Here is a 51,664-nt window from a genome sequence, read left to right as displayed (position 1 = left end):
ACCTATGAATCATTGAAAAATTGATTCGGGAATCCTATAAAGCACGGCAAAATCAACGATCTGCCAAAGTAGTGCTAGTCTCATCGCGCTTTAGTCGAGCGGCGCGCCAGTGCGATCATCGGTGTGGAGCGATTGCGTCTGGAAGCGCACGAACAACGCGACGATCTCCTGCCCATTGTCGAACGAGATGAATAGCGCGCCATCGCCATGGGTGCGGTTGTCGCTCGCGAACTGTCCGCGATTGCCCTGCATCATGTGGATGTCGTGAATCCCGCGCTCGGGCCGGAAGTGGAAATACTGGTCGGTCTGGCCGTGGTCCTCAAAATATTCGCCGAACGCGACCACCATGGCGTTAGGGTCTGCCTTCGCCCGCTTGATGTTGGCGTTGAGCAGGTTCTTCAGCGATACGCCGCGGCCCGTCGCCGGGATCGGCTGCATCGCATCGACCGGGAAGAGCTTGTCGCGGAGATAGTCAAGCCCACCGGAGCCTGACGGACCGGTCTCGAGCCGCCGAAAGCCGCGATTGCCCTGCAGATATGGCTTCAGATCCAGAGTTCCCGACCTTGCGAAGTCGGGGTCGAAAAAGGCCAGCACCTCACTGTCGTCGACGGACTGGACGTTGACGGCGATCCGGTAGTCTCCGGCGCCACCAACGTGAATCTCGTAGTGCGGCGATGAGCCGTCCGAGCTTTGCAGGCCATCGACGACGGTTCCCGCCAGGACACCATAGTGACGAATTGCACCCGGGGGTTTTCTGCGATGGGTCATGACGGCGATCCTCCTGCGAACATCAAAATCGCGCATGTCGCGCGATGCTCCCTCAACCGGATTGACAGGGACAGTAGACACCGCTTCACGACGCCCTGGCGTGATCTAAACCACAGATTGAACGGCATTTTGACGGCTCGCGGCAGGCCCCGCATCGCGAACGTCTACCGGAGGGCCAACAAGTTGCGGTCTTTGCCCGCGCCGCGCGACTGACGGACGGCGGCAGCTGGGGAGTTGACCATCGCCACAATCAGGACCATATCCGCCACCGGGCGCAAGCCGCGCGGGCTTCGGCGGGTTTCACCAGATGATAGCGCAGACGGACATCCAGCGCGATCCGCTCATCGAGCGGGTGGTATCCACGCTTGGCGACGTCGCGGGCGTCGAGGCCATCGTGCTCGGCGGGTCGCGGGCGCGCGGGACGTCGCATGAAAACTCCGACTACGACATCGGCCTGTATTTCTCCGAGAACCGCAAACTCGACACCGATTGCCTGCAACAGGCGGCGCAGCAACTCGCCGACGATCCCGAGGCGACGACGGTCACCTCGGTCGGCGAATGGGGGCCGTGGATCGTCGGCGGTGCATGGCTGACGATCGAGGGGCAGAAGGTCGATCTGCTCTACCGGAACATCGATGCGGTCCGCCGGACGATGGAGGCCTGCCGGGCGGGACAGATCAGCATGGACTATCAGCCCGGACATCCGCACGGGTTCTGCTCGGCGATCTGGATGGGCGAGATCGCCTGCTGTCAGCCGCTGCGCGACGAACGCGCGGTGATCGCGGAGCTGAAGTCGATCGCACTGCCCTATCCAAAGCCGCTGCGTGAGGCGCTGATCCGGCGCTTCCGGTGGGAAATCCTGTTCAGCATCGAGAATGCCGAACTCGCCGCGCTGCACGAAGACCAGACCCACGTCGCGGGCTGCGTCTACCGCGCGCTGACCTGCGTCGCGCAGGTCCTGTTTGCGCTGAACGGAGAATATCTCATCAACGAGAAGGCGGCTCTCCAGCAGGCCGCGGAGTTTCCGCTGACCATTCCGAATCTGATGGAGGAAACGTCGGGGATCTGGCGCCGCATCGGAAATCATGCGTTCGAGAGCGCGCTGGCGCACCTGCGCACGATCGAGCGCATCTTGACCGCGCTGGCATCCCGTTGACTGTTCAGTCCTCGGACGCGCCCGTTCCGAACGTCAGTTGATTGCCGTCGAGATCCACGACGTCGAAATCGCGCATCCCGTAATCGTAGTTCGCGGGCGGCTTGACGATGGTGGCGCCGCGCGCCGCCAGCTCGGCATGAACCTGGTCCACGTCCCTGACGAACACGCAGATGGCGCCGTTGCCGGGAAGGCGCTTGGTGCGGGCCGACGCGATCAGATGCAGGGCGACCTCGTCGCGGCAGAGACAGACATAGGACGTCGGCTCGCCATATTCGAACGTAACGTCGAAGCCGAATGCGTCGCGATAGTGCACGAGGCTCTTTGCGATGTCGCTGACGACGAATACGGTCGCGGCCCCGACCATCATCGGACGTTCGTCGGCCATCCCTTACCTGCCCCAGCGATCCTGCCAGATCTTTTCCCCGATCAGGCAGCTCACGCGCGGCTCCTTCTCGGCAACGTGCACGACGTTGCGCTCAGGCGTGCGGCCGGCGACCTCCATCAGAAGCTTGGTGCGGATCGCCTCCTTGAACTTGTCGCGGTCCTTGATCGCGATCACGAAGGAGCCGGGACCGCCAACCACGCAGTCCTCGTAGTAATAGTCGAGATTGTCGATATCCATGGTCGAATAAGACGGCTCCTTGACCATGATCGGCAGCCCGTTGATGACGATACCCTTCTCCAGCGCGGCATCGCGCGAGACCGTGACCGGCCCGCCATTGTTGTTGGGACCATCGCCGGAGATGTCGATGACGCGGCGCAGGCCGCGATATGGATCCTCATCGAACAGCGGCATCGCGAAATTGATCGCGCCGGAGATCGAGGTGCGCGAGGCGCGCCGGATCGGCGTCTTCAGGATTTCGGCGGCGACCGCATCCGCCGTCTCGGGCCCGTCGATCAATCGCCAGGGAATGATGATCTTCTGGTCGCTGGAAGCGGCCCATTCGAAATAGGTCACCGCGATCCGGCCGTTGGGCCCCGCCTTGAGCGCCTGGAGGAATTCCTTGGATTGGATCGCCTGCGCATAGCCCTCGCGCTGAATCGCAAGCTCGTCCATATCCATCGAGTAGGAGACGTCGACGGCGAGGATCAGTTCGACATCGACGCTCTGCGCGTCCTTGTCTGCTGCTTGCTGCTGATACCTGGTTCCTGGCGCAGCGACGCTCGCAGCGTCACCTCCGGCAAGCATGCCGGCCACCAGCACAGCCCCGATCGAGAACAGCAAGCGCATCGCGCCCTCCCGTCGTATGACGCGATGGTGACATGCAAATGCATTTAAGCAAAGCGCGAAGATCGCCCCTGCTTCACATTCGAGTTAGGCGCGTGAGCTGTAACGCAAAGCTGCCGCAGCGCTGCCACGCTCACGCCGCTTCGGGCAAGCGGCAACCATCACTGTCATTCCGGGGCGGCTCGGAGAGCCGAACCCGGTATCTCGACATTCCGCGTTCTCGCTTCGCGAGCCTCGGAATGACAAGCAACTTCCCCCACCCTATTGTGCGGCGCGATTTCCATGCTAGGCTTGTCACACAGATGGGGATGGAGTCCCCCGATAACCGCCCGACGATGTCAGATTGTATGGGCTGATGACTCCTGCTTGAGGTGAGGCAATTGGAAAGCCTCGCCTTCGGCGGGAGCATGGATAACCCGCCGGTGGCGGGTTTTTTTATTGCCTGAATGCGAAGGGCAAGACGTGACGACGGCGACGCCAAATTCAGCCCTAACCGCGGTCCCCAGGGGAGTCTGGGTGCTCGGCTTCGTTTCGCTGCTGATGGACGTCTCCTCCGAGATGATCCACGCGCTGCTACCGGTCTATCTGGTCACCGTGCTCGGCACCTCCACCATGACGGTCGGCATCATCGAGGGCATCGCGGAGGCGACCGCCTCGATCACGAAGATCTTCTCCGGCGCTCTGTCGGACTGGCTCGGCCGGCGCAAGCTGCTCGCAGCGCTCGGCTATGGGCTCGCCGCGTGCACCAAGCCGCTGTTTCCGCTCGCGCCCAGCGCTGGATGGCTGGTTGCGGCGCGCTTCATCGACCGCGTCGGCAAGGGCATCCGCGGCGCGCCGCGCGATGCGCTGATCGCCGACATTGCACCAGTGCAGTTGCGCGGCGCGAGCTTCGGCCTGCGCCAGTCGCTCGATACGATCGGGGCCTTCGTCGGCCCGCTCGCGGCGATCGGACTGATGTGGTGGACGGCGGATAATTTTACAGCCGTGTTCTGGGTCGCGGTGCTGCCGGCGTTCCTCTCCTTTGCCCTGATAACGTTCGCCGTCAGCGAGCCCGAGCCCGACGGGGCCCGCGCGCCGGCGCCAAACCCGCTCAACACCGCGGCGATGCGGCAGCTCGGCTCGGCCTATTGGCGCGTCGTGGCGGTCGGCATCGCCTTCACACTGGCGCGCTTCAGCGAGGCCTTTCTGATCCTGCGGGCGCAGAATATCGGGCTCAACGCGATGTGGGTGCCGGCGGTGCTGGTGCTGATGAACATCGTCTATGCGCTCTCGGCCTATCCGGCCGGCGCCTTGTCCGACCGCATCAACCGCACCGGGCTGCTGGCGCTCGGGCTCGCTTTCCTCGCCGCCGCCGATCTCGCGCTTGCGCTGCTGCCGAGCCTTGCAGGCCTCGCGCTCGGCGTCGTGCTTTGGGGCCTGCATATGGGACTGACGCAGGGGTTGTTCGCGGCGCTCGTCGCCGATACCGCGCCGCCAAGCTTACGCGGCACCGCGTTCGGCTACTTCAATCTGTTCACGGGGCTCGCGACGCTCGCGGCCAGCATACTCGCGGGCGCGCTATGGGACGCCTATGGGCCGGCGGGCACCTTCCTGGCCGGGCTCGGCTTTGCGCTGATCTCGCTTGCGGGACTGCTTGCGATCGGCAAGAGCTTCGCGAGACCGGCGGGACATTGAGGGAAAAACTGGGGGATCATTCGACGTGTTGAGCGGTGTTCTGGCAATCATGATCGGCAGCGTGCTCGGCGGCTGCGCGCGCTATTTCCTCTCCGGCGTAATCGCGCGGCGCTTCGGCGAGACGTTTCCCTGGGGGACCATGACCATCAACGTCACCGGTGCTTTCCTGATCGGCATTTTCGGCGCGCTGGCAACGCATCCGGGCTCGATCTTCGCCGCGCCGACGCCATGGCTGTTCGCGGTGACCGGCTTCCTCGGCTGCTACACCACCGTGTCTTCGTTCAGCCTCCAGACCCTGACGCTCGCGCGCAACGGCGAGCAGCTTCACGCACTCGGCAACATCGTGTTCTCGGTCGGCCTGTGCCTCACCGCGGTGACCTGCGGCTTCCTGCTTGCTGACAGGCTCGGAGGCTAGAGCCGATGACCACCCTCACCTCCAAGGACCGCTGGCGCACCGCGCTGCTTTATGCCTGGGTCGCCGCCGGCAGCATCGTCGGCGGGATGACGCGCTGGCTCGTCGGGCTCTTGCTCGACACCGGGCCCGGCTTTCCGTTCGCGACTCTGTTCATCAACGCCACGGGGTCCCTCATCATCGGCTTCTATGCGACGCTCACCAGCCCCGACGGCCGCGTGCTGGCGCGGCCCGAGCACCGGCAGTTCGTCATGACCGGCTTTTGCGGCGGCTACACCACCTTTTCGACCTTTAGCCTGGAGACCTTCCGCCTGTTCCATGGCGGCATGAAATACACCGCACTGGCCTATATCGCCGCCTCCCTCATCTGCTGGCTGGTGTCGGTATGGCTCGGTCATATGATGGCGAGCCGCTATAACCGCTTGAAAAGGAGCTGATCATGCAAATTCCGCGACAAGCAGTCCTGCTCCGCATCTTCATCGGCGAGAACGACCATTTCGACGGCAAGCCGCTGTATGAAGCGATCGTGATCAGCGCGCGCGAGCGTCACCTTGCCGGCGCCACCGTGCTGCGCGGGCCGATGGGCTATGGCAAGTCGAGCCGGCTGCACACCTCGAAAATCCTGCGGCTGTCGGAAGACCTGCCGCTGGTGATCGAGATCGTCGACAGTGAGGACAATATCAACGCATTCCTGCCCATCCTGGATGGCATGATGTCGAGCGGGCTGATCACCTTGGAGAAGGTACAGGTCCTGCAATATGGTGAGAAGGCCGCGCCTTGAGCACCGCGGCTGGAACCCCAGGCGTGTTTCGGAGGCGGAATGAACGATACCGTCACCAAGACTAAACCCAAGACGAAGACCAAAGTCGAGCGGCCGCGACTGCACAAGGTGATCCTGCTCAACGACGACTTCACGCCGCGCGATTTCGTCACCCTGGTGCTGAAGGCCGAATTCCGCATGACCGCGGATCAGGCCTACAAGGTCATGATCACCGCGCACAAGCTGGGCGCCTGCGTCGTCGCCGTCTTCACCAGGGACGTCGCCGAGACCAAGGCGACGCGCGCCACCGATGCCGGCCGCGCCAAGGGCTATCCGCTATTGTTCACGACCGAGCCTGAGGAATAGAGCGCGCCAGTCTGCCGCACGCATTTGCGTCAATTTTACCGATCGGCGCTACGACAGGTTTAATCTCCTGTGTCACGACCGTGCGATGACAATCGCACTGCGCAAGCAACTCGAGCTCCGGCCCGGCGCCACGAGACCTCGTTCGGCCCCTTCAAGCTTCTGCATGCCCTGCCCTGGCTGATCCTGAAGGCCGCCATGCACTCTCTTTCGGGCAGGAGCTGGTTCGCAGCGCGATCTGGAATTTCTGGCAGACGTCGCTCGCGAGCCAGTTCATCAAGAACCTGATCTATTTCGTGTTCATCTTCAGCTTCGCCATGCTGCGGCTATGCATCACCCTGGCGATCCCAACGCTCGGCTTGAAGCAGTCGTATATGCATAGGGATCGCAGTTAGTTGCAGCGCGCAGTTGAAGCTGCGCAATAATCTGAAGCGTACCGATTGGCGCTCGGACCCGGGCCTGACGGCCCAGAGACAGAAAGACGCCACGATAACGATCTGGGAGCCCCGCTCTGTCGCGGACGGACGGAGGACGGCAACACCATTGCCTCCCACTTAAATATGTAGCGCGCAAGGGGCTTGCTTCAAGACCCCGACCATCCCGTAGAACCGCCGGCCCAAGGCCAGAAACCTACGGGAGCACGGAATGACTGAATTGCTGTCGACCAGGCATGCGGTGGTGATCGTCGGAGCAGGTCCGACGGGTTTGATGCTGGCGGGCGAGCTGGCGCTGGCGGGGGTCGACGTCGCCATCGTCGAGCAGCGCGTCAGCCAGGACCTCATTGGCTCGCGCGCGGGCGGACTGCATGCCCGCACCATCGAGGTGCTCGACCAGCGTGGACTGGCCGACCGGTTCCTTGCACAGGGCCAGCTGGCGCAAGTTGCAGGCTTCGCCTGGATCCGCCTTGATATCAGCGACTTTCCCACTCGGCATCCCTATGGCCTCGCGCTGTGGCAGAACCAGATCGAGCGCATCCTCGCCGACTGGGTCGATGAATTGGAGGTGCCGATCTATCGGGGACGCAAGGTGACAGACATCGCGCAAGACGAGACCGGCGTCGACATCGCACTCGCCAACCGCCATTCGCTACGGGCGGACTATCTCGTCGGGTGCGACGGCGGACGCAGCGCGATCCGGAAGGGTGCCGGCATCGACTTCCCCGGCTGGGATCCGACGATCAGTTGCCTGCTCGCCGAGATCGAGACGGCCAAAGAGCCGCAGTGGGGCCTTCGCCGCGATGACGGGGGCATCCATTCCTTCTCTCGCCTGGAGAACGGTCCGGTGCGCGTCATGGTGACCGAACGGCACGTCGGACAAACTGCTGAGCCCACACTGAGTGATCTCAGCAAGGCGCTCATCGCCGTCTATGGCACCGATTACGGAATCCACAGCCCTACCTCGATCTCCAGATTCACGGACATGACGCGGCAGGCGGCGTCCTATCGGAGCGGACGGATCCTGCTGGCCGGCGACGCCGCACATGTGCATCCGCCGGTGGGTGGACAGGGCCTCCAGATCGGCGTTCAGGACGCGGTGAATCTGGGATGGAAGCTTGCCCAGGTGGTGAACGGCACCTCGCCGGAAGCTCTCCTCGATACCTACCATTCCGAACGCCACCCGGTCGCCGCACGTGTCCTGCGCAACACGATGGCGCAGTCCGCGCTGCTTCGCCACGACGACCGCGTCGAGGCGTTGCGCGAGGCCGTGTCCGAACTCTTGGGCATGGATGAGCCGCGCAAGCGGATCGCCGCGATGATGTCGGGTCTCGACATTCGCTACGATCTTGGCGCGGGACATCCACTGCTCGGACGCCGCATGCCCGATCTCGATCTCGTCACAGCGAACGGCCCGCTGCGGGTCTTCAGTCTTCTGCACGATGCACGACCGGTCCTGCTCAACTTTGGTGAGCCCATCGGCCTCGACATCGCGCCGTGGCAGGATCGGATTAGGGCGATCGATGCAAGATGCGCCGCGACCTGGGAGCTTCCGGTGATCGGCGCAGTAGCGGCGCCCGACGCCGTGCTGGTTCGGCCCGACGGCTATGTCGCGTGGGTGGGCGACCGGACGCGGTCGGGGCTCGCCGACGCGCTCACCATATGGTTTGGACCGCCCGTTGCGGCGTAGCGTAGAATCTCCGTGTCCCAAAGCGCGATGACCAGGCCATCAGGCTCCTTCCGACCTTGCCCCCGCGGTTCACGCGGTCCGTTAGGCGCCAGCCGAGGTGTCGGGCAGATCGACGCGCTCGCCGCCCGGCTTGCTGACATAGAGATGGCTCGCCAACACGGATTGCATGGTCTCGAACATCGCATAGAGATCGTCGCAATAGACCGAAGGATTGTCATAGCCGTTCTTTTTGGAGAAACGATGCGGAAGATAGCCTCCCCCGCAGGCGTTCATGAACTTGCACTGACGACATTTCGCGCAAAGATTGATTGAAGCATCGCGCGCGGCTTTCCAGCGGGGCTCGTTCCTGACCTCGTCGATCGCATGATCGAAGATGTTGAAGTTCGTGTTCGTAAAGCCGTCGCCTGCGATCCGCAGCACATCGTGGGCCTCCACGGAGCCATCGGTCATGACGGTGCAAAGCTCGACGGGTTTGTGGCCTACGCCCTCGGTCGGCGAATTGTTGCCAAGCAGGGCCGTGATCATGTCGGAAATGATACGGATATTGGTCGTCGGCCTCGCGCGATTCGCTTCCAGCCACAGGTCGAACAGACCCTTGTAGAATGCGGCAATGGATGGCGGCTCCTCATCCACCGTCGCATCGGGGATCATGATGTCGTAATTGGAGATTCCACACGCGGCGAAAAAATCGGCGTATTGCTGCGGAGCGTAGGCGGGATTGCAGACTGCCAGGGCAATGACGCCAATGTCGCGCGATACCAGCATGCGCGCGGCACGTTCCACGGCGGCATGGGTGCCCGTACCCTGAAACGTCTTGCGGTGAATGTCGTGAATATGTGCTGGCCCGTCCATGCTGATCGCAACCGAAATGTTGTGGGCCTCGAAGCAGGCCAGCCATTGGTCGTCGATCAGCACGCCGTTGGTCGTGACCGCGATGGGTACGTCGCAGCCGGTCCGCGACGAAATAGCCTCGCAGGCCTCGGCAAAACGGTGGAAGTTCTCCACGCCCCACAGCAATGGCTCGCCACCGTGCAGAATGATGGGAAAATCGAAGAGCGGGTATCGGACGACGTGCTCCTCGATGCGCTGCAGCAACCGATGCTGCACGTCGGGGCTCATCAGCTTCGGCTTGCTATAAACGGACGCGTCCCGGAACCAGTAGCAGTAGGAGCAGTCGATGTTACATCTCGTTGCGACCTTGACCAGCAACTGCGTGATCGGCTGATCCTCGAAGACCGCACAATCTGAACTGTCAGCCGACATGCCGATACCGCAACGGGCTGGAAGAAATTTGTCTAGTATCCCCTTACAAATCCCCCGCGGCGGAACGCGCCCACGCCGGGAGCGTATCCTCCTCTGCGAAAGGCGCCAGCATTTGGCCCTTTGGCAAAAGCCCCTCGTCTGAAAGCGGCCTGGGTCGCTACGGGTTCGCCGGAGACAACGCCCTGCTCCGCACCCTGCCCACGCAGATCGTTCAGCAATGCGTCGATACCCTGATGGTCGCTCTGAATGGTTGCCCCTGGCCCGTGCAACTGTATGAGGCTCGCCAAGACCTTCAGCGTCGTAATCGACATGGTGATGCTCCTGTTTTCGCGACGCAATGCAGGATCGAACGAAATGCCGGGTGTCGAACCGGCCGAGCAATGACAAATAGTATACCCTTTCTATTGTAGCGGCAATGTGTCGGGCCCGGTCCGCTGGATACGCTCTACGCCATCACCACCGGCGCTTCCTCAGCAAGCCCATACACCCGCTGCGCCTTGGAGAACCCCGCGATCGGAAATTCGCCGAGCTCGTTCCACACGGCGCCGCAAGCGCCGACGAAATTCTCGGAGGCCACCACCGTCCGCCCCATGCGACCGGCGAGCTTCTCCAGTCTCGCCGCGAGATTCACGGCGGGGCCGATGCAGGTGAAGTCGAGACGGTTGCCGCCGCCGATATTGCCGTAGAGGATGTTGCCGACATGCAGCGCGACACCGAAGCGGAAGCGCTCGACCGTCTCGCCGACTGGAAATGCCAGCGCATCGACGCTGCAGCGTGATTCGCGCGCGGCCTCCAGCACACGCGCGCAGACGTGGTTCGCATCCCCGATATATTCGTCGATCGGAAACACCGCGAGCAGCCCGTCGCCCATGAACTTCAGCACCTCGCCGCCATGAGCGCGGATCGAGGTGACCTGGCAGTCGAAATAATGGTTGAGGATCTCGACCACGGTCTCGGCCGGCAGCCGGTCCGACAGCGCGGTGAAGCCGCGCAGGTCCGACAGCCAGATCACAGCCTGCATGGTGTCAGTATGGCCGCGGCGGATCTGGCCGCCCATGATGCGCTCGCCGGCGCGATTGCCGACATAGGTGTCGAGCAACGTCGTGGCCGTGCGTCGCAGCGTGATGATCTCGGTGATGCGGGTCAGAGGTTTCGTCAACGCGCGCAGCGCCGCGACCTGCGCATCGCTGAAGCCGCCGGGTTCTCTGGTGGTCAAGGTCATCGCGTGGACGGTACCGTCGAGGAAGCGCAGCGGCATCGCGACGTAATCCGTGGCGCCCTCCTGCTTGAGATCCCCCAGAAACGGAAAGCGCTCGACGTCGCCGGGGTTGTCGGGATTGCCACGCACCTCGAGGCCCTGGTTGAAGACGAGGCTGAGCGGGCTCTTCTTGAACTCCGGCGTCTCCTGGATCTCGAAATCCACCGTGCCGACCTCGACCTCGGGCGCGCCCTGCCGCCAGATGAAATTGCGGCCGAAGATTTCGGGGTGCAACGTGCGGATGAAGACGCCGACCCGCCACAGCGGCAGGCCGGCTGCGACCATGCGCTCGCAAGCCTGGGCCATCATCTGGCTCGGCATCGGCGCCGAGCGCGCGCCGTCGATCAGCCACTCGGTGATGGCGTTGATTTCGGATGCATCCATGGCGCCACAATTTGCGGACGAACCTTGCACCCCGTCAAGCCGCGCGGGCGGCTAGCGCTGCGTGTTAGCGTCCGACCTGCCCGCGATCACGCAAGAAGTGGTCGGCGAGCACGCAGGCCATCATGGCCTCGCCGACGGGAACCGCGCGGATGCCGACGCAGGGATCGTGGCGGCCCTTCGTGAAGATCTCGGTGTCGGCGCCCTTGCGATCGACGGTCAGGCGCGGCTGCAGGATCGACGAGGTCGGCTTCACCGCAAAACGCACCACCACCGGCTGTCCGGTGGAAATGCCGCCCAGCACGCCGCCGGCGTGGTTGGACAGAAATCGCGTGCCGTCATTGCCGGTGCGCATCTCATCGGCGTTCTCCTCCCCGGTGAGCTCGGCGGCGCCGAAGCCTGCACCGATCTCGACGCCCTTCACCGCGTTGATGGTCATCATCGCGGCTGCGAGATCGGAATCGAGCTTGGCGTAGATCGGCGCGCCCAATCCTGCCGGCACGCCCTCGGCGACCACCTCGATGACGGCTCCGATCGAGGAGCCGCTCTTGCGGATGCCGTCGAGATAGCTCTCGAAGAATGCCGCCTTGTCCTTGTCCGGACAGAAGAACGGATTCTTGGCGACCTCGTCCCAATCCCATTTGGCGCGATCGATCTTGTGCGGACCGATCTGCACCAGCGCGCCGCGCACGGTCACGTCTGGCAGCACCTTGCGCGCGATGGCGCCGGCGGCGACACGCATCGCCGTCTCGCGCGCCGAAGAGCGCCCGCCGCCGCGATAGTCGCGCAGGCCGTATTTGGCCTCGTAGGTGAAGTCGGCGTGGCCGGGGCGAAACTTGTCCTTGATCTCGGAATAGTCCTTCGAGCGCTGGTCGGTGTTCTCGATCAGAAGCCCGATCGGCGTGCCCGTGGTCACCTGCTCGCCGGTCTCCGGATGCGCCATCACGCCGGAGAGGATTTTCACCTGGTCCGGCTCCTGGCGCTGGGTCGTGAAGCGCGACTGGCCGGGCCGGCGGCGATCGAGGTCGCGCTGGATGTCGGCCTCATTGAGCGGGATGAGCGGCGGACAGCCGTCGACCACGCAGCCGATCGCCACCCCGTGGCTCTCGCCGAAGGTCGTGACACGGAACATATGGCCGAAGGTGTTGAAGGACATCGCAGCTCGCCGGATCGGTTCCGGCGTGTGGTAACGCGCCCTCGAAGACGGGTCAAATGGCGCGCCTCGTAACCGCGGCGCGGGACGGTCACAACCGCCCCCTGGCTACTTTGCATGGGGTTGTTTTGCGACTTTTTGTCCGGAACCCGAAATGCACTTTCGGGGGTGGTATCGCCCGTTACCCATGCTTCTCCAGCCGGCCGTTGCGGAACACGTAAACCACGCCCTGCTCAATATAGAGCTCGGCGGCGCTCGCGGGCGTCTCCAGCCCAAGGGTCACCATCAGGGCACGCGCGGTGCCGCCATGGGCGACCGCGACCGTGTCGGTCCGGAGCTGGTCGTACCATTCGCCCATGCGGGCCTGGACGTCGGCATAGGTCTCGCCATCCGAGGGCGCCACCGTCCACTTGTCGACCAGGCGTCGCGCGTAGACGTCGGGATCGGCGGCCTCGCTCTCCGGCAGCGTCAATCCCTCCCAGGCGCCGTAGCCGATCTCGCGCAGGCGGTCGTCGAGCGAATAGTCGGCAATCGGCAGGCCAAGCTTGCCGCGCGCGAGCTCCATGGTCATGCGCGCGCGCCCGAGCGGGCTCGAGACATAGGGCAGCGAAGCCTTGTCGCGGCCCTCGCGCGCAAAGAGATCGGCGAGGATGCCGGCGGCCTGCACGGCCTGGCCGCGGCCGCGCGCGTTCAGCGGGATGTCCTGCGTGCCCTGAAGACGCCCGAGCGCATTCCACTCGGTTTCGCCGTGGCGAAGATAGTAGATCGTGGGCGCGGGCATTGTCGGATGGCGTTAGCTCTTACTTTTTGAGCATGATCTTTTCGGAAAACCGCTACACACTTTTCCGGATCATGCTCAGTCCTTCCCGCCCAGCGCCATGTCAGGCGCATCCGGCCGCTTCATGCCGAGCACGTGGTAGCCGGAATCGACGTGATGCACCTCGCCGGTGACGCCGCGCGACAGATCAGACAGGAGATAGAGCGCACTGCCCCCGACGTCCTCGGTCGTCACATTGCGCCGCATCGGTGCGTTGACCTCGTTCCATTTCAGGATGTAGCGGAAGTCGCCGATGCCCGAGGCGGCCAGCGTCTTGATCGGTCCCGCCGAGATCGCGTTGACGCGGATGTTCTTCTCACCGAGATCAGCGGCGAGATAGCGCACACTGGCCTCCAACGCGGCCTTCGCCACGCCCATGACGTTGTAATGCGGCATCCACTTCTCGGCACCGTAATAGGACAGCGTGATGATCGAGCCACCGTCGGTCATCAGCTTCTCGGCGCGCTGCGCGATCGCAGTCAGCGAGTAGCAGGAGATCAGCATCGACTTGGTGAAGTTCTCTTGCGTGGTGTCGACATAGCGGCCGTCGAGCTGCTCGCCATAGGCGATCGCGTGCACCACGAAGTCGATCTTGCCCCATTTCTCCCGCACGACCGCGAACGCCGCATCGATGGTCGCAGCATCCGTGACGTCGCAATGACCGAGCACGAGGCCGCCGATCTCGGCGGCGAGCGGCTCGACCCGCTTCTTCAGCGCGTCACCCTGATACGTGAATGCGAGCTCCGCGCCGGCGGCGTGGCATGCCTTGGCGATGCCCCAGGCGATCGAGCGGTTGTTGGCAACGCCGAGGATCACCCCGCGCTTGCCCTGCATCAGACCCGAATTCTGCGCCATCCCTGTCATCCAATCGAGCTGGTCAAGAGATTTGGAGGTACACCAGCGCTTCCCGGCGGTACAGTCCTAATCCACGGCGTTAACGCTGTTTCGGTTGCCGGAATAGCCGTTCCATTCGGGTGTTATGATGAGTGAAGGCGCTCGCGCCGAACGTGAAGGACAATCGAGGCGGCATGAGCGCGTTTCGCCAGAGTGTTGAAGCCATGATCCCGGCGCTTCGGCGCTATGCTCGTGCGCTCGCACGCGACGCCGACATCGCCGACGATCTGGTGCAGGACACGCTGGTCCGGGCGCTGCGCTCGGAGCGGCTGTTTCTCGGGGGCGACGTCAGGAGCTGGCTCTACACCATCCTGACCAACCTCAACAAGAACCGCCGCCGCTCGCTCGCGAGGCGGCCGCAGTTCATGCAGCTCTCCGAGAACAATCCCGACGCCAGCGGGACGGAAGCAGAAGGGCGGGACATCGAGAAGGCACTGGCGACGCTGGTGGAGGAGCAGCGCTCGGTGCTGCTGCTCGTGATGCTGGAAGGACTGAGCTACCGCGAGGTCGCCGACATCCAGGGCGTCCCGATCGGCACGGTGATGTCGCGCCTGGCGCGCGCCCGGGCCCACATCAAGGCGGCGCTGGACGGCGAGCGGCCGGCGCTGAGAAGGGTGAAGTGATGGCAGGGTCCACGCAAAGGTCCACACATCGGATTTTCAACGCCCTGTGCATGCAGCGGGGACGAATGGATTTGAACGGCGAACGATATTTTGGGCCGACGAGCCAGAGATGACTGATATGACCGAGCGCAGGATTTCAGTGACCGAGGACGAATTGCACGCCTATGTCGATGGCGAGCTGCCGGCCGAGCGCCGCGCCGACGTCGAGGCCTGGCTCGCCACCCATCCCGAGGAGGCCGAACGGGTCAACTCCTGGCGCACGATGGCCGAGTTGCTGCACGCCCGCTATGACACCGTGGCGCAGGAGCCGGTGCCGAGGCGCCTGGAGCTCGAGCGGCTGGAGCGTCGCCCCAGGCAATGGCTCTATGGCGCCGCGGCGGCGGCCCTGCTGGCCTTCGTGGCCGGCGGCGCGGCCGGCTGGGTGGCGCACGGCGCTGCCAATACGCCCTCGACCTTCCAGAGCTTCACCGAGGACGCGCTCGACGCCCACCGCCTCTATGTCGTCGAGGTCCGCCACCCCGTCGAGGTCCCCGGCAACGAGCGCGACCATCTCCAGGCCTGGTTGACCAAGCGCTGCGGCTGGACGGTGTTCGCGCCGAACCTCGAGGCAAGCGGGCTCAAGCTCGTCGGCGGTCGGCTGCTGCCGGGGCCGAGCGGCCCGGCCTCCTTCCTGATGTATGAGGGGGCCTCCGGGGAGCGGTTCACGATCTACACCGCCAAGACCAAGGCCGGCGAGACGCAGATGCGCTACACCACGATGGACAAGGATGGAGCCTTGTTCTGGGCCGACCGTGGCGTCGGCTATGTCGTCAGCGGCGGCGGCGACCGCGACAGGCTCACCAAGGTGGCGCGCGCCGTCTACGACCAGGCGGAGAAGAACGGCACTTGAGCAACGCAAGGGCGCATTCGCCAAAATTCGGTCATTGAAAATTTGGAATCAAGACATCGACACGTCTCATTATCGCACCGGATGATCACGCGAAAATGAGTAGCGTTCGATCCGCCGATCGGCGCAGGCGGCCTCGATTGGGGTTTTTGGTACCGCGCTGGTCCCCCTCTCGAGGCCGCACTCTTTTCGCGGCTGCATTTGCGGCAGCCGGCACGCCGGACACGCTAGCGTCGAAGCGCTACCGCGCTCCATGCGTCTATTGGAGCATTACCTGCTGGGAAAATGCTCGCTGCGAGCGCATGATCCGTTCGGACAAGCCGCCCCGCTTGTCCCGATCATGCGTTAGCCGAGCCCACTACGCGGATTGTAGGGGTGCTGGTCCCGCCACTTTTGCATCAATGCTTCAAGCTCGGCATCGTTCCCGTCCGGCAGCATGATGCGGGTGGTGACGAAGAGATCGCCGGTTCCACCCGATTTCGGCAGGCCTTTGCCCTTCAGCCGGAAAGTCCGGCCGCTCGAGGTGTTCTTCGGGATCGTCAGTTCGACCGCGTTGCCGAGGGTCGGCACACGGACCTTGCCACCGAGCACCGCCTCATAGAGCGTGACCGGCAGGTCGATCCGCAAGTCGGCGCCATCGACCTTGAAGAACGGGTGCGGGCCAATGGTGACGGTGATGAGCAGGTCGCCGGGCGGATGGCCCGGCGCAGTCTCACCCTGCCCTTTCAGCCGGATCTGCTGGCCGCTCGCGACGCCGGCCGGAATCTTGACGTTGAGCTCCTTGCCGGTCGGCAGCCGGACGCGTTTGTCTCCGCCGTTGACCGCCTCCTCCAGCGACACCGTCATGGCGACGTTGAGGTCGAGATCGACGCCGACCCCGCCGGTATCGAACTCGAACTGGGGTCCGCCGCCACCGTGCCGCGCACCGCGCGCCGCGCCGCCGAACATGCTGTTGAGGATGTCCTCGAACGCGCCTCCACCCGGGCCGCCGCCGCCGGAGCGGAATGAATATTCGAAGCCGCCGGGGCCGGCGCGCCCGCGCGCGCCCCCGCCGCCCGGAAAGCCCTGGAAGCGCGGCTTGCCCTCGGCGTCGATCTCGCCACGATCGAACTGCTTGCGCTTGTCCTCGTCGCCGAGGATCTCGTTCGCAGTGTTGATCTCGGCGAAGCGCTCGGCTGCCTTGGGGTCGTTCTTGTTGCTGTCGGGATGATGCTTCTTGGCGAGCTTCCGATAGGCGCTCTTGATCGCGGCAGCGTTGGCGCTCCGCGGCACCCCCAAGACCTCATAGGGGTCGCGCATCCGTCACGTCTCCCTTCACGGAAATCGATGGTGTCAAAAGGGCTCCCCGCCCCCGTCTGGGGATCATCTGGGGTGTCCGTGGCATTTTTGCAACTAGGCTCGCCGAGCGAATCCTAGCTCCGCCATGGCTTTAGCGTATGAATCTCCCAACGGCCATGGCCGCTCCGACAGCCGGCCCCCTGGAGCCAGCTTTCGGTCCGGCCGTTGACGTAGCTCGCCAGGAAATCCCGGCATTTGCGACCGTCCTCGGCGGCGTAGGACTGCGCGATCGGGGTCACCGAGCCGCGTGCGCCGGTCTCCGGATTTTCCCAATGCTGGCTGGCATCCTTGTCGCCCTGGCTCAGCACGTCGGAGGCCGCGTTGCGAGCGAAGGCGAGATCGCCCTCCGTCGGCGCCTGCGTGGTGATCGAGCCGGTGACCTCGCTCTCGTCCATCTTGGCGAACGGCCCCTTGGCCAAGACACCGCCGCCATCATTGCGTGACAGGCTACAGCCGCCGGCGCCGAGCCCGATTAGAATCATTGTCATGACGAGGCTGGAGGGCCGGATCGCCGATAGGCCAACGGTGCCCCATGCCCTATATAGGGCGGAAGCGGACAACAACGCGCTTTGGGCCGCAGAACGCAACTCGGACTCCAGACATGACCGATACGACCTCGATGAAACACCAGACACCCTTAACATCCGGTGATTTCACCGCCGCCGACGAGCCGTTGGCGCTGTTCGAGGCCTGGCTGAACGAGGCGATCAAGAGCGAGCCGAACGATCCCAATGCCATGGCGCTCTCGACCGTCGATGCGGAAGGCCTGCCCGACGTGCGCATGGTGCTGATGAAAGGCTTCGATTCCGACGGATTCGTCTTCTACAGCCACATCGCGAGCCAGAAGGGCCGTGAACTCGCCGCAAATCCTAAGGCCGCTTTACTTTTTCACTGGAAGTCGCTGCGCCGGCAGGTGCGCATCCGCGGCAACGTGACGCCGGTGACCGACGCCGAAGCCGACGCCTATTTCGCCACTCGCCCCAAGCAGGCGCAGATCGGCGCCTGGGCGAGCAAGCAGTCGCAGCCGCTTGAGAGCCGCTTCGCCTTCGAGCAGGCGATCGCCAAGATCGCCGCCAAATACGTGATCGGCGAGGTGCCGCGGCCGCCGGGCTGGAGCGGCTGGCGCATCACGCCCTTGCGGATCGAGTTCTGGCACGATCGCCCGTTCCGCTTGCACGATCGCATCGAATTTCGCCGTGACGCGGCGGGCCAGCCATGGTCCAAGACGCGGATGTATCCTTGAGCCTCAACGTCAGCTTCGGGCCGACCTGAAAGATGTCCATGCCGCATTCGTCCAATGCGCCACGCCGCACGCTGCTCCTGACTGGGGCGAGCCGCGGCATCGGCCACGCCACCGTGATCCGCTTCTCCTCGGCGGGCTGGCGCGTCATCACCTGCTCCCGGCATGCGTTTCCGGAGGACTGCCCTTGGGACGCCGGCCCCGAAGATCACATCCAGGTCGACCTTGCCGATCCCGAGGATACGGCGCGCGCGATCCATGAGATCCGCCGCCGCCTCGAAGGTGGCGCGCTGCATGCGCTCGTCAACAACGCCGCAATCTCGCCGAAGGGCCCCGGCGGCTCGAGGCTCGGCTCAGTCGACACCGATCTCGACACCTGGACGCATGTCTTCCACGTCAACTTCTTCGCGCCGATCATGATGGCGCGTGGGCTGATCGAGGAGTTGAAAGCGGCGAAGGGATCGGTGGTGAACGTCACCTCGATCGCCGGCTCGCGCGTGCATCCCTTCGCGGGGGCGGCCTATGCCACCTCGAAGGCCGCGCTCGCCGCGCTGACGCGCGAGATGGCTTCCGACTTCGGCCGCGTCGGCGTGCGCGTCAATGCGATCGCGCCGGGCGAGATCGACACCTCGATCCTGTCGCCGGGCACCGAGAAGATCGTCGACCAGCAGATCCCGATGCACCGCCTCGGCACGCCCGACGAGGTCGCCAAGATCATCTACGTGCTGTGCACGGAGACGTCGTCCTACGTCAACGGCGCCGAGATCCACATCAACGGCGGCCAGCACGTGTAAGGCGAGGAAAGGACCGCGGGTGGAGCGATGGGTCGATTTGCGACGACGGCAGCGCTCTACGAGAACCTGCGGCCGCCTTATCCGCCGGAATTCTTTCGCAGTGTCGCGCAGAAGCTCTCCCTCACCGAGCGATCCGCGCTGATCGACCTCGGCACCGGGCCCGGACTGCTCGCACTCGGCTTTGCCCCCTATGTCGGCCGCATCGTCGGCGTCGACCCGGAACCGGGCATGCTCGATGCCGCACAGCGTGCGGCCGCGCGCGCCGGCCGGGACCTCAGGCTGATCGAGAGCAAGGCCGAGGGGCTTCCCGCCGACATCGGGTCCTTCGACGTCGTGACGATCGGGCGCGCCCTGCATTGGATGGATCGTGCGCCTATCCTTGCAGTGTTCGAGCGGCTGGTCGCGCAGGGCGGCGCGATCGCCGTCTGCGCGTCGTTTCCAACCCACGATGGGCGCAATCCGTGGCTCGACGATTACAATGCGGTGCGCCGCAACTGGTCGCCAGCGGGCCTCTGGGAGGATGCTGGCCGCGGCGAGCGAACACACCGCGACCTGCCGGCCTTTTTCCAAGGCAGCGCATTTCACGTGGCGGATGTGATCAGGGTCGAGACGAGGCACGAGATCAGCGTGAGTGATCTGGCGCGGCGCGTTCTCACCTTTTCCTCGTCATCCCCCGAAGCATTGGGCGACAGTGTCGAGGCGATGCTGCGCGATGTCGAGGAGCATCTTACGCCATTCAGCCGCGACGGCATGATCACCGAAACGCTGCTAACCGTGGCCGAGATCGCAAGGCGCTAAGAGCACTGGAATTGCGCGACGATGCGGCGGGTGTTCATGATCCGTGTTTCGAACGGAAGCAAGGCAATCCAGAACAAAGCCGCCGCAAGACCTGGATTGCCTTAACCCCTCCCGTTTCTCAATCGGCACGAAGCCGACGCGACGTCTCGCGCACCCGCGGAGCGGCTACATTGAATGCGGTCGAACAGTCGTCGTCGTTCTCGCCGTCGAGCAGCGGAGCACCACAGTGCCGGCACAGCCGTGCCGACGTCGACGACGCCTTGCCGTTCGCCAGGACCTGACGATAGCTCGCCAGATCGATGACGTTGCGGGGCGTCGTTATGCGTTTTTCAACCATGGCTGTTCCTCGCGGCTTACCCGCTGCTTATCGCAGACAAGTTTCGCCCAAACGTTCAGCCCAACGCTCAAATTTTAGCTGAGGAAATGAGGCAGAGAATGTGACCTAGATACGGCCTACGCAGCGCCACATTTCACAACGCGCGTTCACTGTCTCTCTGTGAGCCATGTAACAGTTCGGTAGCTATCTCACAGCCACTTCTTCCACTTGAAGATCCAGTACGGAACAATCGCAGCGGCGAGCATCATCACCAGCGCCATGGGATAGCCGTGCGCCCATTCGAGCTCCGGCATCGCCTTGAAGTTCATGCCGTAGATGGACGCGATCAGCGTCGGTGGCATCAGGACCACAGCCATCACCGAGAACAGCTTGATGATGTTGTTCTGCTCGAGATTGACGACGCCGAGCATGGCGTCGAGCACGAAGGTGATCTTGTTGGACAGATACGACGCGTGGTCGGTCAACGAAGCCACGTCGCGCTGCATGGTCTTGAGCTGCTCGCGCATGTCCTTGGACCATTTGACGCCTTCCACGATGGCCGAGAGGAACGTGACGACGCGACCGATCGACACCAGGCTTTCGCGAACCTTCGAGGTCAGGTCGCCCTTGCGGCCGATCGCGATCAGAATCTGGGAATATTGCTTGGCGTGACCGTGGCGCTCGCTCTCGGGCTCGAAGATGTCATGCGAGACCTGGTCGATGTCGGCGCCGCAGCGTTCCAGGATGTCGGCGCAGCGGTCGATCACGGCATCCAGAAGTTCCATCAGCACCATCTCGCCGGTGATGGCGGGGGTGCAGGAGCGGGCGAGCTTGGCCTCGACCAGCGCGAAGGGCTTCGGTAGGTCATAGCGTACCGTCACCAGGCGATGGTCGCCGAGGATGAAGGTGACCGCCGTGGTCCGGGGCATGTCGGTATCCGAGTGGCACATCAGCGTCGCCGTCATGTACCGCGCGCTGTTCTCGATATAGAGGCGGCTGGAAATCTCGATCTCCTGCATGTCCTCCCGGGTCGGGATCGCGATACCTGCGAGCCGTTCAACCGCCTTGTCCTCGGCGGCGGTGGGATTGAACAGGTCGATCCACACCGCGTTCTCCGGCAGGACCGCGAGGTCTTCGACGACGGCCTTCTTCAGGGAGGACTCGGAGGGAACGAACACCGAAAACATGAAAAACTCCAGCAGGGGGCCGAAAAGGCCGACTTACGGCCCTTAGCGCGATTCTGACAGGTGCAGGATGACAATCACATTAATGGGGCGTTTGCACTTATGGCTGGGCGGCGGCGCAAACCGTGGCAGGGAATCGACATTCAGGCATTCCTTGCCCAAAAATCGACCTGGAGTCTCAAAAATTGCGGCAAAAAAGCCACAGCTTGGGCTTTGCAGCGCGGGATAAAGCCCTAAAAGCTGGAATTGTGGCAGGTTTCAACCGATAATACGCCCATCGGAATCGTGGAACTTGGGCGGTAAGCTCAGGGCCGCGCATGGGTATTTGTTTCGATTGGAACCAAGCCAATGTCGTCGCTGAAAGTTAAGTTGGGAATTCTGGCCGCCGGTTTGATGCTGTCGGGCTGCATGCAGGCCACGCATTTCGAAGCGACCGATACCAAGGCCTTCAAGCCAAAGGACAAGGAACTCCTTGCCAAGATTCGGTACGAGAACACCCCCGTCGCCGAGCCGTTCCGCCGTGCCATCGTCGATTACCACCGCAAGGAATCGCCTGGCTCGATCGTGGTCGATTCCGACAATCATTACCTCTACTACGTAATGGATAGCGGCAAGGCGATCCGCTACGGCATCACCGTCGGCGAAGAAGCCATGGCCTGGTCGGGTATCGCCAAGATCGGCAGCATGACCGAATGGCCGGCCTGGCATCCGACCCCCGGCGAAATCTCGCGTCTGGGCGTCCCGACCTATGTGGCGCCGGGTCCTGACAATCCGATGGGCTCCCGCGCGATGTACCTGTACTCGGGGGGCAAGGACACGCTGTTCCGCATCCACGGTACAAACCAGCCTGAATATATCGGTGCCTCGATTTCCTCGGGCTGCATCCGCCTGACCAACGAGGACGCGATCGACCTCTACAACCGCGTCAAGGTCGGCACCATCGTGGTCGTGCTCGAGCCGAAGCACGGTGACTCCCCGTACAATTCGCAGCTTGCCCTGCGTGGAGGCGGCAACAGCACTTCACAGTACTGAGCTTTCCTGAGGCTTTCGAAGAAGCGCCGGCTCGCTACCGGCGCTTTTTTGTTGCCCGCTTTCGGGGCGCTTGGGCGGCGCTCGCAGGCTCGCCCGGTTGTGACGTGCCGGACTTCGCCGCATCGCCCTGCTCTGCACCCTCCTTGGTCTCATCCGACTTGCCATCCGACTTGGCATCCGACTTGGCCGCCACCTCGCGCGGCGGGGCGTCCTCCGGCCGCTGGGCCGGCAGCAGCGGGGCGACCTGCGGCAGCGGGTCCCAGACATTCCACTGACAGATCCGGTAATCGTTGCGGCGCTGCATCAGATCGAGATGGATGTGGTCCTCGTGATACCAATCCGATCCCGGCCCCAACACTGTTGAGAAGCGCGTGCAGACCGAATGCAGCACGCGCTCGCGCAGGTCCCGCGGCACGGCGCGGTCGGTCAACCCGATCGACTGGCCGTTGGCAAGTTTGAACGCGCGCACGTCGAGCGCGTTGGCGCGGCCGTGCTCGGACAGCATGGCGCCGACGATGCGGTTGCGGCCACGGCACTCGAAGGAATCGAAATTGTCGAGATCGCTGATGGTGCTTCCAAGGCTCGCCGCGAGCGGCGCCATGTCCGAGCGCACCCAGTCGGCAATGGCCGACGCCATGCTGCAGCGAAGGATCGCGGCCGGCTTGACCTGCACCTTTCGCTTGTCCGGCAGCACGATCGCCTCGAGCCGCACCAGATCCTCGCCACCGCAGCTACCCGGACCATGAATGTCCGGGATCGATGGCGCGATCGCAATTTCCTCGGTCAGGGCGAGGCGGCAGGCCGAGGCCCGCCTCTCAGGCGGGGCCGCCGGTCCGGCCGGCTTGTCGGCAGCAGGTTTTTCTTCCGCCGCCGGCCGCTCCGGCGCAGGCTTGGCCACTTCCTTGGGTGCATCTTCCGGACGCGGTCTCGGCAAGGGAATTTTGGCCGGCATTTTTGCCGGATGAACGGTGGCACGAGGCCGCGGCGGACCGAAGCCGAACAGGTCGAGCGGCGCGGCATATTTCCGCGCCTCGGCAGGCGCAAGCGACAGCCCCAGCGCGACGGTAACCATTGCCGCGCCGGCGGACATATAGCCGCGACAAGGCCATTTGCGGCAAAAGTCCGGCAGGCTAAAGTTCATGACAATTCTTTGGCCCAGACCCGAGAGTAATAACAAGTCCAGCCCTATTCGGAGGAACGTCGGAATGCTTGGTTTGATGCAAGATTGGCCCCTGCTCTGCCACCGGATCATCGAACACGCCGCCAGAATTCACGGCAAGCAGGAGGTCGTCACGCGTTCGGTCGAAGGACCGATCCATCGCACCAACTATGCCGAAATCCACGCGCGCGCCCTGAAGGTTTCGCAAATGCTGGAGGGCGATGGCATCAGGCTCGGCGACCGCGTCGCCACGATCGCCTGGAATACCTGGCGCCACCTGGAGGTCTGGTACGGCATCATGGGCATCGGCGCCATCTGCCACACCGTCAATCCCCGCCTTTTCCCCGAGCAGATCGCCTGGATCATCAACCATGCCCAGGACCGCATCGTGATGACCGACATCACCTTCGTTCCGATCCTGGAGAAGATCGCCGACAAGCTGGGAAGCGTGGAGCGCTTTGTCGTCCTTACCGACAAGGCGCATATGCCGCAGACTACGTTGAAGAACGCAGTCGCCTATGAGGAGTGGATCGCGAAGGCCGACGGCAAGTTCGAGTGGAAGGACTTTGACGAGAACACCGCGGCCGCGATGTGCTACACCTCCGGCACGACGGGCGATCCCAAAGGCGTGTTGTATTCGCATCGTTCCAACGTGCTGCACGCCTTGATGGCCAACAATGTCGACGCTCTCGGCACCAGTGCCGCCGAGACAATGCTGCCGGTGGTCCCGCTGTTCCATGCCAACAGCTGGGGCATCGCCTTCTCCGCTCCCTCGCAGGGCACCAAGCTGGTGATGCCCGGCGCCAAGCTCGACGGGGCCTCGGTCTACGAGCTGCTCGAAACCGAGAAGGTGACGCACACCGCGGGCGTTCCGACCGTGTGGTTGATGCTTCTGCAACACATGGCCGCCAACAATCTGAAGCTGCCGCATCTGAAGATGGTCATTTGTGGCGGCTCGGCGATGCCGCGCTCGATGATCAAGGCGTTTCTCGACATGGGCTCGAACGTGCGCCATGCTTGGGGCATGACCGAGATGAGCCCGATCGGCAGCGTATCGGCGCTGAAGCCGCCGTTTGCCAACGCGATGGGCGAACAGCGGCTTGATGTGCTCCAAATGCAGGGCTATGCGCCGTTCGCCGTGCAGATGAAGATCACCGACGACGCCGGAAAGGAACTGCCTTGGGACGGCACGACGTTCGGCCGCCTGAAAGTGTCGGGACCTGCGGTCGCCAAGGCTTATTACCGCGTCGACGCCAACATCCTTGATGAAGAGGGCTTCTTCGACACCGGCGACGTCGCCACCATCGACGAGGCCGGTTATATGCGGATCACCGACCGCTCCAAGGACGTCATCAAGTCCGGCGGCGAGTGGATCTCCTCGATCGATCTGGAGAACCTCGCGGTCGGCCATCCGGCCGTGGCGGAAGCGGCCGTGATCGGCGTCTTCCATCCCAAATGGGACGAGCGCCCGCTGCTGATCGTGCAGCTCAAGCAGGGCCAGCAGGCGACCCGCGACGACATCCTGAAGTTCATGGACGGCAAGATCGCGAAATGGTGGATGCCCGATGACGTCGCCTTCGTCGACGGCATTCCGCATACCGCCACGGGCAAAATCCTGAAGACGGCGCTGCGGGACCAATTCAAGGATTACCGTTTCCCGAACGCGGCGGCGTAGCGCATCACGAGAACATCGGCGGCGCGGCCCCCTGCGCGACCCGCGGGGGCCACGTCGTTTCCGAGCGCTCACAATCGCAAACGGCGAAAGCCGTCTCCGGCCGCAGAGGGATCCGGAATGGGGATGAAGGCGGGGGATAAACCGCTTCACAGCCCTGCGGAAAATGCGCTAGGTCAGCTTGCTCCCGTCGCCGTGTTCCGCAACCGGCGACTGACATCGGTGATGGAACAGCATGGCCCGCAGGTTTTCCGCTCCCTACCAGTCGGAGCCCGTGTCCGGGCTCGCCAGCTGGGCGCGCAATCTGGCCGTGTTCGCGGTAGTGGCGGTCCTGGTCTCGATCCTCATCGTCCGTTTCGGCTTTCTGGAGATCAAGCCGGCGCTGGCGACCTTCTTCGGCGGGCTTGCGATCGCAGGGCTCTCGATCCTGTTCGGACTCGCGGGCTTTGCGGCGATCTGGCAGAACGGCTCGCGTGGCATGGGGCGCATCCTGCTCGCCTTCCTGATCAACGCGCTGATCCTCGCCTATCCCGCCTATCTCGCCTTCCAATACCGCAGGCTGCCGGCGATCCACGACATCACCACAGATCCGATCGACCCGCCGCGCTTCGAGGCGCTGGCGCGCCTTCGCACCGGCGACGGTGCCAATCCGGCTGCCTATGCCGGCCTCTATTCGGCCGAGCAGCAGCGCCATTTCTATCCGGACATCGAGCCGATCGAGCTCGAGATTTCCGTCGACCGGGCCTACGCGCTGTCGCTCCAGATCGCCAGCAAGCGAAAGTGGCTGATCATCGACGAGCGTCCGCCGCAGCCTCCGCGCCGCATCGGCCGCATCGAGGCGGTAGCGCGCACGCCGATCATGGGTTTCCGCGAGGATGTCTCGATCCGCATCGTGCCTGACGGCGACGATTCCCGCGTCGATATCCGCTCGGCCTCGCGCTATTTCGACAGCGACCTCGGCAGCAACGCCGCGCGCGTCAGCAAGTTCATCGACGATCTCAACACCGCAGCCGACGCCGATGCGCTGAAGCCGGCGAAGAAGGCGCCCGTCGTGCCGGTCAAACCACCGGCGAAAACGGTGAAGAAATAAACCTTCCGTCATACCGGGGCGCGCAAAGCGCGAACCCGGAATCCAGAGATTGTGGCGCGAGATTCCGGGTTCGATGCTACGCATCGCCCCGGAATGACGGAGGCTAGGCTGCGGCCAATCGATACGTGCCCGAAATCACGGGATCGCCGTCCGTCGCCACCACGCCGCGGGCGACGAGGTCCTCCAGATGCGCCAGCACGGAATAGCCGGCCGCGGTCGTGAGCCTCGGATCGATGCCGATATAGATCGCACGCACCATGGTCGGGATGTCGGCCTCGCCCTTGGCGAGGCGATGCAGGATCGAGGCTTCGCGCGCCTTGCGATGGCGGATCAGGAAGCGCACATAGCGCGGCCCTTCGGGAATCTCGGCGCCGTGGCCGGAGAAATACAGATCCTCCTCGCGTGCTGCGAGCCGGTCGAGCGAGTCCATATAGTCGATCATCGAGCCGTCGGGCGGAGCGACGATCGAGGTCGACCAACCCATCACGTGATCGCCGACGAAGCTGAATTTCCGCTCGGGCCAGGCGAAGGCAAGGTGGTTGGCGGTGTGCCCCGGCGTCGCGACGGCTTCGAGCCGCCAGCCTGAGCCTTCGATGACGTCGCCATGGGCAACTGTCACGTCAGGCGCGAAGTCGCGGTCGGCACCCGATTCCGGATTGTGCTTCTCGCTCTCGAAGCGCGGGCGCGAGGCGCGATGCGGGCCTTCGGCATAGACGGTCGCGCCGGTCGCCGCCTTGATCCGGCCGGAGTTGGGCGAATGGTCGCGATGGGTGTGGGTGACCAGGATGTGCGTCACGGTCTCGCCGCTAACGGCATCGAGCAGCGCCGCCGCATGGGCCTCGTTGTCCGGACCCGGATCGATGATCGCCAGCTTGCCCTGGCCCACGATGTAGCTGACCGTGCCGGTGAAGGTGAACGGGCTCGGATTGTTGCAGAGCACACGGCGCACGCCGGGACAGACTTCCTCGACGACGCCCGGCTTCAGCGGAAAATTGCGGTTGAACGGGACGTCGTCATTATCGGACATGGCATTTCCTGTACGTACCGTCACACTCTTCGTCATCCCCCTCGAAAGCGGCGTATCCAGCACGCCGCGGCGCCGGAGGGGAAGACGAAGTCTCCGGGATACTGGATCGTCCGCTCCAGTGCGCAATCGCGCACAGGCGGACCATGACAGCGGAGCATACCAACCGCGTTCGACTTCCGTGGCGATCAGAAAAACGCCTGGATGCCCGTAATCGCGCGGCCGAGGATCAGGGCGTGGACGTCGTGCGTTCCCTCGTAGGTGTTGACCGTCTCGAGGTTATGGACATGGCGCATCACGTGATATTCGATCTGGATGCCGTTGCCGCCGTGCATGTCGCGCGCGACCCGCGCGATGTCGAGCGCCTTGCCGCAATTGTTGCGCTTGACGATCGAGATCATCTCGGGCGCGAACTTGCCTTCGTCCATCAGGCGGCCGACGCGCAAGCTTGCCTGGAGGCCCAGCGCGATCTCGGTCTCCATGTCCGCGAGCTTCTTCTGCACGAGCTGGGTCGCGGCGAGCGGCTTGCCGAACTGCTTGCGGTCGAGCGTGTATTGCCGGGCGCGGTGCATGCAGTCCTCAGCCGCCCCTAACGCCCCCCAGGAGATGCCGTAGCGGGCGCGGTTGAGGCAGCCGAACGGCCCCTTCAGGCCGGACACGTTGGGCAGCAGCGCGCTCTCGGGCACCACGACGCCGTCCATGACGACCTCGCCGGTGATGGAGGCGCGCAACGACAGCTTGCCGCCGATCTTCGGCGCGGAGAGGCCCTTCATGCCCTTCTCCAGCACGAAGCCACGGATCTGGTTGTCGTGCTCGGCCGACTTGGCCCAGACCACGAACACGTCGGCGATCGGCGCATTCGAGATCCACATTTTGCTGCCGGTCAGGCGATAGCCATCCGAGACCTTCTCGGCGCGGGTCTTCATACCGGCCGGATCGGAACCGGCGTCGGGCTCAGTGAGGCCGAAGCAGCCGACCCACTCGCCGCTGGCGAGCTTCGGCAGGTACTTCTTGCGCTGGTTCTCGTCGCCATAGGCATAGATCGGATACATCACCAGTGAGGACTGCACCGAGTTCATCGAGCGATAGCCGGAATCGACCCGCTCGATCTCGCGGGCGACGAGGCCGTAGGCGACGTAGCCCGCATTGGCACAGCCATATTCCTCCGGCAGCGTGATGCCGATCAGGCCGAGCTCGCCCATCTCGTTAAAGATCTCACGGTCGGTCTTCTCTTCGAGATAAGCCTTGGTGACGCGCGGCAGCAGCTTGTCCTGTGCGTAGGCCCGCGCAGTGTCGCGCACCATGCGTTCATCTTCGGTGAGCTGCTCGTCGAGCAGGAACGGATCGTCCCACTGGAAAGAAGCCGCAGCCGGCTTGTCCTTGGCCTGAGGGCGCACGCTCATGAAACGTCCTTTCGCGTCTGGTTCCGTCTAATTGACCGTTAAATTAAAACGCCGCCGCTCCAGTTGCAATTGCGTCCTGGTTTCGGTCATTCCGGCGCCGCCTGGCGCGCGCACGGAATGACGGCGCATCAGGTCTCGAGCTGCTCGTTGGCGACGATCTCGATGCCGAAGCCGGACAGGCCCTTGTAGTCATGCACCGACGACGTCAGATGCCGGATCGAGGTGACACCGAGATCGCGCAGGATCTGCGCGCCGACGCCGACCTCGCGCCACTGCCGGTTGCGGTCAGCCTCCGCCGTCGACTCGTCCGGCAAGGGCTCCACGGGAACGCCGGCGGCGCCATCGCGCAAGTAGACCAGGACGCCGCGGCCAGCCTTCTTGAAATGATCGAGCACGAGCTGCATGCGCTTATGGCCGGTGAAGATGTCCTTGACGATGTTCGGCTTGTGGAAGCGCGTCAGCACGTTCTTGCCGTCGCCGACGCCGTTATAGACGAAGGCGACATGGGCGATGGAATCGAAGGGCGAGCGATAGGCATAGCCCTGCAACGGCCCGATCGGGCTTTCGGTCACGAAGGTCGCGACCCGCTCGATCAGCTTTTCGCGCGCTTGGCGGTATGCGATCAGGTCCGCAATCGTGACATGCTTGAGCTTGTGCCGGACGGCGAACTGCGCGACCTGCTCACCCTTCATCACGCTGCCGTCGTCGTTCATCAGTTCGCTGATGACACCGACGGGCGGCAGACCGGAGAGCTTGCAGAGGTCGACGGCTGCCTCGGTATGACCGGAGCGGAGCAGCACGCCGCCATCCTTGGCGATCAACGGAAAGATGTGGCCCGGACGGGCGAAGTCGCCGGCGCCGACATTGGGATTGGCGAGCGCGCGACAGCAGGAGGCGCGCTCCTCGGCCGAAATGCCGGTGCCACCGTCGGGCTTGTAGTCGATCGAGACCGTGAAGGCCGTGGTGTGGGCGGAGTCGTTGTGGGCGACCATCGGATCGAGCCGCAGGCGCCGCGCGTCCTCCGTGGTGATCGGCGCGCAGACGATGCCCGAGGTATGGCGGATGATGAACGCCATCTTCTCGGCGGTGCAGAGCGAGGCGGCGACGATCAGATCGCCCTCGCCTTCCCGGTCCTCGTCATCGGTGACGACGACGAGCTCACCCTTGGCGAAGGCCTGCAAAACTTCCTGAACGGTATCGGGCATTTCCCAATCTCTGACTGTTGTGGGCCGGAGGCTTAGCCGGACTCCGATCCGCGCGCTAGTGCGCCGGGCGCAACCGCTTATGCCTTCAACAAGTCCCGCGGGGCCCGGCTTGCACCGGAAATACCAAGGATATAGGCCCCTCCCGGGCCGCGTGGAAGGTTGCCGAGCGCGCCTAGGGCAGCACTTCGCGCCGTTCGCTCAACCGTAGATCAAGCTCCGACCGCTTGTCCTCCAGCAGGCCAGCCTGGGCCGCCTCGATGATCGTGAACAGCTCATGCGCATCGCTGAGGCGGGTGACGGTGACATAGTCGGCGCCCGCCGCGTAGAGGTCGCCGACGTCGGACAGCAGATCGGCGGTCGCCACGATCAGGGCGCTGGGGTTGAGTACGCGGACGTGGCGGACGAGCTTCTCGTTGGTGGCCCCCTTCAACAGCGCATCAGGCACGCTGAGAATGATCATCTCGGACTTGCCGACGCCGGCATGGACGAGCGTGTCGACGTTGCTGATGTCGCCGTAGATGACATGCAGGCCGCGCGAAAGCAGCGTCTGGTACACATTGGGGTTGAAATCGACGACCGTGATCTGCTCGAGCAGCACCGGCGCCTGCCGCTCGATCTCCGCGAGCAGCGCGCTCGCGGCGCGGAAAAATCCGAGGATGACGATGCGCCGCGCCTCGCCATGGCCGCCTTCGTGCCCCTCCTCGGCGTGAGCGTGATCGAGGTCGCGAAGGCCGAACCGCTTCAAGGGACCGATCGCCCGGCGCGTGATCTCGTCGCTCCTCACCATCACGAAGGTCGAGAGCACCGCGAGCACAACGAAGGCGAAGGAGGCAGCGTTGGCGGTCTCCTGGGCGATATGGTTGTCGGTGACGCCGGTCTGGATCACGACCAGCGAGAACTCGCTGATCTGCGCGAGGTTGATCGCCGGCAGCAGGCTCGCGCGCAGGCCCTGCTGCATCAGATAGAGCGGCACGAAAGTGGTGACGAGCCGGCTCACGACCGTGAAGGCCGCAATCATCAGGGCAAGCCCGATCACCGACATGTTCGGCACGGGAATGGTCATGCCGAGCGCGACGAAGAACAGCGTGATGAAGAAATCGCGCAAGGTCGTGACCTTGGCGGTGACATCGAGCGCGTACGGGAAAGTCGAGAGCGAGACGCCGGCGATCAGCGCTCCCATCTCGCGCGATAGCGACAGCCGCTCGGCGGTCTCGGCGACCAGGAAGCACCAGGCAAGCGCGCCGAGCAGAATCAGCTCGGGGCGGCGCGCGATCTGGTGGAACAGGCGCGGCAGCGCGAAGCGGCTGACGAGGAGCGCTGCCGTGACCAGCACCACGACGCGGAGAATTGAGAGCAGGATGACACTCGCTTGCAGGTCGGCAAGGCTCGGCTGCACGGCGAGGAACAGGATGGCGAAGATGTCCTGGAGCACCAGGACGCCAAGGGTAATGCGGCCGGGTAGCGTATCCAGCTCGCGCTTTTCATAGAGCACCTTGACGATGATGACTGTACTGGAGAGCGCGCAGGCTACGCAGAGATAAAGGGCATCGAAATGACCGCCGCCGAGCGTCAGGCCGATGGCGGCGAAGAACGAGATGCCGAGCAAACAGCCGCCGAGGAGCTGGCCACCGGCCGCGAACAGGATCACCCGTCCCGCCCGCACGATCTTCTTCAGGTCGATCTCGAGCCCAATCATGAACAGCATGAAGATCAGGCCAAGCTCCGAAATGACGCTGATCGATTCCTGCGACTTGACCCAGCCGGCGCCGAATGGACCTATGCAGAAGCCGGCGATAAGGTAGGCCAGGATCAACGGCTGGCGGGCGAAATGGGCCAAAAGGCCGAGCATCCAAGCGAACAAAATACAAAGAGTGATATCGCCAATGAGTTCGTGCATCTCAAAGCAGTCCTTTTTGCCGCACCCTAGAGGCACGGTGCAGCGCGGCAAACGAGCAATTCGTCACATGCCAATTGTCCTGCAAATCGTGCTCGCATTGATAGCCGGCCTGCTCGGCGTGACGCTGCCCGCCGCGGCACAGCCGAAGGTCAATATCGAACAGGGCTTTGCTGATTCGCTCACGGTGATGCCGAAGGAGGAACTCGCCGTTTCGGGCGGCTTCTACGTGCCGGCCTATTCCAGCGTCGCGATGAGCCAGGGCAAGTTGCGCGTCGACTTCTCGGTGACCCTCAGCATCCACAATGCGTCGGAGACCCAGCCCCTGGTACTGAATCGGATCGCCTATTTCGACACAGCCGGCAAGATGATCGAGAGCTATCTGAAATCGCCGGTCGCGCTGAAGCCGCTTGCGACGGTCTCAGTCGTCATCCCGACCGAGGACGTGCGCGGCGGGACCGGCGCCAACTTCATCGTCGACTGGGCGGCAGCGAGCGAGATCGCCGAGCCCGTGATCGAGGCCTTGATGGTTGGCGGCGTCGCCAATGCGCACTACGCTTTCATCAGCCAGGGCCGCCCGACCCGGACGGTCGGCAAGAAGTAACAGGCCGGCCGGCGCAATGCCGTCTGGCTCAACAAGAACAGAGGAAACTGCCCATGACTGCCCACTTCGACTTCGCGCCCCTGTTCCCGCCGGGGCTGCCGGCTCCTTCTGCGCGCTGGACCGGGCTTGCAAAATACAGCTTCGTCGGCGGCAACAATGATTCCGAGCAGGTGCCGGTCGATGATTTGATCACGGCGGCCGATGCGGTGCTGCGGCGTGAGGGCCGCAACCTCGCCACTTACGGACTGGCGCATGGTCCGCAGGGCTACCTTCCGTTACGCGAATTCCTGAGCGCGAAGCTGAAACGCGATGCCGGCATTATCTGCACGGTCGACGACCTCCTGATCGTGTCGGGCTCCTTGCAGGCGCTCGACCTCGTCAACCACACGATGCTCGCGCGCGGCGACACCGTGATCGTCGAGCAGGAAACCTACCAGGGCGCGCTCAATCGTCTGACACGGCTCGGCGTGACTACGGTCGGCATTCCCCTCGATGGCGAGGGCATGCGGATGGATGCTCTGGCGTCTGCGCTTGCCGACCTAAGGAGCCGCGGCATCCAGCCGAAGTACATCTACACCATCCCGACAGTGCAGAATCCGACCGGCAGCATCATGCCGGAAAGTCGCCGCGCCGAGCTGTTGCGGCTTGCGGCCGACTACGGCGTGCCAATCTTCGAGGATGATTGCTATGCCGACCTCGTCTGGTCCGGAGAGCGGCCGCCGGCCATCCATGCGATGAGCGACAAGGGCGGCGTCATCCATATCGGCTCGTTCTCCAAATCGATCGCGCCGGCCCTCCGGGTCGGTTTCATCGTCGCGCCCTGGGAGGTGATGTCGCGGATTCTGGCGCTGAAGACGGACGCCGGATCCGGCGCGCTGGAGCAGATGGTGCTCGCCGAATATTGCAGGCCGCATTTTTCGACCCACGTACCGACTCTCACCCGTGCGTTGCGCTCAAAACTCGACACGCTGATGGAGGCGTTGAACGAGCAGTTCGGTACGGCTGCCGAGTTCGAGGAGCCCAAAGGCGGCATCTTCCTCTGGGTGAAGCTGCCAGACCATGTCGATACGCTAAAACTGTACCAGGCCGCACTCGCGGCCGGCGTCTCGATCAATCCTGGTTCGGAATGGTCGACCAGCAAGAGCCATTCCGGCCCGCGGCTGCGGCTCTGCTTTGCCAGCCCCACGCACCAGCAGATCCGCGAGGGTGTCGCCGCGCTCGCCGAAGTCTGCCGCAAGGAGTTCGGGGTGCCGGCGCGAATCGCGAACGTGGAGAGGGCGCAGGGTTGAAGCTGCCTCAGGCCGCCTGTGCCCGGCTGCCGTGGATCGCGGAGGCCAGCCGCAACAGGAGGACGATCGAGACGTTGCCCTTTCCGGCCTCGATCTGCGCGATGTAGCGCTCGGAGATTCCCGACCTGCGCGCGAGCTCCCGCCGCGACAGCTCGCAGCGCATGCGCGAGGACCGCACCCGCTCGCCAAGCTCCGCCAGGAATTCGGTTTCGGAATAACGCGGAACGGCGTCACTGCCCGGCAGCGCTTCGCCCGCGAAATCGGTGACTTCATCCAGCATTGATCTATCCACGATCGCCTCCCGAAGCCGGCATTATGGCGCAGCTTCGGGCCGCCTCATTGACGCGGATCAAATAGCGGAGCGATCGGCTAGCGCACCGCGAACGGCGACTGATACGGCCGGCCGAACGGCACCCCGTTGATCACGGTCTGGACCGGCTTCAGGTAGGCCTTGCCTTCGCGCTTGTTGTTGCGGGTGTCGACGAAGGTAACGGTGCCCTCGACAAGCTCCATGATCGCGACGTCGCCGGGAGCGCCAAGCTGGAGGGTGCCAAGCTTGGGCGCCCGATTGATGATCTTGGCCGGCGCGACCGTTACCATCGACACCACCTGCTCGAGCGAGAAGCCGAGCGTCATGAACTTGCTCATGACGTTGGGGAGGAACGGTATCCCCGGCGAGTTGCCGGAGAAGACGTGGATGTCGGACGAAATGGTGTCCGGCGTGCAGCCGCCGGGAATCGCGACCTCCGCGACCGTGAAATCGAAGCTGCCGCCGCCATGGCCGACATCGAAGATAACGCCGCGCTGCTTGGCGGCGAGCGCGGCGGGCAATAGTCGGCCGTCCTGCACGATGTTGGTGAAAGCGCCCGACATGTTCGGCGCACCGGAATAGGCATGCGTCAGCACGTCACCAGGGCGCAGCAGGTTGAGGATGTCGGACATCAGCTCCTTGGACTCGACGCCGCCGATATGGACCATCATCTTGGCCGGCCAGCCGCAGAGCTCGCAGGCCTGGATGCCGCGCTTGAGCGGCTCCAGCCCATGCTTGAAGATGACGTTCTCGGACATGCGCACCTTGACGCCGATGAGAAAGTCCGGATTTTCCGCGAGCGCCATCGCGCAGGCCTCCATTTGCGCATTGTCGATGTTGTAGAGCTCGGCAACGGGGAACGCCGACAGCCCGTTATTGGCGATATGCACGAAGGCGTAGATTCGCGCCCGCGACTGCGCGACGATGTAGCGGCGCAGCGCCGCGAGATTGTTCACGCCGGCATCGCCAGCCGACACCACGGTGGTGGTGCCCTGAAACTGTACCAGCTCGTCTGCGGGAATGCCGATGGCCGAGCCATAGGGATAGACGTGGCAATGCAGGTCGACGAGCCCGGGCGTCACCAGCTTGCCGGAAGCGTCGATGCTTTTCAGCGCGCGCTCCGCCGGAATCTCGGGTTCGACCGCCTCGATCACGCCCCAGCGGATGCCGATATCGCGTTTGCCGCGAAACGATTGGCTGGGATCGATCACGTCGCCACCCTTGATGACGAGATCGAACTTGTCGCCCGGCCCCATCGCCGCCTCGGCCCGACCCGAGAGAGCCGCCGCGGCAGACGATCCGGCGAACATGAGAAGCTGGCGACGCGACAACCCGGTCATGGCGACGTTCCCCCTTCTATTTATTGTGGAGATGATGCGCCGCGCGGTGTGCAGGTGCAAGCATCATGCATAAGCATGCCGAGTTGCAGTGCGGCATAACAATGCTAGGCTTGAAGCCATTGCGGCGGACCGTGGCGGGGATTTTCGGAAGTGACGGGATTATTCTTGATGCGCGGGATGATGGCCGCGCTGGTCTGGATTACGCTCGTATCCGCAGTCGACGCCGAGACGCTCGCGGCAACGATCGACAATTGGGGGCTGCTCGGCTCCTGGGCGATCGATTGCTCGCTCCCGCCCGATCGCGACAAGGGCGCAATGCTCACCTACGAGGTCAGGCCGGACGGCCGGGTGATGTATCGCCGCGACTTCGGTGATGCCAGAGATGAGAACGAAGTCGTGGGTGCTTCGACCGACGCAGACGGCCTGCTCAACATCATGGTGTTCTTCCCATCGCTGCATCAGGCGCGCGAGTTTGGCCTCGCATTGCAGGAGGACGGCAGCCTGCGCGCGATCTTCAATCGCGGCGAGCGCGGCGACTACACCATCCGCGACGGCAAGTTCGTCAAGACCGGCGCGCCGACACCTGCGCAGCACCGCTGCGGCAACAGCACGTGAGTGCACGCAAGCCGAAACTGAACAACCGTTCAGAATTTTCCTGGCGGTTCCTCCGGAACGTTCGCGCGCATGCGCGGTTTAAATTGGCGTTCATTGGAGGAGGACATCATGAGGAAGCTTGGCTATGTCGTCGCGGCTCTCGGCGCACTTGCGATCGCGGTGCCGACGATGGCGAGCGCCGAGACGGTGGTGATCAAGAACCATCATCACGGCCCCTACGGCGCCCGCGCCGAATTCCGCGAGCACCGTGACTACGGCATGCATCGTGGCTGGCATCATCACGGCGACAGGGTTGTGGTGATCAAGCGTGGCCACCGCCACTACGACTAATGCGCACGCTGAAATGGCCCCGGTGGGGCCATTTCCTTGCATGCGCACGCGGCAAGATCAGTCCCATGCCGGCGCGAAGCCGGGATTGACGCAGCGCCTGTCCTTGGGCAGCGCGGCGATTTTTCTGCGATCGTCGTCATCGAGCGTGATCTTCAGCGCGTCGAGATTGGCCTTTTGGCTCTCCGGCCGCGACGCCTTTGGAATCGCCGCTACATCCTTCCGATCGAGCAACCACTTCAGCGCGACCTGCGCAGCGGTCGCGTTGTGCTTGCGGCCAATCTCGCCCAGGACCGCATCAGAGGCGACGCGTCCCTGCGCCAGCGGGCAATATGCAATCAGCGGAATCGATTTTGCGACGAGATAGTCAATGACCTTCGATTGGTCGAGCATCACGTGATATTCGATCTGGTTGCAGGCGATCGGCGCCCTGATCTCCTCAACCGCGAGCTTGAGCAGCGCGGTGGTGAAATTGGCGACACCGATGGCGCGGGTCCGGCCCTCTTCCTTCAGCCTCATCAGCGTCTCGAAAACCGCCGGCCAGTTCGCACTCCGCGACGGCCAATGCACAAGATAAAGGTCGACGTGGTCGAGCCGAAGCTTGTTGAGGCTGGCGTCGAAGGCGCTGCGGATCGCGTCCGGTGCGAGGTTCTCGTGCCAGACCTTCGTCGTGACGTGCAGCTCGCCGCGCGGCACGCCGGCGCCGGCAATCGCCGCACCGATCGGCTCCTCATTGGCGTACATCTCGGCGGTGTCGATGTGGCGATAACCGAGCGACAGCGCACTTTCGACCGCGGCGCGGCAGACATCGCCCTGCATGCGGAACGTGCCGAGGCCGAGCTTGGGCATGCTGATGCCCTGGGTTTTGAGATTTTCCATGAGAACATTCCTGACGAATTCCAGCCCGCCGGATGCGCGCCGCAAAGGGCCGCGCAAGCAGAATTTTCGGTGGTGGAAGAGCGATGGCGAGCTGAGCACTATAGCTGGGCGGCTAAGGCGGGGCCAATCAAGATCGGGTTAGCTGGCGCCAGCCTCTTACGAATGCTGTGCCACCACGGCAGGCCGCACTTGCGGCTGCGGGAGGATGTCAACCGACCAGAGGTCGCGGTTGTCGACGTCCTTCAGCGTCACTGTCATGACTCCCGTGCGGCCATCGATGTCCACGCGGCCGAAGAACTGGAGTCCGAAGCAGGGCGCAAGGTTCTCACCCTGCTCGGCATTGCAGCCATGCTGGTACATCGCGACCGGTCCAAAGGTGTTGTCGAGCTCGCCCGGTCCCCAGGTGCCGGCATGGAGGGGGCCTGAGACGAACTCCCAGAACGGTTCGAAATCCTGGAAGACCGCGCGGTTGGGATCGTAGTAGTGCGCCGCCGTGTAGTGCATGTCGGCGGTGAGCCAGACGATGTTGCGCTCGCCGGCGCGCCTGATGAAGGACAGCAGATCCGCGATCTCGTGCTCACGCCGGTCGGGCGGACCGTCGCCGAGCGCGACGGCGTCGAGGCTGATCAGCCCGATCGGCAAGTCGGCCGCGATCACCTTCCAGGTCGCGCGCGAAGCGGCGAGTTCCCGCTTCAGCCAGGCGAGCTGCTCGCGGCCCAGGATCCAACCGTTGCGGTCCTCGCCCTTGTTCCAGGTGCCGTCGCGGTAGCTACGCATGTCGATCATGAAGACGTCGAGCAGCGGCCCGTAAGCAATCTTCCGATAGATACGGCCTTGCAGCTGCGGGATCTCGCGGATCGGCATGAAGTCGAAGAACGCGCGCCGGGCGCGCGAAACAAGGCGCGAGGTACCGTTGGCATCAAAGCCGGTCTCGTCGACGCTGCCATAAGGCGACCAATCGTTGGTAACCTCGTGGTCGTCCCATTGCGCGAACATCGGCACCTCCGCATGGAAGGCGCGGAAATTCTCGTCGAGGTGATTGTATTTGTAGTTGCCGCGAAACTGCGCCAGCGTGTGCGCGACTTCCGATTTCTCTTCGGTAACGAGGTTGCGCCAGATCTCGCCGTTCGGCAGCTTCAGTTCGGAAGGAATGGTGCAGTCCGCATAGATATGGTCGCCCGAATGGATGAAGAAGTCCGGACGGTTGTCGAGCATCGTGCGATAGGTGCGCATGCCGCCGCGCGACGTATCGATGCCCCAGCCCTGCCCGGCGGTGTCGCCGGACCACACGAAAGAGACCGACTGGCCAGCGGCCGGCGCGGTGCGGAAATGTCCCGTGCGCGTCTCGCCGGCAACGCCGGTCGCGATGTCGTCGAAGCGCACGCGATAGAAGATGTCCTGCCCGGGCGGGAGGTCGCGCAGCAGCACTTTTGAGGTGAGGTCGGCATCTGGCAGTGCGTTGGCGGATGCCGCGGACAGGATCGTCTTGAAGCTTTCGTCGGTGGCACATTCGACCTGCATCCGCGCGGGCCGATCGGCGCGCGACCAGATGACGGCAGAGCCTTCGGACACGTCGCCCGATTGGATGCCGCCCGCAATCAGCGGGCGGTCAGCGGCGAGGCTGAGATTTGGTTTGGCGAGAGGGCCGAGACCGGCGAGCGCGAGGGAGGATGCAGAGCGGACGAGAAACTGCCGCCGGGTCCATGCGCGCGATGCGCGGAGCGTTGCCATTCAGGAAACCTTCGTCGAATCGCGACGAAAGGTGCCTGCGCTCCTTGACTCCAAGCCGACGGTTTTTTGACTCCGCGCCCACCGTTTTGCGACGGACGGATGACGCTGCGCGTCAACGTTTCCAGTTGCAGATGCCGCCCGACCTGCACGGCCAGGTCTGGACGCGAGCGTCCATAGCCTGCGCGTCCAGCGGATTCGTGTGCCGATGCGCAAGCTTGGTGCGGGCAACGCCACGCGGTTGCGCGCTCTTCGCGCGAGCAACCCGCTGCTCCGGCGCCTTCACGCGCTCGGTCGCGACCGTCTTCGGCGTGACGTCAGGCACGGCACGCGCCGCGTCACTTCTTGCTTCCACCTGGACCGGCGCGAACTGCGTCGTCGGCCCAAGCCGTTTCGGCGACAGCACCGCCTTGGAGAGATCGAGGCCGAGATATTCGTGAGGCTTGTAGTCGTCAGCCATCGCCGCGTTGCTGCATGCCAGCACGAGCGCGGTGGCGAGGCCGAAAGAAACACCTTTCAGGACCAAGAACAGCCTCCTGAAATTCAACTAAGGGCAATTTTACCCTTATTTAGGAGGCGCGAGGCGGATTTCCAGCGGCAGATTGTCATCAGGGTTAGCGGCCGCCGAAGTCGATCCCCCGAGTCACAGGCCTTTCGCAGGCTCAGGAACCTCCGGCCAGCATCTTGACCAACCGATAGAGATACTCCTGTCCCTTGTAGAACGACGCCACGGGAACACGCTCGTCCTTGCCATGGATGCGGTTTTCCCCAATGTCGATCGCCATGCCCGAATGGCCGTAGGTCGGGATGCCCGCATTGCGCAGGTAGCTGCCGTCGGTGGCGCCGGAACTCATGACCGGGAGCACGATGGCGCCGGGGTAGAATTCGCCCGAGAGCTTCTCGATCGCGCCTATGATCTCCTCGTGCAGCTCGCTGGGGGCGCTGATGACAGCCGTATCGATCTGCGTCAGCTTGATGTCGGGATCCGCCAGCACCTGCTCCAACGTCGCCTTGATCTCCTCGACCGGTTCGCCCGGCATGATGCGGCAATTCACCTTGGCGCTCGCCGACTGCGGCAGCGCGTTGATGGCATGCCCGCCCTGGAGCATCGTCGCAACACAGGTGGTGCGGAGCTGGGCGTTGTAGACGGGGTTCGCAGCGAGCCGGACAAAGGACAGCGCCGCCGGATCTGGCTTGTCCGACATCACGGCGCGCATGTCGGCCGCGGTCTGTTCGTTCTCGAACTGCGCGCTCTTTTCGAAATAGCCGCGCGTTGTCGCGTTCAGCTTGAGCGGGAAACTGAACTTGGACAGGCGCACCAGGCCTTCGGCGAGCTTGTAGATCGCGTTGCTCTTGCGCGGCACCGAGCTGTGACCACCGGGATCGGTGACGTCGAGCTGGAAGCTGACGGGGATCTTTTCGCTGGTCTGGACGCCGACGCGGATCGGCTTGCCGTCCTTCAGGCCTACGCCGGCGCCCTCGTTGAGCGCGAATTCGGCGTCGATGAGGTCGCGCTTGTTCCGGATCAGCCACTGAATGCCGAGACCGTCTCGGTCAAATATCTCCTCGTCCGTCTCCAGCGCGACGATGATGTCGCGGTCGGGCTTGTAGCCCTCCTGCTTGAAACGAATCATGCTGGTGATGAAGGCGGACGCCATATACTTGTCGTCGGCCGTGCCGCGACCGTAGTAGTAGCCGTCCTTCTCGGTGAACTTGAACGGATCGACCGACCAGTCCTCCCGCAGTGCCGGCACGACGTCGAGATGCGCGACCAGCAGGATCGGCCTGCGTGCACTGCTGCCGTGCAGACGGCCGACAAGATTGCCCTTGCGCGGCGCGGGCGAGAAGACGTGGACGTCCGAATCGGGAAAGCCCGCCGCCTTCAGTCGCGCCGCCATCGCTTCGGCCGCGCGTGCGGTGTCGCCGGTCGCGGTGGTGGTGTCGATCTCAACGAGTTCCTTGTAAACGTCATGGGAAAGCTGTTGCTGCGGGCTCAGGCCTTCTGCAGCCACCGCCCCGCCGGTGAGCAGCAGGGCCGCGCACGCCACCAGGATGAGCGCGTTCCGGCCTGAAACACCGTTGTTGGTGATCGTCGTCTTCATCGCGTGCTCCAGAATGCAGCCTCGCTGAATTCAGACAGCGGAGGCGCGCTTTGGCAAGCGCGATCGTTCTGCCGTTTTTGCAACCGCCCCCGTCTTATTTCGCGTCCTTCACCGCGATCACCTCGATCTCGACCAGGAAGCCGGGATTGGCAAGCGCAGCGACGCCAACCACCGAACGGGCTGGAAGGTTGGGCTGGCTGCCGCCGTAAAATTGGGTGTAGCCCTCCATGAAGGCCTTGAAGTCCATCGGTGCCGACGCATTGTGCACCAGGAAGACCTGCATCTTGACGACATCGCCCATGGTGAGGCCGAGCCCCTCCAAAATGCCTTTGATGCGGTTGAGCACGCCGACAGTCTGAGTTTTGGTGTCGCCATAGGCCTCTCGGCTCTGAGGATCGGCATTCTTGTTGGCGGCCGGCGGCACCTGGCCGCTGACATAATAGGTCGTGGCATTGCCGGTGACCTGCACCGCCTGCGCGATCGGAAAGGTCGAGTTCGGAATGGGGTGCCGGATGACCTCGGCGTGAGCCGTGCCCGCATGGGCAATCGCAAGCAGCGCGCCAATGACGGCCGCGGTGGTGAATTTCATTGGCTTCCCCTCTTGCCGGGACGTCAACGACGCGCGTCCCTCACCTCGTTCGCCGTCACTGCATCGCCGTACGCATTGCCGAAATGCGTGCGCAGATAATTCACGACGGCGGCGATCTGCGCATCCGTCATCATCTCGCCGAACGGAGGCATGGCGCGCCGGCCGTTAAGCACGAGATAGACGGGATAGCCGCGCGCTTCCAGATTCTTGTCGGCGACGAGCGACGGATAGGCGCCGGCGCCGGAGGCCCCGCCGGCATCCGGCATGTGGCAGCCCTGGCAGACATTGGCGAATAGCTCCTCGCCGGTGGTCTCCGCAAAATTGAAGCCCGAGCTGAAGATGCGGTTTTCGGGACCGTCATGCGCCCGCGCGGTTGCCGACAGCATCATGAGGGCCGACAAGGCAAGCCGCACCGGCCATCGCTCCCATCGAAAACCCTCACTCATCATGTTCTCACCACGCGGTCATGCAGCCTCGCAATCGCGTCAAGCGCGGAGAGGATCGCACCCTCCTGCCAGGCCGGCAGTGCGGAGGCGTGCTCGCCCGCGAGCACGATGCGGCCGTCGATCTGACAGAGGTTGTCGTAGTGCGCGGCGCGCGTCTCGTCGCTCCAGTCGCCGCTGCAACCGAGCACGAAGGGCACCCGGTGCCATGCGACGGCGATGCCATTTTCGAATTCGCTTTTGTATTGCGGGTGAATGACGGCGCCGAACTCGACGGCGCGCGCGATCCGCTCGGCCGGCGACATCGCAGTGAATTCGTAGGAGTTAGGGCCGTCGAACAGATAGGCGCCGAGCAGCACACCGCGCCCGGCGCGGTTGTAGTGATAGTTCGGATAGGCGATCTGGCGGATCGGGAGATCGGTGTAGCTGATGCCGCCATAGATTGCCTCGTCCTCCTCCCAGAACCGACGCTTGAATTGCAGGCCGATCTTGACGGAAGCGGCATAGGGAACGGCATCGATCGCCGACTTCATGGCGGCGCTGACGTCAAGCGGCAATTGGCTCAGAATCGTCAGCGGGATGGTGCAGACACACCAGTCGGCATGGACCTGCTGCACCGCGCCGGGCTTCTTGGCATCGACATAGCTGACGGTGACGCCGCGCGCGTCCTGCTGGATCTGCGTCACCTTGGCGTTGTAGCGGATGAGATCGCCGACCTCCTTCGTAAAGGCCTTGCCGATCATGTCCATGCCGCCGACCGGCTGGAACATCGTGGTCTGAAAATTGTAGTGCGCAAAGCCGCGCAAATAGCGCCAGAGCCGCGACTTCAGCACTTCCGACAGACCCACCGGTTCGCTCGGCTCCGGCATCGCGGTCAATCCGCCACCGGGATCCTTGGTGTAGCCGCGGAATTCCGCCGAGATCAGATTTGCCTTGTAGCCATAGCCATTATCGAGCGCGCCCCAGGAGCGCAGCGCCTGGAGCAGGATCTCCTGATCCTCCTTCGAGACGGTCTCGTCGAGCTTGCCCTGCTGCGTGACCTTTGCGAGCAGCTCGGCGATCTGGCCCTGGAAATCCGCCTTTACGGCGCGCAGGCGCTGCGGCTTGCCGTCGAAGGCGCGCACCGAATGCAAGAGGGCGTTGTGATTGAGCTGATTGAACGGCTCGAGAGCGACGCCCAGGCGCCTGCAGTAATCGAGCAGCGCGCGGTGATGATAGGGAATGCGCCACGGTCCGGGATTGAGATAGAGACCATCCTCGAACTCGCACACCTGCTTGTGGCCGCCGAGCTCGGTGAAGGCATCGCCGCCACGCAGCGTCCAATTGCGGCCGCCGGCACGACCGTTGAATTCGAGGATCTGGACTGTGTAGCCTGCCTTGCGCAACTCCAGCGCCGCGGTCATGCCGGCAAGGCCCGCGCCCAGCACGAGCACGGAGGCGCCTTTGGGATCGCCTTCCAGCCGGATCGGCCCCTTGTAGCGCGATTCCGATGCGAGCCCGAGGCTCGTCATCGCATGATACATGGCAGCGCTGCCGGCTACCGTGCCGATCAACGCAAGAAGATCACGTCGCCTGACGGTTACGGGTTCGCTGTCCATGGCGTTTCGGGAGAGGCCCCAGTCCTGACCCGTCAGCAAACAGTACGCCGCGGAGCGAGGCAACACACGCGTTGTTGATCGGCTCGCCATGACGCGGCGCGATGAGGATCGCTGATCGCGATCCTCATCGTTTGGGTCGCAAATTCAACGTCACGCGACCTTGCGCGCCGCCGCCTTGCCGTCGAGGAAGCCCATCAGCCTGTCGCGGATGATCTCGTCGGCCTCGCTCATGATGCGGTCGACGAGTTCCTTGCAGGAGGGAATGTCGTGGATGAGGCCTGCGACCATGCCGCAGCTCCAGGCGCCGGCATCCATCTCGCCCTCGATCATGATTCTGGGATAGACACCAGCCACCTGGTCGTGGATGTCGTCGATCTTCAATTTGTCGCGCTTATCGCGCTCGATCTCCAGCAGACGGTCGACATTGGCGTTCTTCAGCACGCGCTCGGTGTTGCGCAGCGCACGCATGATCAGGCGGGTATCGAGCTCGCTCGCTGCGACCAGCGCGTTCTTCACGTTCTGGTGCACCGGGGCTTCCTTGGTGGCGATGAAGCGCGTGCCCATGTTCATGCCGCTGGCACCCAGCGAAAGTGCTGCGACGAGGCTGCGTCCGTCGGCCATGCCGCCGGAGGCAACGAAGGGGATCTTCAGCTCCTCCGCCGCGCGCGGCAGCAGGATCATGTTGGGGATGTCGTCTTCGCCGGGATGGCCGCCGCATTCAAAGCCGTCGACGCTGACCGCATCGCAGCCGATCCGCTCGGCCTTCAGGGAATGGCGCACCGAAGTGCATTTGTGGATCACCTTGACGCCGGCTGCCTTCAGCGCCGGCATGTATTGCTCCGGGCTGCGGCCCGCGGTCTCGACGATTCTGACACCACCCTCGACGATGGCTGCAATGTACTCGGGATAAGGCGGTGCCGAGAAAGTCGGGAGGAAAGTGAGGTTCACGCCGAACGGCTTGTCGGTCATCTCGCGGCACCGCGCGATCTCCTTGGCGAGCAGCTCCGGCGTCCTCTGGGTGAGCCCGGTGATGATGCCGAGTCCGCCGGCGTCGGAGACGGCGGAGGCGAGCTCGGCAAAGCCGACGAAATGCATGCCGCCCTGGATGATCGGGTGCTCGATGCCGAAAAGTTCGGTGATCGCGGTCTTCACGTAAGCGTCCTCCTCCCGGATGTTTGTCTGGCGCGAGTTTAGCCGTAGATCCGCGCCACGGTCACCATTTCTCTCCGAAGGGACGGATCTCCATCTCGAAGGTCCAGGCGCTCTTGGGCTGCTGATAGAGCTGCCAATAGGACTCCGCGACCGAGGCCGGCGGCATCAGGAGATCGGGATTGTCGAGCGCATCGGGACCGAGCGCCTCCAGGCGACGCTGCCGCACCCATTCGGTATCGACACCGGAATCGATGATGAGATGCGCGACGTGGATGCTCTTCGGGCCTAGTTCGCGCGCCATCGCCTGGGCGACCGCGCGCAGGCCGAACTTGGCGCTGGCGAACGCCGCATAGCCGCTGCCGCCGCGCAAGGAGGCCGTCGCGCCCGTGAAGAAGATGTTGCCTCCGCCACGCGGCAGCATCAGCCGCGCCGCCTCGCGCCCGGCAAGGAAGCCGGAATAGCATGCCATCTCCCAGACTTTGCGGAATACGCGCTCGGTGGTGTCGAGGATCGGAAAATTGACGTTGGCACCGACATTGAAGATGCAGACCTCGAGCGGCGCGTGCTTGTCGGCGTCATTGAGGAAGGAGATGATCTCCTCCTCCTTGCGCGCATCGAGCGAGCGGGCGTGGATCTCGCCGCCGGCCGCTTCAACGTCCTTCACCAGCGGTGCGAGCTTGTCGCCGTTGCGACGGCCGGCGAAAACGGTGAAGCCTTCAGATGCGAACTTCTTCGCGATCTCGGCGCCGATATAATCGCCGGCGCCGATGATGGCAGCCGTGGCGTTTCGCTTGGACAAGGTCGCCTCCTCATGAGGGCTGCGCCGTGGCGGTATCGACCGCCCACGCAGCACAGGTCGTCGGGTGATATCGACAGCAAACCTATAGTTCTAAAATAGAACTGTCAAATTTTCGCTGCACTTCCAGGGTAGTAGGCCAAAATATCCTGATCTTTCAGATTAGTTCCTTTTTCAGACTTAGGTCATTGGACCGTTGCGAACGGCCAAGCAATTAATGCCCGCGCGCCGGGGCATGCAGGTCGATCGGACGAAGCATCGCAGCGACGGGGATCATCAGGACGGCGATGATCGCAAGCGTCCAGAACACGTCGATATAGGCGAGGAAGTCGACCTGCTGCTGCAAGGTCCTGCCGACCCAGGCGATCGCCTGCGAGGCCGCATCCGATGCATTCGAGCCTTGCGCCTGAAAGAACCGTGTCATCGCATCCACACCCTGCTGATAGCCGAGATCGGACGGCGCAAGATGCTCAATCAGCCGGCTCTGGTGAAATTGCTGGCGCTGCGCCAGGATGGTCTGCGCGAGCGCAACGCCTATCGAGCCGCCGATATTGCGCGCGACGTTGATGAGCGCAGATGCCTGGTTGGTCTTGTCCGGCGGCACGCCATCATAAGAGGCCGTCGTCACCGGCAGGAACAGGAAGGGCAGACCGAGGGCGAGTAAGATGCGCGCCATCGCCGCATAGCCATAGGTGATGTCGCCGTTGAGTCCGGTGAGATGCCACATCGCGACGGCGCAGATGGCCGCACCCGTCATGATGAGATATTTCGGCTGCACCATGCTGACGAGGCGGCCGACCACCGGCATCAGAACCAGCGTTGCGACGCCGCCGGGCGACAGAGCGAGGCCCGCAAGCATCGCCGTGTAGTTCAGCTCGGTCTGCAAGAGCTGCGGAATGAGCTGCGTCGTCGAGATCAGCACCGCGCCGGTGCCCAACATGACTACGAAGCAGGCGCCGAACTGTCGCCGCCCGAGCAGGCGAATATCGACGATGGGATCGTCGCGCAGCAATTCCCAGGGAACTAGCGCTAGCAGGCAAAAAGCGGAAAGACAGGCAAAGGCGACGATCATGTTCGATCCGAACCAATCGTTGCGCTGGCCTTCATCGAGCACGAATTCGAGCGAGCCAAGACCGACCGCGACAAGAATAAATCCGATATAGTCGACACGTAGCCCTCTCGCGAGCAGGGCTGCCCTCTCCTCTTCCGCACCGGATGGTTCTTTCACCAGCGTGCCGACCAGGAACAACGAGACGAGGCCCATCGGTACGTTGATCAAGAACACCCAATGCCAGGAATAGGTGTCGGTGATCCAGCCGCCGAGCGTCGGGCCGATCACGGGCGCGACCACGACGGCGACGCCATAGATCGCGAACGCCTGCCCGCGCTTGTGAGGCGGAAAGGAGTCGGCAAGGATTGCCTGCTCGCTCGTAGCCATGCCGCCGCCACCGAGACCCTGCAAGATACGGAACAGCACCAGAGCCTCGAGACTCCAGGCGAAGCCGCAGAGCAGCGATGCCGCCGCAAAGGTCGCAACGCACATCATGTAGAAGCGCTTGCGGCCGATCACGGTGGAGAGCCAGCCCGAGATCGACAGCACGATGGCGTTGGCGACGAGGTAGCTCGTGATGACGTAGGTACTTTCGTCGAGGCCGACCGCGAGCCCGCCGGCGATGTGGCGTAGCGAGACGTTGGCGATGGTGGTGTCGAGCACCTCCATGAAGGTGGCGATGGAGACCACGAAGGCGATCAGATAGGGATTGTGTCCGCCCGCCGCGGAGCGCTCCGGCGACCAGCCACCCGCCGCCGCGCCACCCTGCGCGATGTCGGTCATCGCACCTTCGTCCAGGGCACGACCGACATGCCCGGTCCCACCGGCAGATCGGCCGGCCAGCTGTCGACCACGATCTTCACGGGCACGCGCTGCACCACCTTGACGTAATTGCCGGTCGCGTTCTCCGCCGGCAGGAGGCTGAATGCAGTGCCGGAGCCCGGCTGCACCGACGCCACGCGACCAGTGAGCTTGCGGTCGGGATAGGCGTCGACGCGGATCTCGACAGACTGGCCAGGCCGCATGTCCTTGAGCTGCGTTTCCTTGTAGTTCGCAACGATCCAGACATCATCGGGCACGAACATCATCAAGCTCTGGCCCGGCGTGACGTAGGTGCCTTTGGCACCGCTGAGCTTGACGACGCGCCCAGGCTGCGCCGCTAGCACGCTGGTGTAGTCGACGTTCAGCCTGGCCTGATCGCGCTGCGCCTCGGACTGCTTCGCCTGCGCCTTCGCACCTTCGAGCTGCGCCTCAAGCGTCTTGATGCCGAGCTCGGCGCTGATTACCGCAGTCTTCGCACGCTCGGTGTTGGCCTGCTGCGCCTGAAGGTCAGAGTGGGTCTGCTGCGCGCGCTGAACAGTGCCGGCGCCCTTCTGGACGAGATCCTGCGCCCGCGCGTCCTCTTCCTGCGCGAATTTGAGCTGGGCCTGGGCCTGTTCGAGCTGTGCCTTGGCCTGGTTGATCTGCTCCTTCTGGGAGTCGATCTGGGCCTCGACGTTGCCGATATTGGCCTGCGAGGCCGCGAGCTGCGCCTCGGCCTGGTCAAGCGCGATCCGATAGTCGCGCTCGTCGATCCGCGCCAGCAGATCGCCGGCATTGACGTGCTGGTTGTCGGTGACAGGGACGTCGGTGACGTAGCCGGCGACCTTCGAGGCGACGGAAAAGCTGCGCGCGGCCACAAAAGCATCGTCGGTCGATTCAAAGTGCCGGATGTTGAGCCAGTAGACGATGCCGGCCACGAGCAGAGCGACCAGGACGAGGGCACCCGCGGCCGTGAGCAGCCAGTGCTCGCGCAGGCGGTCGCGCAACGAGGGCGCGGGTGATGCATCCGCCGCCTCGCGGGCCTTGTTCGAGACGTCCTGGGGGCTGTCCTTGTGCGGGGGCAACAGCGGCTGCTCCGGCAACAGCGGCTGCTCCGCGGACGGCCCACGCGCTCGTGTTTGAGCATCCACGATTCAGTACCTCGATTAGTTCAGACGTACTGACAGCTCGTCCGCATTTCACGCGTGCGACCGCCGTCATGCCCGGTTGACCGGGGCCTCCAGTACGCCGCGGCTCATCCGCGAAGCCACAACCGTCTCTGGAATACTGGATCGCCCGGTCGCGCCGGGCGATGACACCGACAAAGTGGCGCGCGCTTTCGCCCGTTGAGACGAACTCCCCGGCCCTCGCACGGTCAATGCGTCTTGCTCTCGTGCCACTTCTCCAGATCGGGCTTCGCCTCGCCCGATCTCTGTTCCTTCTCCGGATTGCCTTTCCAGGGCTTGTCCGTCTGTGCATGCGATCCCCAGTCGTTTTGCTGTCGGGGATCGTCCGTGGGCTTTTCCCTGCTCATCGGAAACTCCTATTCGGAATTTGCGCTAGATGATCGGCACGCCATAGTAGGCGTTCAGCGCGCGCACCTTGGCCTCGTCGCTCCAGTTCCACTCGGCGGCCTGGCCGTAGTGTGGGGCACCGCGCAACTCCTTGGCGGTGATGCCGGTGACGTAGCCGCCGAGGTCGGTGTCGTATTTCAGAGACTGCCAGGGCAGCGGATAGTGATCGTTGCCGAGCCCGAGGAACCCGCCGAACCCGAGCACGGCGTAAGAAACCCTGCCGCTCTTCTTGTCGATCATGACGCGCTCGATCGAACCGATCCTGTTGTGGTCGACGCCATAGACCGAAGTCCCCTCGACCTTGTCGCTGCCGATCAGCGCGCCTGTTTCGCTTTGATCCATCATGGTGAGATCTCCGTTGAGACTCGCTTTTGCGGATCAACCAAACCGCGAAGCGATCGTTCCGGCGCTCCCGCCACGTGTTCCCCGCCGCGGCCTGGAACAAGGCTGAAAAGCAGCGGTTTTCCCTGACGCGAATTCAAGAGCACCGCGCGCCATATGCTCGAATCCATCCTGCCTTGAAAGGAGTGAGACATGAGCGACTTCCGCGACATCCAGCATGGCGTCAATGATCCCGTCGGCGGCGTCGACGTGAAGCGGCGGATTAACAACAACGAGACCCCGCATGAGAGGGCGCAGCGCTACGCCGACGTGCGCGCGATGCCGAGTGCGCAAGCCGGCGAGCCGTTCCTGCCTGAAGGGCTACGGCGGCCGCCGACCAAGCCGCTCAACCCGCGCACCGGCCGCAATCCGACTGACTAGCGGGGGCATTGGAACAAGCGCTCAAACCGAATGTTGGTCGCCCCACAACACCAGCGCGGCGACCACGTTCTGAACGCCGCCAAGTCGGAGGATGAGGAACCATGAGACGCACACTGATCGCAGTCGGCTGTTGCCTGCTCGCAGGCCCCGTGCTCGCGCAATCGGTCGGCGAGAAAACCGGCGTGAACTCGGTGCTCGGCGTGGCTCCCGCCACGGCCGATTTCGTCAAGGAAGTTGCGATCAGCGACATGTTCGAAATCGAATCAAGCAAGCTCGCCGAGCAGAAGGGCAATGCGCAGGAGAAGACCTTCGCGCAGCAGATGGTGACTGATCACACCAAGACCTCGACGGAGCTGAAGCAGCTCGTCAGCAGCGGCAAGGTCCAGGCGACGGTGCCGACGATCCTCGACAGCTCGCATCAGAGCAAGCTCGACAAACTCAAGGGCGCATCAGGCAAGGATTTCAGCTCGGATTACGACTCCTACCAAGCCAGCGCACACAAGGACGCGGTATCGTTGTTCGAGCGCTATGCCAATGGCGGCGACAATCCCGAGCTGAAGAACTGGGCCAGCAAGACGCTGCCCGCACTGAAACACCATCTCGACATGGCACAGGAGCTCGGCAAGGCGCCGAGCGTCGGCCAGTCCAGAAAGTGAGAACTGCGCCGCTTTGTGAATGCCGACAGACTTGTCGGCATCTCACCGCCTCTTAACTAAAAGCACTAAGAGCGCGATGAGATATCGTCATCGCGCGTCTACGTGCCGAACGAGGAGCCGGATGCACAGGACGTCATCACGCTGATCAAGAAGGAAGGCCGCATCGGCATTGCCATTCCCGGCGACCTTCGGAGCGAAACGTTCTGCAAGGAGCTCGTCGAACGCACGATGCAGGGCCTCGGCGGGCTCGACGTCATCGTCTGCAACGCCGCGCGGCAGCAGGCACGCGACTCGATCCTCGATGTCTCCTCGGATGATTTCGATGCGACAATGAAGACCAATATCTACGCGCCGTTCTGGATCATCAAGGCGGCGCTGCCGCATCTGAAGCCGGGGGCCTGCATCATCGGCACCACGTCGGAGCAGGCCCACGATCCCTCGCCCTACGCACGGACCAAGGCGGCGACGATGAACTACGTCAAGTCGCTGGCAAAGCAGCTTGGCCCAAGCGGTATCCGCGTCAACGGCGTCGCGCCAGGCCCGATCTGGACGCCGCTTCAGGTCTCCGGCGGAAGCTGGAAAAGTTCGGCGGCCAGACGCCGATGGGTCGTCCCGGCCAGCCGGCGGAACTCGCCTCGATCTATGTGCAGCTGGCCGCAGCGGACGCGAGCTACGCCACGGGGCAGATCTATGGTTCGGCGGGCGGATCGGGGCAGCCTTAAAGGCCACGGAAGCGGAACTTCGCTCGCGCCCCCGCTTTACAACCTTGACACGGAGCTCCTTCGCCGACCGACCAACGATGGCACTCGCTACAGTCAAGCCGACCTGGATCGATATTGCGATCGCCGATGAAATCGCCGCTCATGCCAACCCACGCATGGAAGAGGCCGCGGAGGCCCTCACTTGGGGCGCCGACGAGCACGTGCTGCTGGCCCTCGCCGCCGCCGGCTGGCTCTACGCCTCGACGCGACGTCCGGCAGCGCGGCCGGTTGCCAACCACGTGCTTGCGGTGTCGCTCGTGACGGCGGTGCTGCCGCATATTCTGAAATCGGTCTTTGATCAGACCAGGCCGGACAGGCTCACCATCCGCGGCCATCGCCGCGGCATTCCGATGTCGGGGAAATCGCGCGACGCCTTTC

At 63.8% G+C, this 51,664-nt stretch carries 53 protein-coding genes, 2 pseudogenes and 1 riboswitch; of the genes and pseudogenes, 23 read left to right on the top strand and 32 right to left on the bottom strand.

Annotation, left to right across the window (positions count from 1 at the left end):
* Window positions 1–90 precede the first annotated feature (90 nt).
* Window positions 91–768, bottom strand: a complete 678-nt coding sequence (locus SO140_RS35710; RefSeq protein WP_449378637.1) for a DUF2278 family protein — start codon at window positions 766–768, stop codon at window positions 91–93.
* Window positions 769–1,075: 307 nt separating this feature from the next.
* Here SO140_RS35710 and SO140_RS35705 point away from each other — a divergent pair, with 307 nt between their 5' ends.
* Window positions 1,076–1,924, top strand: a complete 849-nt coding sequence (locus tag SO140_RS35705) for a nucleotidyltransferase domain-containing protein (RefSeq protein WP_449378638.1) — start codon at window positions 1,076–1,078, stop codon at window positions 1,922–1,924.
* Between the two features lie 4 nt (window positions 1,925–1,928).
* Here the strand turns inward: SO140_RS35705 and SO140_RS35700 are convergent, their stop codons facing one another.
* Window positions 1,929–2,309, bottom strand: a complete 381-nt coding sequence (locus tag SO140_RS35700) for a bleomycin resistance protein (protein ID WP_449378639.1) — start codon at window positions 2,307–2,309, stop codon at window positions 1,929–1,931.
* A gap of 3 nt (window positions 2,310–2,312) precedes the next feature.
* Window positions 2,313–3,155 (bottom strand): DUF1194 domain-containing protein, encoded by an 843-nt coding sequence (locus tag SO140_RS35695; protein ID WP_449378640.1) that lies wholly within the window; start codon window positions 3,153–3,155, stop codon window positions 2,313–2,315.
* Window positions 3,156–3,447: 292 nt separating this feature from the next.
* A riboswitch (Fluoride riboswitch) is annotated at window positions 3,448–3,524 on the top strand.
* A gap of 90 nt (window positions 3,525–3,614) precedes the next feature.
* Between SO140_RS35695 and SO140_RS35690 the strand changes: the two genes are divergently transcribed.
* From SO140_RS35690 to SO140_RS35665, 6 genes are all read left to right on the top strand, one after another.
* Window positions 3,615–4,826: an MFS transporter gene (locus SO140_RS35690; RefSeq protein WP_449378641.1), complete on the top strand. Its 1,212-nt coding sequence runs from the start codon at window positions 3,615–3,617 to the stop codon at window positions 4,824–4,826.
* Between the two features lie 25 nt (window positions 4,827–4,851).
* Complete coding sequence (crcB, locus tag SO140_RS35685; protein ID WP_449378642.1) at window positions 4,852–5,241, top strand: fluoride efflux transporter CrcB; 390 nt, start codon at window positions 4,852–4,854, stop codon at window positions 5,239–5,241.
* A gap of 5 nt (window positions 5,242–5,246) precedes the next feature.
* On the top strand, window positions 5,247–5,675 hold the full coding sequence (gene crcB / locus SO140_RS35680) for a fluoride efflux transporter CrcB (protein ID WP_449378643.1): 429 nt from the start codon (window positions 5,247–5,249) through the stop codon (window positions 5,673–5,675).
* A gap of 2 nt (window positions 5,676–5,677) precedes the next feature.
* Window positions 5,678–6,019, top strand: a complete 342-nt coding sequence (locus tag SO140_RS35675; protein WP_449378644.1) for a DUF190 domain-containing protein — start codon at window positions 5,678–5,680, stop codon at window positions 6,017–6,019.
* 39 nt (window positions 6,020–6,058) lie between these two features.
* A complete protein-coding gene (gene clpS, locus SO140_RS35670; protein WP_449378645.1) occupies window positions 6,059–6,364 on the top strand; it encodes an ATP-dependent Clp protease adapter ClpS in 306 nt (101 codons plus the stop codon).
* Window positions 6,365–7,006: 642 nt separating this feature from the next.
* Window positions 7,007–8,485 (top strand): FAD-dependent monooxygenase, encoded by a 1,479-nt coding sequence (locus SO140_RS35665; RefSeq protein WP_449378646.1) that lies wholly within the window; start codon window positions 7,007–7,009, stop codon window positions 8,483–8,485.
* An 81-nt stretch (window positions 8,486–8,566) separates the two neighbouring features.
* Here the strand turns inward: SO140_RS35665 and SO140_RS35660 are convergent, their stop codons facing one another.
* The 5 genes from SO140_RS35660 to fabI all read right to left on the bottom strand — a co-directional run bounded on the left by SO140_RS35660 (window position 8,567) and on the right by fabI (window position 14,212).
* A complete protein-coding gene (locus SO140_RS35660; protein WP_498543772.1) occupies window positions 8,567–9,748 on the bottom strand; it encodes a radical SAM protein in 1,182 nt (393 codons plus the stop codon).
* Between the two features lie 445 nt (window positions 9,749–10,193).
* Window positions 10,194–11,390: an adenylate/guanylate cyclase domain-containing protein gene (locus SO140_RS35655; RefSeq protein WP_449378648.1), complete on the bottom strand. Its 1,197-nt coding sequence runs from the start codon at window positions 11,388–11,390 to the stop codon at window positions 10,194–10,196.
* 64 nt (window positions 11,391–11,454) lie between these two features.
* On the bottom strand, window positions 11,455–12,543 hold the full coding sequence (aroC, locus tag SO140_RS35650) for a chorismate synthase (protein ID WP_498539826.1): 1,089 nt from the start codon (window positions 12,541–12,543) through the stop codon (window positions 11,455–11,457).
* Window positions 12,544–12,721: 178 nt separating this feature from the next.
* A complete protein-coding gene (locus tag SO140_RS35645; protein WP_449378650.1) occupies window positions 12,722–13,321 on the bottom strand; it encodes a histidine phosphatase family protein in 600 nt (199 codons plus the stop codon).
* A 75-nt stretch (window positions 13,322–13,396) separates the two neighbouring features.
* Window positions 13,397–14,212 (bottom strand): enoyl-ACP reductase FabI, encoded by an 816-nt coding sequence (gene fabI, locus SO140_RS35640; RefSeq protein ID WP_449378651.1) that lies wholly within the window; start codon window positions 14,210–14,212, stop codon window positions 13,397–13,399.
* 173 nt (window positions 14,213–14,385) lie between these two features.
* On the opposite strand from fabI, the gene SO140_RS35635 reads away from it, so the two are divergent.
* Complete coding sequence (locus SO140_RS35635) at window positions 14,386–14,874, top strand: sigma-70 family RNA polymerase sigma factor (RefSeq protein ID WP_449378652.1); 489 nt, start codon at window positions 14,386–14,388, stop codon at window positions 14,872–14,874.
* Window positions 14,875–14,992: 118 nt separating this feature from the next.
* A complete protein-coding gene (locus SO140_RS35630; protein ID WP_449378772.1) occupies window positions 14,993–15,763 on the top strand; it encodes an anti-sigma factor family protein in 771 nt (256 codons plus the stop codon).
* Between the two features lie 342 nt (window positions 15,764–16,105).
* Here the strand turns inward: SO140_RS35630 and SO140_RS35625 are convergent, their stop codons facing one another.
* On the bottom strand, window positions 16,106–17,059 hold the full coding sequence (locus SO140_RS35625; RefSeq protein ID WP_449378653.1) for a DnaJ C-terminal domain-containing protein: 954 nt from the start codon (window positions 17,057–17,059) through the stop codon (window positions 16,106–16,108).
* 113 nt (window positions 17,060–17,172) lie between these two features.
* Window positions 17,173–17,586, bottom strand: coding sequence for an RT0821/Lpp0805 family surface protein (locus SO140_RS35620; RefSeq protein ID WP_498543771.1), 414 nt, complete (start codon window positions 17,584–17,586; stop codon window positions 17,173–17,175).
* A gap of 113 nt (window positions 17,587–17,699) precedes the next feature.
* Here SO140_RS35620 and pdxH point away from each other — a divergent pair, with 113 nt between their 5' ends.
* From pdxH to SO140_RS35605, 3 genes are read left to right on the top strand one after another with little or no spacing between them, the layout of a single operon-like run.
* On the top strand, window positions 17,700–18,341 hold the full coding sequence (gene pdxH / locus SO140_RS35615; RefSeq protein WP_449378655.1) for a pyridoxamine 5'-phosphate oxidase: 642 nt from the start codon (window positions 17,700–17,702) through the stop codon (window positions 18,339–18,341).
* Window positions 18,342–18,379: 38 nt separating this feature from the next.
* Window positions 18,380–19,132: an SDR family NAD(P)-dependent oxidoreductase gene (locus tag SO140_RS35610; protein WP_449378656.1), complete on the top strand. Its 753-nt coding sequence runs from the start codon at window positions 18,380–18,382 to the stop codon at window positions 19,130–19,132.
* A gap of 27 nt (window positions 19,133–19,159) precedes the next feature.
* Complete coding sequence (locus SO140_RS35605; RefSeq protein ID WP_449378657.1) at window positions 19,160–19,930, top strand: class I SAM-dependent methyltransferase; 771 nt, start codon at window positions 19,160–19,162, stop codon at window positions 19,928–19,930.
* A 118-nt stretch (window positions 19,931–20,048) separates the two neighbouring features.
* Here SO140_RS35605 and SO140_RS35600 read toward each other — a convergent pair whose 3' ends face one another.
* Window positions 20,049–20,267, bottom strand: a complete 219-nt coding sequence (locus SO140_RS35600; RefSeq protein WP_449378658.1) for a hypothetical protein — start codon at window positions 20,265–20,267, stop codon at window positions 20,049–20,051.
* Between the two features lie 188 nt (window positions 20,268–20,455).
* Window positions 20,456–21,433: a magnesium transporter CorA family protein gene (locus tag SO140_RS35595; protein WP_449378659.1), complete on the bottom strand. Its 978-nt coding sequence runs from the start codon at window positions 21,431–21,433 to the stop codon at window positions 20,456–20,458.
* 345 nt (window positions 21,434–21,778) lie between these two features.
* Here SO140_RS35595 and SO140_RS35590 point away from each other — a divergent pair, with 345 nt between their 5' ends.
* Complete coding sequence (locus SO140_RS35590; protein WP_449378660.1) at window positions 21,779–22,462, top strand: L,D-transpeptidase; 684 nt, start codon at window positions 21,779–21,781, stop codon at window positions 22,460–22,462.
* Between the two features lie 34 nt (window positions 22,463–22,496).
* Here SO140_RS35590 and SO140_RS35585 read toward each other — a convergent pair whose 3' ends face one another.
* The gene (locus tag SO140_RS35585; RefSeq protein WP_449378661.1) at window positions 22,497–23,603 is read right to left on the bottom strand and encodes an extensin family protein; all 1,107 of its coding nucleotides are present in this window, start codon (window positions 23,601–23,603) and stop codon (window positions 22,497–22,499) included.
* A 64-nt stretch (window positions 23,604–23,667) separates the two neighbouring features.
* Here SO140_RS35585 and SO140_RS35580 point away from each other — a divergent pair, with 64 nt between their 5' ends.
* Together SO140_RS35580 and SO140_RS35575 are read left to right on the top strand one after the other, a co-directional pair.
* Window positions 23,668–25,296 carry a fatty-acid--CoA ligase gene (locus tag SO140_RS35580; RefSeq protein ID WP_449378662.1) on the top strand — a complete coding sequence of 543 codons (1,629 nt, stop codon included), beginning with the start codon at window positions 23,668–23,670 and terminating at the stop codon, window positions 25,294–25,296.
* Between the two features lie 232 nt (window positions 25,297–25,528).
* On the top strand, window positions 25,529–26,383 hold the full coding sequence (locus tag SO140_RS35575; RefSeq protein WP_449378663.1) for a DUF1499 domain-containing protein: 855 nt from the start codon (window positions 25,529–25,531) through the stop codon (window positions 26,381–26,383).
* Between the two features lie 103 nt (window positions 26,384–26,486).
* Here the strand turns inward: SO140_RS35575 and SO140_RS35570 are convergent, their stop codons facing one another.
* From SO140_RS35570 to SO140_RS35555, 4 genes are all read right to left on the bottom strand, one after another.
* Window positions 26,487–27,410 (bottom strand): MBL fold metallo-hydrolase, encoded by a 924-nt coding sequence (locus SO140_RS35570; RefSeq protein ID WP_474800924.1) that lies wholly within the window; start codon window positions 27,408–27,410, stop codon window positions 26,487–26,489.
* Between the two features lie 185 nt (window positions 27,411–27,595).
* Window positions 27,596–28,810, bottom strand: a complete 1,215-nt coding sequence (locus SO140_RS35565) for an acyl-CoA dehydrogenase (RefSeq protein ID WP_449378665.1) — start codon at window positions 28,808–28,810, stop codon at window positions 27,596–27,598.
* A gap of 128 nt (window positions 28,811–28,938) precedes the next feature.
* Window positions 28,939–30,015, bottom strand: a complete 1,077-nt coding sequence (gene ribB / locus SO140_RS35560; protein ID WP_449378666.1) for a 3,4-dihydroxy-2-butanone-4-phosphate synthase — start codon at window positions 30,013–30,015, stop codon at window positions 28,939–28,941.
* Window positions 30,016–30,187: 172 nt separating this feature from the next.
* On the bottom strand, window positions 30,188–31,912 hold the full coding sequence (locus SO140_RS35555; protein WP_449378667.1) for a cation:proton antiporter domain-containing protein: 1,725 nt from the start codon (window positions 31,910–31,912) through the stop codon (window positions 30,188–30,190).
* Between the two features lie 67 nt (window positions 31,913–31,979).
* Here SO140_RS35555 and SO140_RS35550 point away from each other — a divergent pair, with 67 nt between their 5' ends.
* Together SO140_RS35550 and SO140_RS35545 are read left to right on the top strand one after the other, a co-directional pair.
* Window positions 31,980–32,513, top strand: coding sequence for a DUF3124 domain-containing protein (locus SO140_RS35550; protein WP_449378668.1), 534 nt, complete (start codon window positions 31,980–31,982; stop codon window positions 32,511–32,513).
* A 53-nt stretch (window positions 32,514–32,566) separates the two neighbouring features.
* Window positions 32,567–33,802 carry an aminotransferase-like domain-containing protein gene (locus SO140_RS35545; RefSeq protein ID WP_449378669.1) on the top strand — a complete coding sequence of 412 codons (1,236 nt, stop codon included), beginning with the start codon at window positions 32,567–32,569 and terminating at the stop codon, window positions 33,800–33,802.
* A 7-nt stretch (window positions 33,803–33,809) separates the two neighbouring features.
* On the opposite strand, the gene SO140_RS35540 is transcribed toward SO140_RS35545, so the two are convergent.
* Together SO140_RS35540 and SO140_RS35535 are read right to left on the bottom strand one after the other, a co-directional pair.
* Window positions 33,810–34,082, bottom strand: a complete 273-nt coding sequence (locus SO140_RS35540) for a helix-turn-helix domain-containing protein (protein WP_449378670.1) — start codon at window positions 34,080–34,082, stop codon at window positions 33,810–33,812.
* An 89-nt stretch (window positions 34,083–34,171) separates the two neighbouring features.
* Entirely contained in the window at window positions 34,172–35,452 is a 1,281-nt protein-coding gene (locus SO140_RS35535; RefSeq protein ID WP_474800929.1) for an amidohydrolase family protein, read from the bottom strand.
* Between the two features lie 168 nt (window positions 35,453–35,620).
* Here SO140_RS35535 and SO140_RS35530 point away from each other — a divergent pair, with 168 nt between their 5' ends.
* Both SO140_RS35530 and SO140_RS35525 read left to right on the top strand, forming a co-directional pair.
* Complete coding sequence (locus SO140_RS35530) at window positions 35,621–36,067, top strand: hypothetical protein (RefSeq protein WP_449378672.1); 447 nt, start codon at window positions 35,621–35,623, stop codon at window positions 36,065–36,067.
* 108 nt (window positions 36,068–36,175) lie between these two features.
* Entirely contained in the window at window positions 36,176–36,397 is a 222-nt protein-coding gene (locus SO140_RS35525; protein WP_449378673.1) for a hypothetical protein, read from the top strand.
* Window positions 36,398–36,454: 57 nt separating this feature from the next.
* Here SO140_RS35525 and SO140_RS35520 read toward each other — a convergent pair whose 3' ends face one another.
* The 13 genes from SO140_RS35520 to SO140_RS35460 all read right to left on the bottom strand — a co-directional run bounded on the left by SO140_RS35520 (window position 36,455) and on the right by SO140_RS35460 (window position 49,452).
* The gene (locus SO140_RS35520; RefSeq protein WP_449378674.1) at window positions 36,455–37,273 is read right to left on the bottom strand and encodes an aldo/keto reductase; all 819 of its coding nucleotides are present in this window, start codon (window positions 37,271–37,273) and stop codon (window positions 36,455–36,457) included.
* A 156-nt stretch (window positions 37,274–37,429) separates the two neighbouring features.
* Window positions 37,430–39,004 carry an alkaline phosphatase D family protein gene (locus SO140_RS35515; RefSeq protein ID WP_449378675.1) on the bottom strand — a complete coding sequence of 525 codons (1,575 nt, stop codon included), beginning with the start codon at window positions 39,002–39,004 and terminating at the stop codon, window positions 37,430–37,432.
* 112 nt (window positions 39,005–39,116) lie between these two features.
* Window positions 39,117–39,527 carry a hypothetical protein gene (locus tag SO140_RS35510; RefSeq protein ID WP_449378676.1) on the bottom strand — a complete coding sequence of 137 codons (411 nt, stop codon included), beginning with the start codon at window positions 39,525–39,527 and terminating at the stop codon, window positions 39,117–39,119.
* A gap of 136 nt (window positions 39,528–39,663) precedes the next feature.
* On the bottom strand, window positions 39,664–41,103 hold the full coding sequence (locus SO140_RS35505; protein ID WP_449378677.1) for a M20/M25/M40 family metallo-hydrolase: 1,440 nt from the start codon (window positions 41,101–41,103) through the stop codon (window positions 39,664–39,666).
* 94 nt (window positions 41,104–41,197) lie between these two features.
* Entirely contained in the window at window positions 41,198–41,692 is a 495-nt protein-coding gene (locus SO140_RS35500) for a RidA family protein (protein ID WP_449378678.1), read from the bottom strand.
* 23 nt (window positions 41,693–41,715) lie between these two features.
* Window positions 41,716–42,138 (bottom strand): c-type cytochrome, encoded by a 423-nt coding sequence (locus SO140_RS35495; protein ID WP_449378679.1) that lies wholly within the window; start codon window positions 42,136–42,138, stop codon window positions 41,716–41,718.
* A complete protein-coding gene (locus tag SO140_RS35490) occupies window positions 42,138–43,733 on the bottom strand; it encodes a flavin monoamine oxidase family protein (protein ID WP_449378680.1) in 1,596 nt (531 codons plus the stop codon). The genes SO140_RS35495 and SO140_RS35490 overlap by 1 nt, the downstream gene beginning before the upstream one ends.
* Before the next feature lie 150 nt (window positions 43,734–43,883).
* Entirely contained in the window at window positions 43,884–44,885 is a 1,002-nt protein-coding gene (locus SO140_RS35485) for an NAD(P)H-dependent flavin oxidoreductase (RefSeq protein ID WP_449378681.1), read from the bottom strand.
* A gap of 61 nt (window positions 44,886–44,946) precedes the next feature.
* Window positions 44,947–45,684: an SDR family oxidoreductase gene (locus SO140_RS35480; protein WP_449378682.1), complete on the bottom strand. Its 738-nt coding sequence runs from the start codon at window positions 45,682–45,684 to the stop codon at window positions 44,947–44,949.
* Window positions 45,685–45,895: 211 nt separating this feature from the next.
* Window positions 45,896–47,515 (bottom strand): DHA2 family efflux MFS transporter permease subunit, encoded by a 1,620-nt coding sequence (locus tag SO140_RS35475; RefSeq protein ID WP_449378683.1) that lies wholly within the window; start codon window positions 47,513–47,515, stop codon window positions 45,896–45,898.
* Window positions 47,512–48,540: an HlyD family secretion protein gene (locus SO140_RS35470; RefSeq protein WP_449378773.1), complete on the bottom strand. Its 1,029-nt coding sequence runs from the start codon at window positions 48,538–48,540 to the stop codon at window positions 47,512–47,514. Before SO140_RS35470 ends, SO140_RS35475 begins: the two co-directional genes overlap by 4 nt.
* A gap of 368 nt (window positions 48,541–48,908) precedes the next feature.
* Window positions 48,909–49,067 (bottom strand): hypothetical protein, encoded by a 159-nt coding sequence (locus SO140_RS35465; protein WP_283036784.1) that lies wholly within the window; start codon window positions 49,065–49,067, stop codon window positions 48,909–48,911.
* A gap of 25 nt (window positions 49,068–49,092) precedes the next feature.
* Window positions 49,093–49,452 (bottom strand): PRC-barrel domain-containing protein, encoded by a 360-nt coding sequence (locus tag SO140_RS35460; protein WP_449378684.1) that lies wholly within the window; start codon window positions 49,450–49,452, stop codon window positions 49,093–49,095.
* 189 nt (window positions 49,453–49,641) lie between these two features.
* On the opposite strand from SO140_RS35460, the gene SO140_RS35455 reads away from it, so the two are divergent.
* From SO140_RS35455 to SO140_RS35440, 4 genes and pseudogenes are all read left to right on the top strand, one after another.
* Window positions 49,642–49,869: a hypothetical protein gene (locus SO140_RS35455; protein WP_449378685.1), complete on the top strand. Its 228-nt coding sequence runs from the start codon at window positions 49,642–49,644 to the stop codon at window positions 49,867–49,869.
* A 101-nt stretch (window positions 49,870–49,970) separates the two neighbouring features.
* A complete protein-coding gene (locus SO140_RS35450; RefSeq protein ID WP_449378686.1) occupies window positions 49,971–50,525 on the top strand; it encodes a DUF4142 domain-containing protein in 555 nt (184 codons plus the stop codon).
* Between the two features lie 99 nt (window positions 50,526–50,624).
* Window positions 50,625–51,247 (top strand): annotated as a pseudogene (locus SO140_RS35445) (SDR family oxidoreductase); the annotation flags it as partial.
* A 77-nt stretch (window positions 51,248–51,324) separates the two neighbouring features.
* A pseudogene (locus SO140_RS35440) lies at window positions 51,325–51,664 on the top strand (phosphatase PAP2 family protein); the annotation flags it as partial.

Source organism: Bradyrhizobium sp. UFLA05-108 (assembly GCF_059803455.1).
Note: the sequence above shows the minus strand (reverse complement) of the source record. Positions and strands in the feature narration are given on the sequence as shown.

What these genes read in the sequence shown, in the direction of transcription:
- SO140_RS35585 (WP_449378661.1), bottom strand. Translation starts at nt 23,603, where the DNA reads ATGAACTTTAGCCTGCCGGACTTTTGCCGCAAATGGCCTTGTCGCGGC.
- SO140_RS35675 (WP_449378644.1), top strand. Translation starts at nt 5,678, where the DNA reads ATGCAAATTCCGCGACAAGCAGTCCTGCTCCGCATCTTCATCGGCGAG.
- SO140_RS35530 (WP_449378672.1), top strand. Translation starts at nt 35,621, where the DNA reads ATGCGCGGGATGATGGCCGCGCTGGTCTGGATTACGCTCGTATCCGCA.
- SO140_RS35525 (WP_449378673.1), top strand. Translation starts at nt 36,176, where the DNA reads ATGAGGAAGCTTGGCTATGTCGTCGCGGCTCTCGGCGCACTTGCGATC.
- SO140_RS35490 (WP_449378680.1), bottom strand. Translation starts at nt 43,733, where the DNA reads ATGGACAGCGAACCCGTAACCGTCAGGCGACGTGATCTTCTTGCGTTG.
- SO140_RS35605 (WP_449378657.1), top strand. Translation starts at nt 19,160, where the DNA reads ATGGGTCGATTTGCGACGACGGCAGCGCTCTACGAGAACCTGCGGCCG.
- crcB (WP_449378643.1), top strand. Translation starts at nt 5,247, where the DNA reads ATGACCACCCTCACCTCCAAGGACCGCTGGCGCACCGCGCTGCTTTAT.
- SO140_RS35595 (WP_449378659.1), bottom strand. Translation starts at nt 21,433, where the DNA reads ATGTTTTCGGTGTTCGTTCCCTCCGAGTCCTCCCTGAAGAAGGCCGTC.
- SO140_RS35550 (WP_449378668.1), top strand. Translation starts at nt 31,980, where the DNA reads ATGCCAATTGTCCTGCAAATCGTGCTCGCATTGATAGCCGGCCTGCTC.
- SO140_RS35545 (WP_449378669.1), top strand. Translation starts at nt 32,567, where the DNA reads ATGACTGCCCACTTCGACTTCGCGCCCCTGTTCCCGCCGGGGCTGCCG.
- SO140_RS35450 (WP_449378686.1), top strand. Translation starts at nt 49,971, where the DNA reads ATGAGACGCACACTGATCGCAGTCGGCTGTTGCCTGCTCGCAGGCCCC.
- SO140_RS35600 (WP_449378658.1), bottom strand. Translation starts at nt 20,267, where the DNA reads ATGGTTGAAAAACGCATAACGACGCCCCGCAACGTCATCGATCTGGCG.
- SO140_RS35565 (WP_449378665.1), bottom strand. Translation starts at nt 28,810, where the DNA reads ATGAGCGTGCGCCCTCAGGCCAAGGACAAGCCGGCTGCGGCTTCTTTC.
- SO140_RS35455 (WP_449378685.1), top strand. Translation starts at nt 49,642, where the DNA reads ATGAGCGACTTCCGCGACATCCAGCATGGCGTCAATGATCCCGTCGGC.
- ribB (WP_449378666.1), bottom strand. Translation starts at nt 30,015, where the DNA reads ATGCCCGATACCGTTCAGGAAGTTTTGCAGGCCTTCGCCAAGGGTGAG.
- SO140_RS35645 (WP_449378650.1), bottom strand. Translation starts at nt 13,321, where the DNA reads ATGCCCGCGCCCACGATCTACTATCTTCGCCACGGCGAAACCGAGTGG.
- SO140_RS35655 (WP_449378648.1), bottom strand. Translation starts at nt 11,390, where the DNA reads ATGGATGCATCCGAAATCAACGCCATCACCGAGTGGCTGATCGACGGC.
- SO140_RS35555 (WP_449378667.1), bottom strand. Translation starts at nt 31,912, where the DNA reads ATGCACGAACTCATTGGCGATATCACTCTTTGTATTTTGTTCGCTTGG.
- SO140_RS35495 (WP_449378679.1), bottom strand. Translation starts at nt 42,138, where the DNA reads ATGAGTGAGGGTTTTCGATGGGAGCGATGGCCGGTGCGGCTTGCCTTG.
- SO140_RS35575 (WP_449378663.1), top strand. Translation starts at nt 25,529, where the DNA reads ATGGCCCGCAGGTTTTCCGCTCCCTACCAGTCGGAGCCCGTGTCCGGG.
- SO140_RS35695 (WP_449378640.1), bottom strand. Translation starts at nt 3,155, where the DNA reads ATGCGCTTGCTGTTCTCGATCGGGGCTGTGCTGGTGGCCGGCATGCTT.
- clpS (WP_449378645.1), top strand. Translation starts at nt 6,059, where the DNA reads ATGAACGATACCGTCACCAAGACTAAACCCAAGACGAAGACCAAAGTC.
- SO140_RS35540 (WP_449378670.1), bottom strand. Translation starts at nt 34,082, where the DNA reads ATGCTGGATGAAGTCACCGATTTCGCGGGCGAAGCGCTGCCGGGCAGT.
- fabI (WP_449378651.1), bottom strand. Translation starts at nt 14,212, where the DNA reads ATGGCGCAGAATTCGGGTCTGATGCAGGGCAAGCGCGGGGTGATCCTC.
- SO140_RS35460 (WP_449378684.1), bottom strand. Translation starts at nt 49,452, where the DNA reads ATGATGGATCAAAGCGAAACAGGCGCGCTGATCGGCAGCGACAAGGTC.
- SO140_RS35505 (WP_449378677.1), bottom strand. Translation starts at nt 41,103, where the DNA reads ATGAAGACGACGATCACCAACAACGGTGTTTCAGGCCGGAACGCGCTC.
- pdxH (WP_449378655.1), top strand. Translation starts at nt 17,700, where the DNA reads ATGACCGATACGACCTCGATGAAACACCAGACACCCTTAACATCCGGT.
- SO140_RS35630 (WP_449378772.1), top strand. Translation starts at nt 14,993, where the DNA reads ATGACCGAGCGCAGGATTTCAGTGACCGAGGACGAATTGCACGCCTAT.
- SO140_RS35475 (WP_449378683.1), bottom strand. Translation starts at nt 47,515, where the DNA reads ATGACCGACATCGCGCAGGGTGGCGCGGCGGCGGGTGGCTGGTCGCCG.
- SO140_RS35610 (WP_449378656.1), top strand. Translation starts at nt 18,380, where the DNA reads ATGCCGCATTCGTCCAATGCGCCACGCCGCACGCTGCTCCTGACTGGG.
- SO140_RS35705 (WP_449378638.1), top strand. Translation starts at nt 1,076, where the DNA reads ATGATAGCGCAGACGGACATCCAGCGCGATCCGCTCATCGAGCGGGTG.
- SO140_RS35465 (WP_283036784.1), bottom strand. Translation starts at nt 49,067, where the DNA reads ATGAGCAGGGAAAAGCCCACGGACGATCCCCGACAGCAAAACGACTGG.
- SO140_RS35710 (WP_449378637.1), bottom strand. Translation starts at nt 768, where the DNA reads ATGACCCATCGCAGAAAACCCCCGGGTGCAATTCGTCACTATGGTGTC.
- SO140_RS35620 (WP_498543771.1), bottom strand. Translation starts at nt 17,586, where the DNA reads ATGACAATGATTCTAATCGGGCTCGGCGCCGGCGGCTGTAGCCTGTCA.
- SO140_RS35500 (WP_449378678.1), bottom strand. Translation starts at nt 41,692, where the DNA reads ATGAAATTCACCACCGCGGCCGTCATTGGCGCGCTGCTTGCGATTGCC.
- SO140_RS35625 (WP_449378653.1), bottom strand. Translation starts at nt 17,059, where the DNA reads ATGCGCGACCCCTATGAGGTCTTGGGGGTGCCGCGGAGCGCCAACGCT.
- aroC (WP_498539826.1), bottom strand. Translation starts at nt 12,543, where the DNA reads ATGTCCTTCAACACCTTCGGCCATATGTTCCGTGTCACGACCTTCGGC.
- SO140_RS35660 (WP_498543772.1), bottom strand. Translation starts at nt 9,748, where the DNA reads ATGTCGGCTGACAGTTCAGATTGTGCGGTCTTCGAGGATCAGCCGATC.
- SO140_RS35515 (WP_449378675.1), bottom strand. Translation starts at nt 39,004, where the DNA reads ATGGCAACGCTCCGCGCATCGCGCGCATGGACCCGGCGGCAGTTTCTC.
- SO140_RS35570 (WP_474800924.1), bottom strand. Translation starts at nt 27,410, where the DNA reads ATGTCCGATAATGACGACGTCCCGTTCAACCGCAATTTTCCGCTGAAG.
- SO140_RS35665 (WP_449378646.1), top strand. Translation starts at nt 7,007, where the DNA reads ATGACTGAATTGCTGTCGACCAGGCATGCGGTGGTGATCGTCGGAGCA.
- SO140_RS35635 (WP_449378652.1), top strand. Translation starts at nt 14,386, where the DNA reads ATGAGCGCGTTTCGCCAGAGTGTTGAAGCCATGATCCCGGCGCTTCGG.
- SO140_RS35580 (WP_449378662.1), top strand. Translation starts at nt 23,668, where the DNA reads ATGCTTGGTTTGATGCAAGATTGGCCCCTGCTCTGCCACCGGATCATC.
- SO140_RS35590 (WP_449378660.1), top strand. Translation starts at nt 21,779, where the DNA reads ATGTCGTCGCTGAAAGTTAAGTTGGGAATTCTGGCCGCCGGTTTGATG.
- SO140_RS35535 (WP_474800929.1), bottom strand. Translation starts at nt 35,452, where the DNA reads ATGACCGGGTTGTCGCGTCGCCAGCTTCTCATGTTCGCCGGATCGTCT.
- SO140_RS35700 (WP_449378639.1), bottom strand. Translation starts at nt 2,309, where the DNA reads ATGGCCGACGAACGTCCGATGATGGTCGGGGCCGCGACCGTATTCGTC.
- SO140_RS35520 (WP_449378674.1), bottom strand. Translation starts at nt 37,273, where the DNA reads ATGGAAAATCTCAAAACCCAGGGCATCAGCATGCCCAAGCTCGGCCTC.